Raw genomic sequence first — 57,671 nt, forward strand, 5'->3', positions numbered from 1 at the left:
TGTAACTCGGTCCGCGATGAGGCCACCATAACGATGGCGGCGATAAGCACAATCCCTGCAGGAATCAGGATATAAGCTGGGCCTTTGGTATCGAAAATTCTACCTGACACCAGTCGGACGAGGAAGCTTGCCATAGCCACAGTAAAGAAGAACCATGCTGCATTGGTAAAGCCCTGCTCCTTGGCAAATAAAGCCACGAAAGACATCACTCCACCTGCCACCACGCCAACCAGCAACGCAAGACAGGATTGCAGCAGCACTCTTTTTTCAAATAATTTAAAAGGAACCTTCTTTTTGCCCTGCACTGTATCCGCCGACATAGGTTTCGGAGCACGGCGACGAACCAATACGCTCATCACGAGCGACAACAGTAGAATTATAGCTCCCGTGGAAAACAGTCCGTTAAAACCTGATGCGTGAAGCATCCATATACCAATCAGTGGCCCCACTGAAATCGCTACGGTTTCACCTACGCCAAAGTAGCCCATTCCTTCCCCCATACGATGAGGCGGCAAATCATCTGAGGCTGAGGTAGCATACAACGTGCTCGCAATGCCGAATCCAAAGCCATGTACCAGCCGAAATACTAACAGCAGTACCAAACTACTGGAAAGCATGTAGCTTCCCGTTGCCAGCATACAAATCACAACTCCGATAATCAGAACATACTTCTTGTCCAAGAGCTGGATCAGCGTACCTGAAAATGGACGAATCAATATAGCAGAACACATAAACACGCCAGTCACCAATCCAATCTGGGATGGGCTGCCGCCAAGACTTTCCACAAACAGCGGCAGCGTAGGCATAAGCATTTCGAATGCCATGAACAATAAAGCGTTGGATATCATCAAAAAAATAAAGTTTCTGGACCAAAAGCTTTCTTTCACAGACACTGTTCTCTTCCCCCAATACAATCATGTTTACTTCGACTGCTCAGTTGTTCAGGCCCGAATCAAGCCATGCCAGTAAATATCCCAAGAGCTTTCCAGACGCAGATCAAAACCGTCGGTGCCGTTGTACACCAGTTCTACCAGCATGCCTTCAATCAAATTCATATAGGCTGTCGCGGCAGATTGAGCTGGAACACGAAGTTTAACCGATGTTTCAGTTGCCAGTCGCCCGTGTACCAAGCTGGTTTTATGCTGTACGTAGCGTGTGACCAAAGCCTGAACCTGGCTTTCCAGTGCAGATGGAATCAGAAAGCCGATATACAGAATCAGACGCAAATTCATAGCACTCTCATAGCGTTCCTTAAATTCAACGATTAGTCCGCGCAGGACAACTTCAAGTGATTGTTCGGATTGATCTTGAAAATAACGATCCAGTTCCAAAATCTCTTGATCCACCGCATCCTTAAATATGTCTAAAAACAAATCATCTTTGCTTTTAAAATGAGCATAAATGGACTGCTTTTTAATCCCTACCTCATCAGCTATCAGTTGCAGAGAGGACGCATCGTATCCCTTTTTCGCAAATTGCTGCAAGCTAACTGTTTTAATTTTCTGTAGTGTCATGCTTTTCCTCCAATACCTTACGAACGGTCGTCAGTTTATGGGTTCAGTATATTACCCTCACTTGAAATTGACAACCCCATTTTTAAATTCTGCCGTTCAATTGTCTGAGAACGAGGACAACAGAAAAGCCGGAAGCACCCTAAACTTAGGGCCTCCGGCTTCATATGCATGCTACTAATACGACTTTATGAGTAGGGCTTATCGCTTACTCTGTCACTGTTCCGTAGATTAGCACTGGCGCTTCCGCGTGATCTGCAATACGGATGTTCGCGTAGATTTTCTCCAGCACTTGGGCTACATCTTCACGGTTCGCATGGATAGTAACTAGCGAATCGCCTTTTTGAACAGCATCCCCGACCTTTTTGTTCAGCATCAAGCCGACGGCCAGATCAATCTCGGATTCTTTGGTCGCACGTCCTGCTCCAAGCAACATCGCTGCGGTACCGATTTCGTCAGCCACGATTTCAGCTACCACACCGTCCTGCTTCGCAGGCACCTCAATAAGATACTGTGCTTGCGGCAAGCGTTCAGGATGATCCACTACAGAAGCGTCACCGCCCTGATTCGCAATAAACTCTTTGAATTTTTCCAGTGCTTTGCCATTACGAATGACTTCTTTGAGCTTCTCTTCGGCGTTATCGAGGGAATCTGCCTTCCCTGCCAAAAATACCATCTGACTGCCCAAAGCCATGCACAGTTCTTCCAGATCTTTGGGTCCTTCGCCGCGCAGCGTATCAATTGCTTCTTTCACTTCCAGTGAGTTCCCGATAGCCAGACCCAGCGGCTGACTCATATCGGAAATGACTGCCATCGTTTTGCGACCCACATTGTTACCGATGCTCACCATGGCATGTGCCAGTGCTTTGGCATCATCTACAGTTTTCATAAATGCGCCTGCACCTGTTTTTACATCGAGCACGATAGCATCGGAGCCAGCAGCGATTTTCTTACTCATAATCGAGCTGGCAATCAGCGGGATCGAGTTGACCGTCGCCGTAACGTCACGCAAGGCATACAATTTTTTATCCGCAGGTGTCAGGTTACCGCTTTGTCCGATGACCGCAATTTTGCTGCGATTCACCAAATCCACAAATTCGTCCTTGCTGATTTCGACGTGGAAGCCTGCAATAGCTTCCAGTTTGTCGATCGTTCCTCCGGTATGTCCGAGGCCGCGTCCTGACATTTTGGCTACCGGAATGTCCAAGGCCGCTACGAGCGGAGCCAGTACCAGCGTTGTTGTATCACCCACGCCGCCAGTAGAATGCTTATCGACCTTTACACCTTCAATCGCGGACAGATCAATGGTATCACCCGAATGAACCATCGCCATCGTCAGATCAGCGCGTTCGCGTTCAGTCATATCTTTGAAGAAAATGGACATCGCCAATGCACTGACTTGATAATCGGGAATTTCACCCTGAGTGTAGCCTTGGATAATAAAATTAATTTCCTCCGTACTCAGTTCTTTTCCGTCACGTTTTTTCTCAATCAAGTCTACCATTCTCATATGTCATTTCTCCTCACTGTGCGTATGATCGTTTACAGAGATACTGCTGTATCCAGTGCAACTTCCATCATTTCTTTAAAGGTCGTTTGCCGTTCTTCTGCGGTCGTTTCTTCCCCCGTCAACAAATGATCGCTTACCGTCAGAATCGTCAGTGCGTTTACGCCAAACTTGGCTGCGAGCGTGTATAAAGCTGAAGTTTCCATCTCTACACCCAGCACGCCGTATTCCATCAGCTTTTGTACCACTGATTTATCATCACGGTAGAAGCTGTCTGAGCTGAATACATTGCCGACATGCATGTTCAAGCCTTTGGCAACACCACGATCATAAGCGCCCTTCAATAGATCGAAGCTGGCAATCGGCGAGTAGTCGTAGCCACCAAAAATATGGCGATTCATACCGGAATCCGTACAGGATGCTTGTGCCAAAATGACGTCACGAACGTGTACATGCTCCTTCATTCCGCCGCATGTACCCACGCGGAACAGGTTTTTCACACCGTATTCGCTAATCAGTTCGTTGACATAAATACTGATAGACGGCAGCCCCATCCCGGTTCCCTGTACAGATAGGCGTTTGCCTTGGTACGTACCCGTGAATCCGAGCATTCCGCGCACCTCGTTGTAGCAGGTCACGTCCTCCAGATATGTTTCAGCAATAAATTTTGCCCGTAGCGGGTCTCCTGGCAGCAAAATCGTTTCTGCAATCTCTCCAGGTTTGGCTCCAATGTGTACACTCATGTTTTTATTCCTCCGTCCCATTTGTCCGTGCTTGTATCGTTATTTATACCGTTACATTAATCTTTGTAATCTTGCTTGTACTCTTGCGGGCCCTGGATTACTGAAGCTCTGCCAAAAAGCTCGTTCCGTGTTCAGGCAGTTTTACACCAAAGTTATCCGCTACGGTCGCTCCAATATCAGCAAAGGTTTTACGAACCGCAAGTTCCTTGTCCCCCGCTGTAAAACGCGGGGAATATACCAGCAAAGGTACATATTCGCGGGTGTGATCCGTTCCCCGATATGTCGGATCATTCCCATGGTCTGCAGTAATGATCAGCAGATCGTCATCGGTCATTTTAGCAAAAACCTCTGGCAAACGCGCATCGTAATCGTCCAAAGCTTGACCATATCCCTGTGGATCACGACGGTGACCGTACACAGCGTCAAAGTCCACCAAATTCAGAAAGCTTAATCCGGTGAAATCTTCGTCGAGCGTGGCCACCAGCTTATCCATGCCGTCCATATTGGACACCGTACGCACCGCCTTCGTTACACCCTCGCCGTCATAAATGTCAGAGATTTTACCCAAGGCGATCACATCCAGGCCTGCATCCTTCAGCTCGTTCATTGTAGTGCGACCAAATGGTTTGAGCGCGTAATCATGTCGATTAGAGGTACGAGAGAAATTCCCTGCCTCACCTACGAACGGACGGGCAATAATGCGACCCAGCATGTACGGATCTTCCAGCGTGATTTTACGGCAGAACTCGCAAATTTCATAGAGCTCCTTCAAAGGTACAACTTCCTCGTGCGCCGCAATTTGCAGTACAGAGTCCGCCGAGGTATAGATGATGAGCGCTCCAGTTTTCACGTGTTCTTCGCCCAGCTCATCAATGATTTCCGTTCCGCTGGCAGGCTTATTGCCAATCACTTTGCGGCCTGTGTGCTCCTCAATGCGCTGAATCAACTCATCCGGGAACCCATCCGGGAATACACGGAAAGGAACTGCAATATTCAAGCCCATAATTTCCCAATGACCCGTCATCGTATCCTTGCCATTGGAGGCTTCCTGCATCTTAGTGTAATACGCGAGCGGCTTGTCGGCCGCTGGCACCCCTTCTATGGAACGAATGTTGGACAGACCGAGCTTACCCATATTCGGCATGTTCAGACCGCCGCGTTCGCGCGCAATATGACCGAGTGTATCTACATCGTAATCATCAAACTGGGCAGCATCCGGCGCTTCGCCGATACCAACCGAGTCCATAACCACCAAGTGAATCCGTTTGAATTTAGACATTATAAAAATCCTTTCCTGACTCGCTGTTTTTTTTACAAAAACAACCCTGCAATCGTTGCCGACAGCACGCTAACCAGCGTTGCCCCGTACAACAGCTTCAGACCAAAGCGGGCCACCACATTTCCCTGTTTTTCATGCAGACCCTTCACAGCCCCGGAAATGATACCGATGGATGAGAAGTTAGCAAAGGATACGAGGAATACCGATACGATCCCGATTGTACGCTCCGACAAGCCTGTTTGCTTGGTCAGATCCAGCATGGCCACAAATTCGTTGGATACGAGTTTAGTAGCCATAATGCTGCCCGCCTGAACGGCTTCGTTCCACGGAATACCCATGACAAAAGCGAAAGGCGCAAACACATAGCCAAGCAACGCCTGAAAGCTGATTCCAAACAACCAGGAGAAAATCCCGTTAACCATGGCAATCAGCGCCACAAAACCGATCAGCATCGCAGCTACCGTAATCGCAACCTTGAAACCGTCCATAATATACTCCCCGAGCATTTCGAAGAAGGACTGCTTCTCTTCCTCCTGAACCTCCAGTAAATCGTCTTGCTTCTCAATCTTGTACGGATTAATAATAGAAGCGATAATGAAGCCGCCGAACAGGTTCAATACCAAAGCTGTGACCACATATTTGGGGTTTAACATTTGCATGTAAGCTCCCACAATCGACATGGACACCGTAGACATCGCAGACGCACACAGCGTATACAACCGATGTTTTGGCAGCAGACCAATTTGCTTCTTAACGGAAATAAACACCTCGGATTGACCCAAGATAGCCGAAGCTACAGCGTTGTAGGATTCCAGTTTACCCATTCCGTTTACTTTGCTCAAGACAAGCCCGATATATTTAATAATAAAAGGCAACACTTTTACATATTGCAAAATACCAATCAGCGCGGATATGAACACGATTGGCAGCAGTACACCGATAAAGAACGGTGCTGCTCCTTCATTCGCAATTCCTCCAAAAACGAAGTTAATCCCTTCAGTGGCATATGCCAAAAGACTATTAAAACCTTCTGCAAAGCCTTTGACCAAAAATTCGCCAATACCTGTGTGGAGCAATACAAAAGCTAGCGCCGCCTGCAACACAACCATAACCACCAGCGGACGATACCTGATTTTACGTTTGTCACTACTGGCAACGTAAGTAAGTGCAAAAACAACGAGCAGTCCCACCAGAGCGATTACATATTTCATTTAATTTCCCCCTTATTACATTAAGCGCTTACATTCCCCATAAAAAGAACGCGCCCCAAAGAGGCATTCTTTTTTTTATTTCCCCAGATCCGCAGGTCGAAAGGCACCCGGCAGTAATTGATCCACCGTCCACTCTTCCGTGTTGCCATGAAGGTTTGTCAGATAAATTTTGGTATCTTGATGAGCAAATTCGGAAATGACCTGACGACAGGCCCCACATGGAGACACAGGCCCTTCCGTATCAGCTACAACCGCAATCGAATCAATTTTCCGGCAGCCTTCGGATACCATTTTAAAAATCGCTGTCCGCTCTGCACAATTGCATAAGCCGTAGGAGGCATTTTCCACATTACATCCGTGATAAATCGTGCCATCGCTTCCGAGAACCGCAGCACCCACCTGAAAATTCGAATACGGAACATACGCCTGTTTACGCGCCTCAAGCGCTTTCTGAATCAATTGATCCTTCATTGCGAATCCCTCCATGACTTTAAAATAAACTTAGTAGGAAGATGTAGACTGCTCGCCCTCGATGATTTTCACACCGGAACTTGCACCGATCCGGCTTGCGCCAGCTTCTACTAATTTTTGCACGTCTTCCAGACTGCGTACACCGCCTGAAGCCTTGACACCAATCTCAGGTCCTACCGTTTTGCGCATCAAAGCCACATCTTCCGCAGTAGCTCCACCTGTTGAGAAGCCTGTCGAGGTTTTCACAAAATTCGCCCCCGCTTTGACGGACAGCTCACATGCCAGTACCTTCTCTTCGTCAGTCAGCAGGCAGGTCTCGATAATCACTTTTACCAGTGTACCAGCAGCTGCTTCCACGACCGCACGGATGTCCTGCTCGACGAGCTGTACATCACGTTCCTTCAAAGCGCCTATGTTAATAACCATATCAATTTCAGTCGCTCCGTTAGCAATAGCATCTTTCGTTTCAAATGCTTTCGTTGCGGACGTGCTCGCTCCCAGCGGGAAACCGATAACTGTACAAATGGCTACGCCTGTGCCTGCGAGCTGTTCTGCTGCATAAGCTACCCACGCCGGGTTCACACATACAGAAGCAAACTGATATTTTTTTGCCTCGGCAGTCAATTTCGTAATTTCATCCTTCGTCGCATCTGCACGCAACAATGTATGGTCGATTAATGCTGCAATGTTCATATCTAAAAGCTCCTTCATTAGATAAATAGTTGAAGACAAAAGTCCTTTATTTCTCTGTGATGAGATCATCATAGCACGGCTTTGAACATATGTAAAACACATTTTGAAATTATGTTCACGCTTGTACATAAGGCGTTCACCTACCATTCATATTACCCTGTAGGCACACGCCATAACCGTGTAATTTGCTGGATGGAGGCGACTTGCTCTATTGTAAAAGTGCTTGTGCCGTAAACTGATCCGTCACCAAGATATTCGCATACTTGCCACGCAGCGATGCCCGAATGGCCTCCACTTTGCGCTGGCCTCCAGCGACGAGAATGGACTTCTCCTTCTTTCGCAAATCAGGCAAATCAATCCCAACGGTACGGCTGTTAATTTCCTGACTGCATATGTTGCCCTCAGCGTCAAAAAAGCGTGAGCAAATATCGCCCTTGCCAACTCTTTGCAGTAGCTTCTGCTCTTCCCCGTTAAAATAACCCAATCGGAACAGCAACGCATCCTCCTTGACCGTCCCCACCGTAAACACCGCGATGTTCGCCTGCTTGCCAAGTTCGATGATACGCTGGATATGCCGATCCTCCTCGACCATTTTCTTAACGGCGTGACTGTCGAAAATTACAGGCAGCGGCAAATACCTTGCTATGGTATGAAAGGCTTCTGCGAACAAATTCACGGTTTCCACAGCATATGTGTTGACATGTGAATGGCTCACGCCTCCCTTGAGCTGAACCACCTCAACTCCCTTGACCTGCTTTTGTTGGAGATGAAGCGCCACGGCATGCATGGTTGTTCCCCATGTCACTCCAATAATATCAGCATCCTGTACCGTTTCATGCAAATAATCGGCTGCTTTTTTGCTAATATGCTTCTTGATCTCCTGATATTCATTTAACGGCGAATAACAGACTAACACAGTATCCAGTCCGTATTTCTTCTTCACCTGCTCTCCGAGCGCGTCCATATCCTCCATCGGGTCCACAATACTAATCCGCACGTATCCTTGTTCCTTGGCAGCCTGAAGTAACCGCGATACCGTAGGACGCGAAACCCCGAGTCTGACCGCGATATCTTGCTGGCTGTAGTCGTTTAGATAGTATAATCTGGCTGCTTCGATACTTAATCGCTGCTTTTCATGATCCACTCTACCTCAACCCGCTTATCTTAAAATGTAGTGCCATCGGACACAGCTTTAGTCCCAAACATTATATATGAAGGGAAACTTGAAGCCACGCCTTGGCCGTATGGTTGTTATTTTGGAAGATTTAACTGCTCGTTTGTGATATTCTGTGAGTAACTACAACCATTTTACCGCATCCTCAACTTTATCGTTCCATCTGTCAAAACGCAATAGTTAACCCATTTTACCGCTCAATCACAACCTGTGATGGCTCATCTGAATAGATAAGGAGAATTGTTATGTCTGAATTTATTGTGTGCAGTCTAGCGGACAAAAAGTTCGCTTTAAACTTTGTGGAAGTAGAAGAAGTCATGAATGCTAAGAAGGGAACTCCGCTTCCCTTTTCCGAAGCATGGCATGAAGGAATGGTGACTATTCGCGGCAATGTATTTACGATCCTTAATTTACGCAAAAAACTGCTTCTTCCTGCATCCAGCGATTCCTCCGAGGACAAAATGATTTTGCTCAGCCGTGCGAAGATTGCTCTGCTTGTCGATCAGGTGGAGGACACGGCTTCTGCCGAGGACAGTCAGCTACAAAGCAATGAGGAAGAGTGGCAGCGCGAGTTGTTCCCTACCGTGATGGAGCATCAGGGTACCCTCATTCCGGTGATCGATATGGACGCTTTTCTCGCATCCACCAAGACGAACTAAAACGCAAAATACTCCCGAACCTTGAGGCGGCTTGCACTCATCGTTCGGGAGTATTTTCAGTTATTGGAGTCCCTGCCCCTCTTTCATGTGAACCAGCGTGTTCAGCTGCTCCAGCAACGTATTCCCGCCAGTTAGCGAAATCGTGCCAATCTTCTCGCAGATTTTTTCCATGAATTCTAGCTCTTTGAGACGATAGAGAGTGGCGTTCTCGTCCATCAGCTTGGCCGTATTGAGCAGACTACGAGTGGATGCCGTCTCTTCACGTCGTGTGATGAGGTTGGCCTGTGCCTTCTTCTCTGCCAACAGCACCGTATTCAGAATATCCTTGATATCCCCCGGCAAAATAATATCCTTCACCCCTGCTGACGTAAAAGTCACTCCATATTCGTCGCTCTGCTCATTCAGTCGAGTCAAAACATATACCGCAATCTCCTGCTTCATTTTCAGCAAATCATCCAGCTTCATCGTGCCAACGTATTCGCGTAACAACAGTTGAAGCATAATGTACATTTGCTCCTCGTATGCCCGGAATTCTAATGCCCGCAATGGGTCGATGATACGGTACTGACAGACGAAGTTGAGGCGCAGCGTAATTTTGTCCTCTGTCATGATTTCCTGTCCCATCAAGTCCATTTGCTGTTGTCGCATATCTATCGTTTTGATCTCTGTATTCACCGTGGACATCCAGAAATAATATTTACCCGGTTTCAGCTCACCCTGCAACACATTATCGTAATACAAAAATCCTAATTCATAGCTGCCCACCTGAAGCGCCTTCCAGAAGCCCGGTGTCTTGGACAAGAATGCTTGCCCCAATGCCTTATCAATTGCAGGCTGCCGAGTATCTGCACGAACAAAACGATGTTCCTTGAGCACGTTCCAATAAGCATATTTCCCAGCCGTCAGCAGCTCCACAAACCGATTATCCTCATAATGCAGCACATATTCATGGTCCTCTACATCAATGACATTCAATTGCTCAAGCAATAGGGGATCTGTCAAAAACAAACGAATATCATGGTCCGGTACAAAAAATGGTTCGGCTACATTCAAAATTTCAACCGCTTCCTGCTGAAATGTCTTCAATAGGTAAGTTCCTGGTTGCAACAATTTGTGGTAGCTTCCTTTTTTGAACAGCAATCCGCGCTCATCGGATTTAATTGTTATCTTCTTAAACATCGTATCACTCCTAGTATTTAGAATCCTCAACTTAAAAGAGTGTTTTTTTCTACGTGTGGCGCTCCGCGATCCATTTGATCTTCCAATCGCTGTTGCCCCTGAATTTTTGGATTTGATGAACCCCTTATAGGGTTAAACTTCAGGGGCAAAAGGCGAACGCTTCGCTTCTTCAGATTCAAATGGACCGCTCCGTAGCTGCCCGCCTTAAAATTAACACACTTTTAAAATGAGGATTTTTTATTTTTATTTGTTGTAGTAGGGTTAGGACCCTTGCAGAGCATCCCTCCGGTGTGAACGGCGGGGTCAAGCTTGAGGAAAAAGAAAGATACCGCCTGTTTTCGTGTTCTAGGGATGGGATTCATCAGCCCAACATCGACTGTGAATCCGTATCTCCGAAGCCTCGGGCCCTGTCGGCGCTTGCTCTCTCCGGTATCCGCTGGCCGCATAGCCATCGCCCCGGTATCTGTCATCAAGACCAGACATGGGATGCTCTTATCCGGGTCTTTTCATTGTTTTTATTCGATCATTCGAATACTCTACCAGAAGTCGCGTGGAAGGCGATTGGGAATCGAACCCTAATTGTTGGTGGATACGCAAGTTTACAGGATACCTGACCCCATCAGGGCAGGCACTGCGGGACCTTTGGAAATCCGCGCCTCGGTAATATCTTCCTGTATCAGCCTTTATCATTATCGCGTAATCTAGAACTCGCGAACATGGCGAAAGTATTACGACCCTATAAAAAACGAAAAAGACACAGGAGAAGCATATGTGCTTCCCTCGTGTCTTTCTCTCTATAGTTAACTAGTCGCGTTCGTATCTTAGGCCTGATCCACTAGGATGTTTTTTCGAAAACGGGATCAGCGCCTGGTGTTGGAAGTTCTGGAACGTCTGTCGTTGTTGAGGCAATCTGCTGGTGTGTATAGCTGAATGGAGGGGTCTCGTATTGCAATCCCGCCTTTTCATAGGTAAACCAATAGCTGACACCCTTCCCGATATCGAGGTCTGTTACCCGCTGCTCCCAGACACCGCCGTTGTTGGTCATCCGGTAATTGAGCTGTTGTCCACCCGTTAAAGTATAATGCACGTCAACATAGGCTGAGGCTGTTTTGGGTGTAAATTGAAGCAATGCTTCACGATCGCTGACAAAGCGAGCTCCTACTTTATAATCCTCCGTTTCTCCGCCGCCCTCATTACCGCCAGATGCTGCCTCCGTAGTTACCGATACAGCATGGCTTGCTGCAGATAGGTTACCAGCTGCATCGCGAGCCTTAACGGTAAAGCTGTAAGTGGAAGCTGCATTCAGCCCTGTAATTGATGCGGAAATACCGCTTATCTCTGCCGCCTGAGCCCCGTCCTTATAAACGATATACCCCGTAACGCCAACATTGTCTGTAGCTGCATCCCACTCCAGAGTGACTGTCGAAGCCGTTTTGGTCGTAACTCGTACATTCGTCGGGATGGACGGAGCCTCCGTATCAGGCTGCGGATTGCCACCGCCGCTTCCATTTCCGGCATTAAAGCTATTCGGCTGCACGGTAATACTGTGCCCATCTGAGAAGGTTACTGTTTTGACCTGGTCTGTAAAGTTGTAGGCCACATAGGTTTTTACACCGTTCTTATGAAATACGGCATAAATAGGTGAATTAGCGGTGATGCTGCGGTCGATGTTGCCTACAGCATCCAAATTATAGATCCAGTGGTAGGCATTCGCCTTGGAATTCCCAGCTTCCGGTGTCATCGTCGCTACGCGTGCACTGAATTTGGCCTTGGCATCGGACGGGTCTGAAATCGCCCTGTACATATACACAATATCTTCCCACGGACTGAAGTTCCCTCCGCTTTTTTGCAGCAGATTGCTAAAATTTTTAGCCGCATATTCCGGATATTGTGTCAGGTACAAGGAAGCCGAGGTAATTGGCAGCCAGTTGATACCGTGCACCTCTGCGGGATTATTGGTCCACCAGGTTGCATCCCCCACCGTTTTACCTCCCCAGATCATACTGGCCGTCGCGCTTTGCATCCCTGCAGGGGTGTTTGTGCCATGCACATCAAACCAGTATTCGTTAATCGCATTCATTTCCGTTGTATATAGATAAATGCCGAGATCACGAGTTTGAGTATTTCCCGTCGCCTCGCCCCATAAAATAAGACCGGTCCAAGCATTCATCGCCTCCGAGGAGGATTCATTGTTGTTGCCGTCGCCAAATTTGGCATGGCCGGAAGCCCAAGTGTGTCCGGCATAGGGATCAAAATTACGCAAATACGGAAATTTCGAATCAGACCTGTCGATATTTGCGATGTCGCGAATGAGCAGTTGTACCATTTGTCCCCATTGGGATTCAGATGCCCAGTTCTTGTCTACACGCGCAATTTCGGCCGCAGCCTTAATAAAGTATCCATAATGGAAATGATGGTCATTTAACTCTATTGCACTGCCAAAGCTGTCGGGATAACCGATCAATGTTCCCCAATTGTTGTTATACACAAATAGACTGGAGCTTTTCAGATTCCCCGAGCTGTCACTAGCCTTAAACCAGTCCTGCAACCGACTTTTGATCTCATTGCGGAACTGGGTCGCTGCTGTGGTATTGCCAGCCTGGTCGGCAATCGGCGCCAGCGCTGCCAGCTTGCCCAGACGTTTTCCAGTCCAGTACGTATCTCTATCGCCGGAGTAGACTTCTGCTTTCGCTTCGTTTATATAATTGTTGAGTGTATTTTTATCGTAGGACCCCAAGTCGGGCAAGGAAGGTAATACTCCTGTAAATTTCATTTTCGTTTGAAAAGACGCACCCTCTGCTGTTTTCATCAGACCGCGTACGGAATTGTACGTATAGCCCAGCAGAGGTTGTGGTGAATTTTTCCACTGATGCGGGTATAAGGCAAAAATAGTGCCGCTTTGTGCGCCTTCCTTCGCTGTTGTTGCAACAGTAAAGGTGGTCGTTACCTCGGAAGAAGCTTCGTTGTAGCTGTACTGCGCTTTGGAGTTTGTAACGAAAGAATAGGCGTATTGCTGAAATTTGTCCAAGGTCGCGGTTGTTTTGTCAGGCAAAGCCGCCACTGTAAAATAGCTTTTCCCGTTCAATTGATTGATCAGCGTACTCGTCCCGAGACCAGACCAGGTGCTGCCAGACGGGCCAAACAGACCATAGTGTGAGCCATTGACCGTAATGCCAAGCACAGAGGAACTAGCTGACCCAGACCAAACCTCTGGCACCCCATTAAATGAAAGCTTGGGATTGCCGCCGCCAAACTCAAAAAATACATAGGGGGAGCCGTGTCCGTAGGTAGCACTCATTTTATTGCTACCGCTTTGAAATAATGATTTGACAAACCAATCACTGAAACCATCCACCTTGGCATCCGGAAATGAAGCGCTTACAGAATGGCCGATGGTAAAATCGTTCACATCATCCATCCAGCCTGCGATGTATCCCGGATTTACTGTAATTTTCCCACTCGGGTTAAAGATGCGTAAACCTTTTTGCTGATTTTTCAAGGCAAGTGGATGCGGATATTGAGCCTCAGAGTATGGTACCCAGGCCAGGCTGCTCCACCAGTCATTGGTAGGCATTGGGCTGGTTACATTCGCTGTTTTGTAAATCTCATTTTGCGGTGTTGCTGCTCCGGCAGGTAGTGTGGTTGAATATGAGCCTGTGCCTTGTGTGACCTCACCCGAAAAGGCTTTAGTAGAGACCGGTGCAGCTAAAAACATCATACTGGCACTTAACAAGCATAATATCATTTTTTTCACAACCTACATCCTCCTTTGAATTCTCAAATCCCTTTCACTGCAAGGTTTTTCCCTTTTCTTCCAAGCTGAATTCAACTTCATTGTGCTTGATCCCAATTTCCAGGTCAATCCTTTCATTTCTATATTTCAACTAAACGAGGCGAAAGTCCCTAAAAAACACAAAAGAAACCAGTACGAAAAACCCGAATATGCGTAATTATGTTATACAAACTAATAGACTAATAGGATTCTCTTCACCCCATAAGACATTCACCCTATAAGTTATTCATCCCATTAACCATTCACCCTAATAAACGTTTAGTATATAAAAAAAGAATCCTCCAGGCCTTTTAGCCCTTCAGATCCTCTGTTTTGAATTTATAAGTTTTTGAGCCTTTGAGTTTTTGAGTATTTAGTTTCTTATGCCCTTCCCATGCTCCACAACATTTCGGAAAAAGAGTGACTTTGCGGTGGGCAGCAGCGGAGCGAAGGGGTTGCATCTGGAGAAGCGGAAGCGTTCGCCTTTGCAGTGGGATTCTTACCTTTAAATCTCTCATACAATCCGAAGAATCCCACTGCAACAGCGATCGGAAGATCAACCTCTCCGCGAAGCGCCTCCTCCACCCGAAAACAACTCACTCATTTTCCCCGCTCAAAATACCCTTCTATTTTCCAATCTACACCAACCTGTGTCACGCTCAAATCATGCAATGCCACCGCATCGCTCATCGCAGACACGCCTTCTCCCCCGAGAAATCCCGGGGCTGCACGTCCTCCAACCAGCTTCGGCGCCATATACAGCACCAGCTTGTCTGCCAGCCCTTGCTGCACGAACGAAGCGTTCACTTCGGCTCCGCCTTCCACGAACACCGATGACACCTCCGCTGCCCCCAGAATATCCAACATTTGCGGCAGGTTAACCCGATCGCTGTTTTCATCCTGTGTCGGATATACTTTTACACCCAGCTGTTCCAGCTGGCTTCGCTTGCCTTCATCGTAGGCCCGTCCTGTGAATATCCAGGTCGGAGCCTCCCCATCTGTAATGACACGAGCATCCAATGGAATTCGAAGCTTACTATCCAGAATGATACGAATCGGATTCCGTCCTTCTGGTAGACGAGTCGTAAGCTGAGGATTATCATGAATCACGGTCTGTACACCGACCAGGATTCCTACATGCTCGTGACGAAGACGATGCACATTCTCCCGTGCAGCCTCAGATGTGATCCACTTGCTTTCAGAGGTTCGAGTTGCAATTTTACCGTCCAGCGTTACTGCTGATTTGATCGTAATAAAAGGACGCTTGCTCACGATATATTGATTGAACACTTCATTCATGCGGATGGATTCCTGCTCACATACGCCGACAATGACCTCAATGCCTGCATCTTTCAAAATCTGCACCCCTCTGCCGGAAACCAGCGGGTTCGGGTCCAGCGCTGCAATCACCACTCGACGAATGCCAGCCTTCACAATCGCTTCCGCGCACGGGCCTGTCCGGCCGTGATGGGAACACGGCTCCAGCGTTACGTAAATCGTCGCTCCCTGAGCGTGTTCACCCGCCATACGCAACGCATGAATCTCGGCATGTGGCTCGCCGGGCTTCAGATGAGCGCCGATCCCAACGATACGGCCGTTGTTGACAATGACTGATCCGACGAGCGGATTCGGTTCTGTTTGCCCTTTAGCACTTCTGGCATTTTCCAGTGCCAGGCGCATATATTTTTCGTGAGTGGTCATAGAACCTCCCTGAGATCGGAATCCCGCAAATGGCCGGATCGTTCCACTTTTGTATTCAAATACCGTTCATTATATTGCGACACATCGCCCCAGAGCGGCATACGACCCGCCACATTCATACCCGATTTTTTCAAGGCATCCAGTTTTTTAGGATTATTTGTAATCAGGGTTACCGGCTTTTGTCTCAGGTGACGGAGCACACTAATGGCATCCGCATAGTTGCGTGTATCATCTTCAAAACCCAATTGATGATTGGCTTCCACGGTATCCATGCCTTCTTCCTGCAGAATATAAGCCATGGCTTTACTAAACAAACCAATTCCGCGGCCTTCATGGTTAGCCAGATAGAACAATGCACCCGTTCCATGTTCCACGATCATTTTCATGGACTGGTGGAGTTGAAATCCACAATCACAACGCTTGCTACCAAAAATATCTCCAGTATGGCAAATACTATGCATGCGAACTAATGCATTTTCCGACTGCTCGAGATCGCCGTACACCAAAACGCTTGACTGTTGTCCCTCTGCCAAATCCAGTGTGGACAATCGCTTCACAATCGTCTCAGCGGTGGCATTCAGTAAGTCCTGACGATCTTCCTCATCCCGTACAGGCAACCAGCAGTACCACTGAAAAACAACCGTTTCCCCTTCCAAATTAACTGGCAGCTTGATCGGTCCAACCAAAATCGTCGAAGATTGTTCTCCACGAACGGTTTGAATTTTATCGTTAAGTAGCGTAGCTACATCTTTTTGGTTCATCTCTTTGCACCATCCTTTATATAAGCTCTATATAGAAAATGCCTAATTCTTCAAAGGCTAATCGTTATTGTTAGGGTCATAAATCATTGAACTCTGTGTAAGAAATGTTCATGAAACGTGGATTCCATCGTCAGTTGCCGTTCCTGAAGCTCGGTGACAGCCTGCCGTCGTCCGTCTTCGAACGCCTTTAGGTCTCCGGCGGTATAGCTCTTCTGTCGTAAACGAAGAAGCTCACTGGCTAGCACATCGGCATCCTTCAAAGCTGCGTTCAAGCCAAAAGCTCCGGTAGGTGTCATGGTATGCGCCGCATCTCCAATAAGGACCAGTCCGTTCTGCGTCCAGGTGTCACTACGACTGCTGAAAATATCCAACGGTACGAAGTCCTTCCATGAACGAATATGATCATGCACACTATGCTTCAAATCTGGAAAAGCCTCTGTAAACCGTTGTATAAATGGTTCAAAGGATTGCTTAAACAGGGTTAGAAAGCTACCCTCCTCCACATTCCAGCCAATTTGAATATAGCCCTCAGCCTGCGAGAATAAAGCCAATTGTCCTCCGTTGACCCATGCCAGACGAGTGACGGGCTCCCACCCAGCAGGTGCCGTAATTTTCGCCCATAGCAGATCATAGCCGTGTCGAATGTTCGTCACAGGCATCTGCGCCAGCTTGCGCACAGTCGAATAGCGACCATCTGCCCCTACAATCAACGAACTGTGAATCGTGATCTCATGACCGTTCTTATCGCGGGCGGTCAAGCCCGTGTACCCCTGCTCGCTGTTACCTTCCAACGCAGTCACAGTTGTACCCGCCAGGTAACGGAAGGACTCGTAGGTTGACGCCTGTTTGAGCAAAGCCTCCAAAAATCGAGGCTGTGGAATATGAACCCCCACATTACCATCAACTGATACTGGCTTGACCGTCTTCACTTGCCGCTGATGCCCCCAATATTCGATCCTTGTGGAGGCGAGAACATAGTTCTCATGAATTTTTTCGAGCAGCTTATGCCTTTGGATCACTTCCTGACCCTCATCATTCAAGATTTCACCGCGAAAGGCCTTTCCCGCTATGCTCTGCCGCTCAATCAATATCGTGGATACACCCTGCGCCGCCAGTAGACAGGACAACAAAGTCCCTGCGGGTCCCCCTCCAACTACGCACACTTCACATTCCAGCTTCATCCGACTTCCCCCTACACCCAAACCATAACCTCAACGATTAGTTCGTACCTGTTCATTTAATTACATCATTAATAATATCAAAAATAACATCAAATTAAGTTTAAATTTTAAGTATTCATATCTTAAGCTCCGTCTCAAAGCTAACAAGTTACTTTATGTAACAAAGTATATTTATATCATATCATTTCGTCAAGTAATAAATTTATGTAAAGTAAAATCATTTACTTTTAACAGTGAATCGTTAATAATAAGCATGAGGTGATCACATGAACATTCCGCAGATGTGTCCACGGTTTGAAAAGGCTATGGAACTACTGAGTAAGCGTTGGACGGTATTGATCGTATTTCAACTAACGAATGGTCCGCAACGTTTCGTCGCTATTGAGAATTCAATTCCTAATTTAAGTGGAAAGGTCCTTTCGGACCGTTTGAAAGAGCTGGAGGAAGAAGGAATCATACAACGTATGGTTTATCCTGAGAAGCCCGTACGGATTGAATACTCTCTTACGGATAAAGGACGCGATTTAGCTCCTTTGTTTGACCATATCGGTACTTGGGCTACACGCTGGATTGAGGTTCTACCAGCACTTGAACAGCAATGATTCTTATTGAAGCAGCTTCACGTCTACCGCTATTGTTCCTAGACTAATATGATAAAAACACAGACTGCTAACATGCCAAAGAACGCCTTTGCTCTAAGTACAATTGTACTCATAGTGCAAGGCGTTCTATTTTTCATATGAAGGAACTTTAAACGTTTCCCTCACCGCTGCGTTGCATTTCCTCACGTATGGATTGCACCCGTTTTTTCCCCCAGTCATACATCATCTCCACAATGGGTAAAATCGTCATCCCCAGCTCGGTCATCGAATACTCCACCTTTGGAGGTACCTCGGGATACACTTCCCGGTGCACAATACCGTCCTCCATCAACTCCCGCAACTGATTGGTCAGCACTTTATGCGACAGCTTCGGAAACAGCCTTTGCAGGTCACTGAAACGATGCGCTCCTTCCACACCCAGATGCCATAAAATGACGACCTTCCATTTTCCGCTTAACACTGACAAGGTTAGTTCCTTTTCGCAGTTATAGTCTCCGTTAACGATCTTCTCCCGTATTTCTTCTCTTAGCGTATCAGACATATATAATTAACTCCTTCTAAATCATCATGGTCTTGCACTCTAATAGTAACCTGCAGGTAACCTCCGTACTTGAAAGTGCATTCTTCACAGCCTGACGAAGCCATCCTACAATAGTAGATAACGTTACACATTCAAGGAGGAATAAAGTATGAGTAAAAAAGCTCTTTTTATTATACCCCCAGAGCGCTTTAATGAGGATGAATTGTTTAAACCGAAGGAAGCGCTGGAGCAAGCAGGCGTTACCGTGACCCTAGCTAGTACAAAAACAGGCGAAATCACGGGTGACTACAACGGTAAAGCGACAGCTGATCTTGTTTTTACAAACGCTGTGCTGGCTGATTATGATGTAGTATCTGTGATCGGCGGATCAGGTACGAATGACCATCTGTGGAATAACGCGGATCTCCAAACTCTGCTAAAACAAACTCATGAGCAAAAGACTTTATTGGCTGGCATCTGCGCAGGCTCTGTAGCCGTGGCTCAAACCGGACTACTCTCTGGTAGAACGGCTACATGCTATCCAGTGGATATACAAAAGGATCAGCTTCAAGTGCATCAAGCCGAATATCTCGCTCAGCATGTCGTTGCGCATAGCGACATTATTACAGCCGATGGCCCAGATGGTGCACAGGAATTCGGCGCAGCCCTCGTTCAAGCTCTGCAATAAGCACATTCTCGAAGTTCCAGATGACACTTTAAACAGCACTCCAACAAGCCGCATCACGTCCTTTCTATTGTATGGGACCTGATGTGGCTTTTTTGTGTCATTTTCATGCTTAAGTGATTAATTTAATTGTATGGTCCTGGATTTTCGTGTTAGCTTTAAACAATCGACGTTTAGCATAGGAGGCTTATATGCCGTGTTTATGAAAGGCAAAATACATTTACATCAGGTAACGTCCGAATCGTTGCGACTGGGCGCCTTACTATCATTAGTAGGGGGCTTTTTGGACACATATACCTTTGTTGGAAGAGGCGGTGTTTTCGCCAACGCACAGACAGGCAATATCGTGCTGCTGGCTGTCAAAGTCATTCAGGGGCACTGGATTCAGGCGTTATCCTATATCCCGCCCCTGATCGCCTTTTCACTGGGGGTTTTTGTTGCTGAAGGGATTAAACGAAAATCAACCCACCGTTTAACTCCGGACTGGACCCGCGCAATTCTTTTACTGGAAATTGCGATTTTTTTCATCGTGGGATTGATTCCGCAAGGAGTTCCCAATACGGTAGTGGTGGTGATCGTCTCGTTCGTCGCTTCCGTGCAAATGACTTCCTTCCGCAAGCTCATTGATGTGCCGTACACCTCCACGGTCAGCACCGGTAACCTCCGATCAGCTATCGAGGCTGTGTATGTCGCCGTAACGACCAAGGACACGAACGCTGCCATTCGAGCGATGCGTTATGGTGTCATCCTGGCAGCCTTCTTGGTAGGAGCCTTGCTGGGGGGATTTCTAACTTTGACAATTGGGGATAAAGCCGTTTGGGGCGCTGTTGTTGCACTTATTTTTTCTTTTATTTTATTTACAGAAAAGGAAAAGTGGAAGCTTCCCCTACGCCACTAATCCTCCATTACATCAGCCCTGAACGAACTGGCGCTGGGCCGTTTCAAAGAAATTCAAAAGGTCTTCACGGGACGGGAATGCAGCCTGAGCTGATTGGTTGCTACCGCCCCCCTTACCGTGAAATGCCCCCAGATTCTCTTTCAAAAATGCTCCGCAGCTAACAGACTGGGTGCCGTTATGTGCCAGAAGGATTTTGTTTTCTGCTGTTGTGGCAAATAGAACAAGCAAATCATGCTCAGCTGTCAGCTTGGTAGCCAATTGCTGCATGTCCTGCAGGGATTTTTGTTCGAATACATGAGCAAGAACATGCCCCCGCACAGCAGATAGCAACTCTTTCGCCTGGTACGAAGCATTTTCCTCTTGTAGGAGCTCCACTTGCGCCTTAAGCTGTTTATGCTCCTGCTCCCACTTTTCGAATCGGGTCAAAATATCTTTTCGCCCGGTATTGAACTTCATAGATAACACGTCCAATATCTGAACACTATCGTTAAAATCCTGGAGTGCGCGAGCGCCACATTTGAAATGGATTCTTGCCATCCCCTTCTGCTTCTCCCATTTTAAGCATTTAATGATTCCAATTTCCCCGGTCTGAGCTACATGTGTGCCACCGCAAGCATTATATTCAATGCCCTCGATCTCGACAATCCGAATATTTTCTGTCACTTTGGGCGTTTTCACAAGCGGAATGTCCTTCAATTGCTCACGGGTTACAAAATAACTTTTTATGCTGCGATTACTATAGATTTGCTGATTTACTTCCTGCTCGATTGCCGATAGCTGCGCAGGCGTTATATCCGAACAGTTCACATCAATCGTGTCATATTCTTGTCCCAGATGAAAGCTTTCCGTACGGGCACCCAACAACTCTAGACAAACCGCTGACAGCAAGTGCTGCCCGCTATGCTGCTGCATATGATCAAATCTGCGTTCCCAATCCAATCGGCAGGCTACTTTCCGATCCTCCGGCAAACGCTCTACCTGATGCCAAATATCCCCTTCTTCGAGAACAACATCTAATACACGGACGCCCTGAATTGTTCCTGTATCACAAGGCTGGCCTCCACCATGCGGATAAAAGGCCGTTTCCTCCAGCGTAACCAAATATTTTCCGTCTCTTTCCATGCTCTGTGTAATATGAGTGTCCCACTCCGTAAGATTTGGAGCAGTGTAGTATAATTTTGTCGTCATTCCAGGTTCCTCACTTTTGGGTTTTTGGTCTCGTGCGATATCCACTTATTATCAAGCACTTCATTGTAAATATCAATGTAGGGAAAAGCTTGAACCATGGCACGAACAACCTCCATATGGTGAACAATCGCATGACGATTAACAAAGTTTAGCTTGAAATTCATTTTTGAATAGATTAAGATTAGTCGGCTAACTAATTTATTGATTGGAACATACTGTAAGAAGAAAGGAGAACCTTATGGATTTTGATTTACGGGACTTGCCCACTCGTGAGGCGCTACAAGAATTTTCTATGCGTATCCCCGAGATTGATGTAAGAGCAACAGAAGCTATGCTATTTTTTATGCGGGTATCTTCCAGCGTCTTTAAAGTCAGCTTTGAGGGCTTTGAGAAGTTCGGTATATCTCATGGGAAATTTTCAATATTAATTCTTCTGTACCGCAACATCCATACAGGATTGCTGGCTACAGAGCTTGCGGAGAAAGTAGGGGTTAGCAAGCCTACTGTTACCGGTCTGCTTGACCGCCTGGAACGCGATGGGCTTATTATTCGATCTGTTCATCCTTCCGACCGCCGTATGAGCATTGTTAAACTGACCGAACAAGGAACAGAAATGATGGAAAGACTGCTGCCTATACATTTTACAAGCACTTCCACACTGATGAGCCACCTGTCCACCGATGAAAAGGAATTGCTCCTGACGTTACTGCAAAAAATAGAAAGTGGCATCCCTCAAGCAAAAGAGATATATAAAGCAACAAAACCAGAATAAGTTTTAATTTTGCGTTTTAGTTAGCCGACTAACTTTTAAATTATTAAATAAAAGAATAAATAAAATGTACATATCAGGATATTTATTCGAGTCTATGTTTAACTCATTTTATGAATCTAAGGAGCGTATTACCCATGAATCGCACACAAGTCACCAGCCTCATCATCCCTCTCATTTCTATCGCCTGTCTGATCGGCGGGGGTTTCCTACTCCAGACCAACGGACAAGATCAAGTCAATGCTTCGCGATCCGTTAAAGGCACAACACTAAATGCGGATAGCATTCATGTATCTTTTGAACAAGTAGGAGGCAAAATCCTGAACATCCCGGTAACAGAAGAAACGAAGGTGAAAAAAGGAACTGTCCTTATGACTTTGGATTCCACAGATGTGGATCTGCAAATTGAGCAGCTGCGGACACAAATTGCCCAGTTCAATACGCAAATCAGCCAACAACAACAATCCATCAATTTAGGCTATACACGGGCAGCAACTCAGGAAAAACAGGCACAGCTAGATATCGCGCAAGCTCAAGTGACTGAGAGTAAAAGTCAGGCAGCATTGCAGCGGGCACAAGCGGCTGAGCGTCAAGCCACTGCTGCGGAACAACAGGTCAATAACGGGGTTCGGGATGAAGATGTTCAGCAGCAACGAATTGCTGTAGCCTCAGCAACCAAAAACGTTCAGACTGCGCAGACCAACTATAAGCGTAATAAAGCACTCTATGATGCAGGAAGTGCATCCAAAGCAGCGTTGGATGATGCCGAATCCTCTTTGACTTTAGCGACAAATCAGTTGAGTCAGCAAAAAGAGGCTCTACAAAAGCTACTTCATGGTGCCACTTCTGAAGAACGTATGCAGGCCAGTGAACAGACGACACAAGCAGCCGTTTCGGTAAAACAAGCCGAGGAAGAAATTCGCGGTGCCCAATTGTCCGTCGATCGTTCCAAGACCCAGCTGGAAACTATTCAGCAGAGTCGTCAACAGTTGGCAGATCAGAAGCTGGCTATTGACCTTTTAAAGCAACAAAAAGACACACAGGAAGTTCAGCTTAAAACGTTGCTGCTCAAAAAAGAACGCCTGGTGTTAAAAGCACCACAGGATGGCAAGGTGACTTCGATTAGTACCAAAGTCGGCGAAAATGTGGCGCAAGGTGCTCCTGTGATTACCCTGGAAACCAACGATTTATATTACGATCTCTATGTGAATGAAGAACAAGCGGGGAAATTCAAGGCCAATCAAGAAATTAAAACTCATATCTCTGGTCTCAATAAGGACTTGAAAGGTACGGTACGCTATGTAACTGCTGCACCACAATTCGCTAATGTGAAGATGTCCCGTGAAAAAGGAGAAGCAGATACCGCTACATTCCAGGTACGTGTATATGTAACAAGAGAAGCAGCTTTGCTACCAGGCATGACAGTTGAGGTGAATACAAATGAAATCTCTTCGTGATGAATGGTCGTATCTGGTTCACTCCAAGTATCCGATTATAGCTATTATCTTCCCATTGATTGCCGTACTGGGGTATTCACTGTTGCTCCCAAGCAGCCAAATTAACGACGCTAACGTGGTAGTGGTGGATCAAGATAACACAGCTTACAGCCGTGAGTTCATTCAGAAAATAGATGCTTCCCCGTATATGAACGTAGCTGAGATTGTTTCGTATACGGACAACCCTGAACAGTATTTTTATCATGAGCAATATTTGGCTGTTATTTCATTGCCGCATGGTTTAGAGGACAATCACAATCGTTCCCTCTCCAGCCGCGTGGGTCTCATTCTCGATAATACCAATGTACAATCTATTACTTCGATTCGTACAGCTATGCAGGAAATTAGCGTTTCCGAGAATATGGAACTGTCTGTTCCAGCTATGTTGAAAACCGGGATGAACGCAGAACAGGCTCAAGGGGCCCTCAATGGTATCGCCTTGGAAGTGCGTTCCATGTTTAATCCAACGAATGACTATCAGAATACGACGATACTTGCATTCACTTGTATGTTCTCTTTTATGATACTGAATATAAATAGCTTACCTCTGGTCGCCAGACTCCGGGTTTCCAAGAGGCTGGCTGCTGAGCTGCAAAATCCGTTCAACATCCTGCTGCGTATGCTTCCTTATACGCTGTTTTCGACGGCTGGCTTAATCTTCTCTCTAGGGATGCTTAAAGTGTTTGGGGGAGGCCGTTTCGAGGCCAATCCAATTCTCTTTATAATTCCAGTTGTCCTGTATGTATTCGGTACCGTTTGTATCAATGTCCTGGTTGCATGGGGCGCTGCACATCCGGGAATAGCCATTGGCAGAATGGTGATGATACTCATGCCTGCTTTTGTTCTATCAGGGGCTGTTCTTTCCAGATCACTGTTTCCACCTTTAGCGATTCAAATCGGTGATTTCTTCCCCTTTGTATGGATGTATAAATTCCTGCGCACTATGGGTCTGCGTGGTGCACCTTTGCAGGAGATGCTTCCCGAACTCGGTTCTCTGTTACTATATGTGGGTGTACTCTCCTTGCTGGTGATCGCCAGAGCCCTATGGGAGAAACAGAAGCTGGCCAAGCAGACTGCGGGCACTGCTTCTGAAAAGGGATTACCACATCCCGTTGTTCCAGCAAGCACAACTGGCGGCGGGTTATCTATGCAAGGGGCACCATCAGCACCTATGCACGAGCCTATAAAAGGATAGAGTCTCGTCTACAAAATAAAAAAGGGTTAAGTGCCGTCTAACGATCCTTAACCCTTTTTCAATAATCAGGATTTTGTAAAATCCTCAATAATATTAAATTATCATTGTTATCAGAATAAAATTCACTTATATGCCCGACCTAATTGATAAGCGTGCTCCAGTAAACCTTCAATGTATTCTTTCGATTCGGATAAAGTATCATAGAAGAACTCCACCTTGGACTCTCTTACTCTTGCGTAACCAGCAATGGCTTTATTCAAATAATTAGTAACCAAATCGTGATATTCATACTTGATCAGATGTTCTTTCGTCCCCCCCGCCAAGCACATCCACAGAACCTGCTTTGACGTGAACTCCTGAAGTAAACCTATGTTCCACACTTTATCCAGGTACCCTTTTAGCATGGACGGGACACTATACCACCATAATGGAAACACAAAGACCAGAGCATCCGCAGCCACTATTCTATCCATCTCTTTCCGTGTTTCAGGAGCATATTGTTTATGGGTCGTATTCCAATCCAACTCATCTGCAGCGCTGTACACCGGATTGTATCCATCCCGATCCAAGTCCAAAATATCTACCTCGTGCTTATTCTCTTTCAATCCCTCTACAAAACGATTCATGACCGCAAGGGTTAGTGAATCTTCTCTAGGATGCGTGACGACCAATAAAACTTTCATGTATCCGTAACCTTCTTTCTCCTCATAATTGGTGAACCCTGTCTACAGATGCTATTATGGATGTTATACATTAAAGTGTGAAGTACGCACTTCAATGTACTGTAGGTACTTTAAGGTTCCTTAGTGCTTTTTGTACTACAGATCGGAGAGGGGGAAAAGTCTATGGAAGACAAAGCCAAAACCTATATGCTCGGGATCGAGGCAACTTTGGAGGTCATCAGTGGAAAGTGGAAAGGCATTATCCTACACCATTTAACCAGCGGCAGAAAACGTACATACGAACTTCGTCAACTCATTCCGAAAATCACCCAGAAAGTGCTCACCCAACAGCTTAGAGAGCTTGAAAAGGATGGAATCATCCACCGCATCATTTATAACCAAGTTCCCCCCAAAGTGGAATATGAGCTTAGTGAATATGGATGGGATTTTAAAGATTTGCTTGATCGTTTTTGCTTATGGGGAGAAGATCATTTGGATAGGATCTATGGAGATAAAACAAAGGTGTTGGAAGAGTATTCTGTGAAGGAGAAAAACGCCAAACAAGCACCACCCCTTTAAGGAGGTGTGCTTGCTGTAATACTATACCTAAGCTGTGTACCTTGTTTATTCACCAGTCTCCGAAAATTTCCGAATACGAGCCCCTACTTCATCCCGTACACGCTGGAATACGCTCCATTTCTCTTCTTCTGTTCCTTGTGCTTTAGCCGGATCATCAAATCCCCAATGTTCACGACGAACGTGCGGAGGTGTGATAGGACATTTATCAGCAGCATCTCCGCACAAGGTCACAACCAAATCCGCGCTGTTCAGCAAAGCAGGATCTATAATATCTGAAGTTTGACCGGAAATATCCAACCCTACTTCATTCATCGCTTGCACCGCTTTAGGGTTAAGGCCGTGTGCTTCAATACCCGCACTGTATACATTCCAACGGTCTCCCAAGTATTTTTTGGCCCAGCCTTCTGCCATTTGACTGCGGCAAGAGTTACCAGTGCATAAAAAGTAAATTGTCTTTTTTTCCATCATTACCGTCTCCTTCAATGTTCCATTATGAAATGATTAACCATAGATATAAGCCCAGTAGGGTCATAAAAAGTGTAGGAATGGTTAAGACAATGCCTGTCTTAAAATAAGTCCCCCAAGAAATTTTTACGTTTTTCGAACGGAGCACATGCAGCCACAACAACGTGGCTAATGAACCGATCGGAGTTATTTTCGGTCCCAGATCAGAACCAATGACGTTAGCATAAATCAACGCCTCTTTGACCATACCGGTTGCATGGGTAGCATCAATGGCAAGCGCATTAATCATGACCGTAGGCATGTTATTCATGACCGACGAGATAATCGCCGCAATAAAACCCATGCCCATGGTGGCCACAAACATACCTTGATCGGCAGCCGCTTGAATCACATGAGCCAGCAGATCCGTCAAACCGGCATTACGTAGACCATACACCACAACATACATTCCGATGGAGAAAAATACGATAGCCCATGGAGCACCCTTGATGACTTCTTTCATCGGCACTACAGGGCTTCTACGCGCCATCAATAAGAAAAAGATAGCAATAATACCAGCCACCACCGAAACGGGAATGTTAAAAAATTCGCATGCAAAGTAGCCAACGAACAAAATCGCGAGAACGATCCAAGACATACGGAACATTTTTGGATCTTTAATCGCTTCCGCAGGCGTGATTAATTGTGCCGTATCAAACGTTTTCGGAATTCTTTTACGGAAAAAAAGATACAGTACTCCTATACTGGCTGCTAAAGAAAATAAATTAGGTACAATCATGCGACTCGCATATTCCATAAAGGTGATCCCAAAGAAATCGGCTGACACAATGTTGACCAAGTTGCTGACCACAAGCGGAAGCGACGTCGTGTCTGAAATAAAACCGCTCGCTATAATAAAAGGAAAAATCATTTTCTCATCCAATTTAAGTGCCCGAACCATCGCCAGTACAATCGGTGTCAGTATTAAGGCCGCACCGTCATTCGCAAAAAAAGCAGCAACAACGGCGCCAAGAATGGTCACATAAACAAACATCCGGGTTCCGCTTCCTCGCGCAGCTCGTGCCATGTGAAGCGCCGCCCATTCGAAGAAGCCGATTTTATCAAGCACCAACGAAATCAGAATAATGGCTACAAAAGCCAGTGTCGCATTCCAGACAATATGAGTAACTTCCCAAACATCATGCAAATCGACGACACCCACCAGCAAGGCGAGTATGGCACCGCCACAGGCAGACCATCCGATGGACAGATTTTTAGGCTGCCAGATCACCAATACTAAAGTGGCTAAAAATATAATGCATGCCAACAAAATCAATGTTCTAAACCTCCAATATATTACCTTATAAACATATACTTATATAATAGCACCGTTATCCCTCAAGGAGATACACGGAACTCTCTTTAGGATGAACAAGCTGAGGAATCCGGTTCACAAAATGTGATCGGCTCCTCTTTATTCAGCCATTTTAAAATTTGCTTGGAGTCTGGCATACGCTCAAGAATAGCTTGAATATGCGGCTTGTCGTCTACGTTTAAGGAATAGTATACCCACTGACTTCGTCTCTCTTCTTTTACAATTCCTTGCGACTTTAATTTTCTCAAATGTTGGCTAATTGCTGGCTGCGTCATATCAAAGATATCTACAAATTCACAAACACACCACTCTCTTTCTCTTAGCAGGGAAAGCATAGCCAGTCGAGTTTTATCGCCCAATAGCTTTAAATGATCGGCTACGTAGCCAAGTTGATCCAATGTGTGACCCCCTTCCACTCATATAACCATATGCTTATATACTAATGGAGCTCGGGTTTAATATCAATAACGAATAATACTTATTCGTTTACCAATTGCAGAATCCAGTCTTTTAGATCAACGATTCGCAGTGTTTTAGGCCGTGTATTCGTTCCGGAAATAATTAATGGGACAAGGGAATCCTTTTCATGCAGCGATCCATGAGCACCTCCACCGATGTGGGTGGGAGAACTTTCACCGACGAGTTCATATCCGGGTTGGACCGTGACGACAACATATCTTCCTTCATGTGAATTCATTGCCCCGTGTAACCTCGCCAAAACGTCTGGATATTTTCCATACTTGATCCGGTTGTTATTCACCTTAATATCCACAAGGTCCTCTTCGCCCGACAAGGTCCACGATTGTCCATATTCATCAATGAATTTTCCACCGGGATGATAAGAAAATAGCTTACCCGTTTTCCCCTTTGTAACATGAATATTGTTTTTACCATCTTTCATAGCGATAATGTCGAGCTTGTCCTCATTTTGTAAAAACTTCACCACGTCAGACAACTCCACGTTATCGTTAATCGCATAGATATACGCCATTCGTTCATTAGCGGCAATCACGATTTGGTCTTCAGTTCTTACGGGTTGATTTAATTTTGCAATGCGGTAATGATTCAAAAGAGGCCTTATATCAACCGTTGCTGCCTGTCGATCATCATAAACCGCACTTTGTCCACTGTCACCCATGACAATCCATATCGCATTGTTTACAGCCTGTTCCCAAGAACCATATGCGTTCAACACAGTTTGCAGTGCTTGATCTGCTTTTTCGATTCCCTTCAGTTGAGTCGGGCCCTTTCTATGCGCCAAATTATCATTCTCAGGAAAGTATGTGATGGTTACGTCTGGAAGTTTCTTCTGGCTGATTAGAAAAGCGGCATCTTTTGCGGAAAATTCATCGTTCATCCCAAATTTTTTCCACAAAGGAGTATTCCAGTTATTTTTCGGATTCAATTGTGCCAGAGCTGCATAAGATAACCATTTAGGCCCTGTTACTATCATTTTTTCTGGCACCCTGTTGCTATTCGCTATGAAGTCAGGCACTTTTAAGGCATGTTTCGTTTTCCCTCTAAAGACAATAGCATTGATGGACGCGGATTCTTTTCCTTTGTCAGCCAATTCCTCATGTATGGTTTTCGTTTTTTTGTTCAAATGGACTTGGTTTAATTGGTAAATTGCGTCTAAGAATACTTGTAGTTGGTCTATCTTTAAGGCTTCTTTGGCACCATTGCCGTAGAGAATCATGCGTTTCTTTTGGTTGCTGTACCAAACGAGTCCGGGCACATGATGTTGGTCTGCATACGTTCCCGTTAATAATGTGCTGTCGATTGTCACAGACATCGTGGGAAATGAACTCACGACATGCGGAAAATATTGCCCTTGATTTAGGAGATATTGCATTGCGGGTGCACGGCCTTCTTGAATTGCATCTTGCAAAGGCTTATCCATTAAAGAATCAATCAAGATCACAATGACAGGTTTTTTGCCCATTTGATTTACTGTGATAGGTGGCTTCACACTTTGTTGTTTTAGCTGTTGACTGGAGTCCGCTCTACACCCCAAGACCAACAACAATAAACCTAGCACTAGTGCTATGGTAACTTTATTTTTCATGCCCATGTATGTGTCCCTTTCTTAGAAAAACTTGATCCTCTTATTTTTTTCTTGTACTAAAAAAATTATTCCTGCATTGGATCATCGGGAAAAAGAGTATCTCATGCAAATAAAGTTATACCTCCCTGAATGGTTTTGATCTAATAGGTCAAATTTAAGAACATAACCATTCAGGGAGGTACCTAACGATGACTACTACAAACATAAGCGAATACTCCATGCATTATATGGATTCCGGAGAGGGAATCGCCATCCTATTCATTCACCCTCCGGTACTCACTAGCTTAAATTTCACATACCAAATCCAAGGGCTATCGCCCCATTTTCGAACCATAGCTTTTGACATCAGAGGACACGGTAAAAGTCAGCCTTCCGAACAAACGGTTACTTATCCTCTCATCGCCCAGGATATTAAACATTTGATGGACCGGTTGAGCCTGGATAAAGTGTTTTTATGTGGATATTCTACCGGAGGTTCGATAGTACTTGAATTTCTCTTGACTTATCCGGATCGGGCATGGGGAGGCATTGTTATTAGTGGAATGTCGGAAGTCAACGAATGGCGGCTAAAAAACAAAATTTCTTTGGGCATTGCTCTTTCCAAGATCGGCGCAGTCGGTACGATTGCGCTCTCTAATGCTTGGTCACAAACGAAACAGCTATCTTTGTTCCGTAAGTTATTCAACGATGCGAAACAGGGAAATCCTAGGAATGTCGAACAATATTACCGTTACAGCTTGAAGTACAATTGTACCTCACGGCTCGGAGAAATCCACCTTCCTGTCCTGCTCGTTTATGGTGAAGAGGATAAGCACTTTCATCCCTATGCCAAAATATTGCATCAACAATTACCGAAGAGTGAGCTTGTTTTCATTGAAAAAGTCGATCACCGCCTTCCTACGAAGGCCGCCGGATCATTGAATGAACTGATTAAGCAGTTCGTAGATCGCTTCAGTCTTTAAGGCAAATTCTACAGGAGAATTCCGCATACACATCTACACCCCACTCCTGATACTGTATCTTTGCCTGTATATGACCTTGCATATGACCTGCTCAAATAAGTGAAAAATAATATATAATATTTTACACTATGTAAATATACAAATTATGCTAAAGTCATATGTAGTTTAGATGGGATAGGTATGTATTATTCTGCTTCTAAATCTGAAGGGGTGTAAAAATGAAATGCTAAAGCGTATTCAAAATCTTTTCGTTATCCCTAACTACCCGCTATTCATGATCTGTATGTTATTACAAGGTATGGCTATATCCATCAGCGCGCCTTTTTTGGCTGTATATTTTACAAGTACACTTGGCGTATCTGTGGGAACCTTTGGTGTATTTACAGCTGTGACTTTGATTTGTGGCATATGGATAAGCTCTCTGATTGCTAAACGTTCTGATACCGGCTTAGACCGCAAACAAATTTTGGTAATTTGCACGTTATTTAATGCCGTAGCCTTTGCAGGATATCTTGTAATCCAAAATTTTTATGTGCTTTTTGTTTATATGACGATCTTTACGGCCATTGGTGCTCCTGGGATGCCGCAGTTATTTGCCAGTGCACGTGAAGCAGTAAATCGCAGTAAATCTGCGGATCACGCCTTTGCGAATTCAACGCTTCGGTCTATGTTTTCTCTTGGCTTTATTACCGGGCCGCTTTTTGGTTCCTTTTTGATTGCACATACGGGCTTTAAGGGTATCTTTATGGGAACGACCTCTATTTTTGTTCTCATTGCTGTGCTTCTATTCTTTTTTATCAAGCAGCCTCCCGCTCAACTTAAACATAACAATCAACTTTCACTTCATCACATTACATTACATAAAAATATTGAGATTCTGATTCCCTTTTCCGTTCTTACTCTGCTCTATACGTCTCACTGGATGAATAATTTGAATATTTCCTTGTTCATCATTCACAATTTACAAGGCGACACGAGTGACGTTGCTCTAGTATCCAGTATTTGCGCAATTGTAGAAATACCCTTGATGCTCATGCTAGGCGTACTAGCAGCTAAATACTCCAACCGTTTGCTTATATTTTTAGGAGCATTAACAGGAGTTGTCTATTATCTCCTTGTCCTTATGTCTACGGAGATGTGGCAGCTATTCGTGGGGCAGCTTCTTCTAGCCTTCTTTGTTGCAGTGATTTCTGCCATTGGCATTAGTTACATGCAGGATTTGTTGCCCTCTCTTCCAGGGTACGCATCGACGCTATATTCCAATGCGACAACCATCGGAAGACTGGTGGGGAGCTTGATGGGCGGATTAACCGCTCAATGGATTGGTTACCGAAATACCTATTGGGTCTGTTTGGCCCTAATCATCTGCTCCCTTGGTCTTCTGGCGATTTCAAAGAAACTAGAGTTTGAAAAATCTGCTACTTTAAAAGAAAGGAATCACAGTATATAGACTGCCGCTTATTTTTCTATGGTGGAGAAATGGCTCATGATTGTATCTGCCGCATGACTGTACCCACTAGCCTGGCGTAATGATTCGCCAATCACATGAGCCTGTTCTTTATAGGTTGGATGACTCAATACCTCTAATAAGGCAGCTCTCAAACTAGCGGGTGTAAGCTCATTTTTATCCACAACAACACCCGCTCCCAGTTCCTGCACCCGACTCGCTACGATGGGCTGATCCGATGTTAAAGGAATCATGACCTGCGGCACATTGTAATACAGTGCTTCACTTGTACTGTTCATCCCCGCATGTGTAACAAAAGCGTCCACATGCTGGAGCATTTCCAATTGCGGAATATAAGGCTTGATTATAAAATTGTCAGGGATACACGAGGCCAATGGCTCCATGTCTGTATAATTGCCTGAAGACAGCACAAACTGCACAGGCAAATCGCGAAATGCTGCAAAACAAAGCTTATAAAATTCCAAGTCTTTATTCAAAATAGTACCCATTGAAATGTACACCGCCTGTGGATGCAGAACACGAAGTTGTTCGAACGGGAAGGAAGGAGCATCTTTACGCGGTACAATAGAAGGACCTGTAAAAATAAAACTGTGATCCAGTTTTTCGGCTTGCGGTTGAAAATAGCGGCTTGTATAAACGATTCTTAAGTGTCCGCCATGAGGAGCAATCTCTTCTATAGCCGGAGCGTCAACCTGAAGCTCATTAGCTAGTTGATGCGTTATTTGCATCGTAGCCGTGTATAACTTTTTTACCTCCGGATCATTGTCATTCATGCCTTGCCCCGATCCCAATGGCTCTACGAAAGCAAAAGAAGCGATAGAGCATACAGCAGGAATTCCTAGCTTCTCAGCAATAATCGTGCCTCCCCAACCCATCAAAGAATCATAGATTAAATAATCATAGGTTCTGTTTTCAATAACTCTCAAAACCTCTGGAATAATCGGAAGAATCATACCTTTTACCATCATGTATACAAATTGATAATGATGTTTGTATTCTGCTGGCTTTAAATCAGAGTCTTTGGAAAAAGCATCATCCACAAAAGGGTAGGTGATCATCTGCGCTCCTGTCTGTTGAATTCTCGTACGATATTCTTCCGTACACACATAGTCAACATCCTCCCCACTGTCTACCAACCTTTTCACTAATCCTAGTGTCGGATTAACATGGCCTTCAGCAGGCGTGATCACTACTAACACACGTGCCATACGTTACACCTCCAAAATCAAAAATAAATTACAATTTGAAATAAATACACTTTAAACATAGCAAACATTTACCATATAAACAAGTATTTTCAATACCTAAAAATTAAATATGTATCCTCCACTCAAACGATAGAAATAAGCGAGGCTGAACGCTAGAAGCGCTTGCCCCGCTTAACCACTGAACATCAAATTTAAAGACGCCAATCCCAATGATCTGGTCCACTCAGAACAGCTTCAACGGTGTACTGGCTTGCTTCATCGGCAGTAAGCTGTTTGGCCCAAGGTACACGTTCGCTACTTCCTGCACCTGGTCCAAAGTTATCAAACTCTCCAAATCTTGCGGTCTGCTCATTGGATTCCTTGCCCCAATTATTCCAGCCGCCCGGCTTGATATGGTCATCCATATAGGTCTTCAAAAAAGTAACATGAGCGTAAGGGCGCCATGGCCGTCCGAGATCCACCTTGCCTGTCAAGCCATTTTCTGTTGTCAGACGACATTGAATAAATACAAATCCCGGCTTGTTCTCTTCTGTTGAAGCTGCTGTCACATATCCGGCACGCAGGCTGTGTATGATCGAATTATCAAACACAGCGGGTGCATTGCCAAATATAAAATCTACACTGCCACTGATGTAGCTGTCCTTGAAATACTGTCTGCCACGGTTCACAAGCAACGTATCCTGTAGGCCGGTAATTTTGACATTGTGATACTTACCACGATCGCCTTCGGCATATAACGCTACAGCCTGCACCTGCCCGGTTCCTTCTGTATTGGCAACCGTGACATTCTCCAACACAAAATCAGGACTTTGCACACGCATGGTATAGCTGTTGCTTGTTCCTAATTCTTTTCCATCCACCACGGTTTTGGCCGTATCATCAAAAGCAATGATCGTTTTATCCCGATCTTCTCCGATAATACTCAGGTTTTTCTTAGAGGAATTCACCTTTATTTTCTCACGATACGTACCGTTTTTGAGATGGATAACTGTCCTTGTATTGCTGTCGTCAGGGACTGCGTCAATAGCTGCCTGGAGAGATGTAAAGTCAGCAGGACCATAGGTCGCTACCACCACACTAGTGGGATGAGTTCCTCCTGAATCTGTCAGGTTGCGGATGGTGACATGGCTGAATTCCGACGTATTGTAATTCCATACATCGTTTTGTGGTTTGGATGCATCAGTAGCCAACCCGAACAATAGCGGTTGATGATCCGGCACATCTATAACCGTTTCACCAACCTTCTCCCAGTTCGTCACACCATCTGCGGACACCCAGCCGGTAACCTTTGGTCCTTGTCGTACCAGACGAACCGAATATGGCGTTGTAATAAACGTCTCCATTGACGCACGTTTCGTCTTACCCTCCGTTTGATCACGACTGATAAGAATACCCTGTTTGCCATATTTAACAAATGCTAAAGACATAAAAGCCATTTTTGATCCAGGCTTCAGCGATTCACGAATCATTACACCCGCTTCGGCATTATCATCCACTGGGGTAATATGTTCCACACGGGCTGTAATTTCAGTGTCACCTTCCCATTTTTGATAAGCATAATGGAAAATATCTGCCTTACCGTCAACGTCTCCCGCTGACTTCAGTCTTATACTGCTGCCGCTTGCATCTTCTTTTAAGACCTGAGTATGCCCTTTTATATAACCATCATTGCCCTCAGAGCCAATCTCTTCGCTGAGCCAACTTCCCGACGGCGCAGTCGTATTGACGTGAATGGTAACAGGATTGGAAAATGCAGCATTCCCCTTGCGGTCGGTCACCCGTACAATAATATAATGGGTACCGTCTGTTACATGATTCCAATCGAGATGATAAGGTGCGGTCTCTACTTTACCAACAAGTTTGCCGTCAATGATAAATTCAACGTGAGCAATACCATCTTTGTCCTTGGCTGTTGCTGTTATGGTCGCATCCCGGCCTGCTTCCAAAATATCGTTATGCTTTAGTGAACGTCCGTTTGCATCCGACACCTGAACGACAGCCTCTGGATTATTCACCTCATTTCCATTCGACAGCTTCTCAATAAGATCATTTAAATAGACCTCCAGATTCGTATAACCCTTGGCAAAATGAGCATACGCCCCTGTGCCGGCAAGCCCCTGACCGTTACGATCATCTGCATTATTGGGGTCCAGCCCATGGGCACGTTCCCATTCATCCGGCATTCCATCATGGTCACTGTCAGAAAGCTCCGTCGTCGTTACGTTAGAATCGTCATAAATCCACCCTGCTTCACGCGGAGAGTTAATAAATGCACCCGTTCCATTCTTCACATCATTCATAATTCGGGCGTCCACCGCATCTCTTCTTGGCAGCGTGGCTCCTGAGCCGGCAAGCACCTCCGTATATGCGGTTTGTGCATCTGTCGCTTGATATGGACCGTACGCATCGGGTGAGATTCCGTTGTCGTATTCCCCTCTGACTTCAATCGGCTCCGCCAAACGGGTGGACGGATCAATAATGGACCCAATGGATGTGCCAAGCTGCCAGTTGTCTTTCGTAACCGAGTCATTGCCGTACATATAGTTACCACCAATAAAGATGCGTGTTTTATATTTTTTACTACCCACGTCTACAAAAATTTGACCGCGAACGCCCTCATATGTGTTAGGGCCATACTTATAATAGTTATTTAGCACATTATACGATCCTTCACCACCGCCGTATGAGGAGAAAAATCCCCAGTTATAAATGACATTATTGGTCATTTCCACAGCGTCGATTTGTTTTTTATCGGTTGGAAAACGCGGATTACGGCTTGCATTGTGAGCCAACAAGTTATGATGATAGGTGGAATTTCGTCCACCCCATATGCCGCCATAGCCGTGGCGACCTTTCTGGTGCGTAGTCATTAGCATACTTTCGGACGCAATGGACCATTGTACCGTTGTATTGACGTTGTCATACAGGCTCAGTACCTCATCCACCGACCAGCTAAAGGAACAGTGATCAATCATTATATTTTTATGGTATCTGGCTCCTAACGCGTCATCCTCACTGGGGTAACGGTCGGTCAATCGGAAACGCAGGTAACGGAGAATGACGTTATCTGCATCAATCCCTGTTGTGTAATCGCTTACAGTTATACCGTCGCCAGGAGCTGTCTGACCCGCAACCGTCAGGTTGTTTCCCAAGATTTTAAGTGGCTCCTTGAGATGAATCGTTCCACCCACCCGGAATACGACCGTCCGATTATCGGAGCTGACCGCTGCGCGAAGAGATCCGGGTATGATCTGCTCCCCTTTGCCGTAGTCTGCCAGCGTGGTAACCTCATACACTTCACCTCCGCGTCCACCGGTAACATATTTACCGCCACCCTCAGCCCCCGGAAACGCCGGAATATCCGTCGCCACTTTTGCCCCCTTTGCGTTCTCTGTTCCTACCGCAGTCTCCGCTTGGATTAGTGGCGGGCACAAGGTCAACAACAATGAACCCACAACCACGTTACATAGCACCTTTTTCCATGTACGCTGCTTGCTCATATTCTGTTTCCTCCCTAAGATTTTCTTCCACATCAGCGCATATTTTTATAAAAACACGATCCGAGACGTTCAGAAGCGCCTTCACCTCCTTTCATCAATCTTTTCTGCTTTTATCATTGGCAGGTTGTCATATATACTGTTGATGTATGAATGCGCTTACTTATCTTAATTTGTAAAGGAAGAAGCACATGAATGAAGTGAAAGAAGATAAATATGTCATTGGCGAACAACAATTCTCCATTCATCACATCTATCGTACCGGTTTCACAGTTATGCCCCGGCCTCATGTCCACGAGAACTATGAGCTGTATCTTTTACTGCGAGGCGAACGCATCTATTTTATGAATGGCAAGGTATACACCGCTCGCAAGGGGGATCTGATATTCATCCTTCCTCACGACTTGCACTCTACCGCCAGTACGCAATTGCAGGAAACAGAGCGCATTTTGATTCATTTTTCTCCGACGTTTCTCCCACAGCAGGATCATGACATTCTTGACCTGCCGCCATACCAGCAATCCGCGTTACTTCGCTTACCTGCGAGAGAGCAAGTGGAAGTTGAACGTTTATTCCTACAGATGAATACCGAATGCAGGAATAAGCAGCCTCTGCATGACCGTTGCGTACAGCATTTACTGCTGGAAATGCTGATCCTGGTGCACCGATCGGAAGCGATCGAGCGTAGTGAACCTGTCTCCTCCCATCCCATGCATCAGAAAATCACGGAAATTTCTTCTTTTATTCAGGATCATTACAATGAACCGTTAACTCTCGAACAAGTGGCTGCCTGCTTTTTCATTAGTCCAGCTTACCTAAGCCGTATCTTTCTAAAGTTGACTGGTTTTCATTTCAGCGAATACATCCGCGTAGTGCGGGTCAGGGCGGCCCAAACCAGACTTCGAACCACCAAAGACAAAATCCAGCATATTGCAGAGGATGTCGGGTTCGGTCATGCTTCCCACTTTAATAAAATCTTTAAAAAAATAACTGGGCTCTCTCCTCTTCAGTACCGCAAGCAGGTTCGGTAGATATTCAGTGTAAAGAATTAGACGCCAATTTTATACCTCCGCTCTTGTCTTGTTTTTCCATTTTTATATCCACTTGCTCTTTCATGGAACTAAATACAAGCCGCATTGGAATAAGTAAAATGCACAAAAAAACCATACTTCGCTGCAATGCGTGCACCGAAGTATGGCTATTACATAGTCATTTTACATCTTTAAAATTATAAATTACTCTTTCTATGACCATTATTGCAACGCTTTAATATCCTGAATCAGCAATTCAACATTTTCTTTCTTCGTAGCCCAACTGGTACAGAATCGAACTGCACTATGTGTATCATCAACCTTTTCCCAAAAGGAGTAAGTATATTTTTCACTCAATGCTTTTAGTATACGATCTGGTAAAATCGGAAACTGCTGATTGGTTGTAGAACGGTATTGAAAAGAAAAACCTTGCTCAGATAATCCGTTTTGAAGCAGCATGGCCATGTCTATCGCATGTTTGGAGATTTCAACGTATAAACCGTCTTCAAACAAAGTTTCAAATTGAATGCCCAACATTCTTCCCTTAGCCAGCAGCCCCCCTTTTTGCTTGATCATATATCGGAAATCTTTTTTCAATGTATCATTTAGAATGACTACGGCTTCTCCCATCAATGCTCCAATTTTTGTCCCGCCAATATAAAACACATCGCAAAGCTGTGCTATATCCGCTAAAGATGCATCGCTATCTTCGGCCACCAAGCCATAGCCCAATCGGGCTCCATCTATGAACAGTGGTAAACCACATTCTTGACAGACTCTACTTAATGCTTCCAGCTCTGCTTTGCTATAGATCGTTCCATTCTCAGTAGGTTGGGAAATATAAACCATCCCGGGCTGTACACTATGCTCAGGAGCGGCATCATTCCAGTGAGCGTCATACAAATCTTGTACCTGCTCGGCCCGGATCTTCCCATCTCCGCTTGGCAAAGTAAGTATTTTATGTCCAACAGCTTCAATCGCTCCGGTTTCATGAACCGCAACATGTCCCGACACTGCCGCAACGACGCCTTGATGCGGACGCAGAATAGAAGAAATAACAGTGGTATTGGTCTGTGTACCTCCAACCAAAAAGTGTACATCCGCATTTGGGGAGTCACATGCTTCTTTAATATATGCTCTAGCTTTTTCACAATGATCATCCACACCATAACCTGGAGTTTGTTCATCATTCGTCTCCAGTAGTCGCTTTAATATGCGCTCATGGGCACCTTCGGTATAGTCGCATTCAAATCGTATCATTCTGTATCCTCTCCAAATTATCCAATTTCTTCTGAATTAACAACATAGAAGCATGTAATTCTTTTATCTCTTCTTCTGAGAGTCCTTGAACTAATTTTAGAATTTGTTCATCAGACCTTTCATTCAGTTGGTTAAAGAACGCCTTTCCTTTAGGAGTCAAACGAATCAGATTTGTTCTATTATCCAACGTTGAATTTTCCTTAACAAGAAAGCCCTCTTTGCAAAATTTAGCAATGATCCTACTCATATAGCTGCGATCAATTTTAAGAGATTCGACTAAAGTATTCGCTATACATGGCTCGATCAACCCGATCTCTATAATGACACGGGCCTCGGTAAAGGAATATCCGCTATCCAGCACATGTCTATCCAAAACACCCAGTATATTCGTATAGAACCGATTAAAACGCCTCATATCCGCTATGATATTAGCATCTATATTGACCATAACTCCCCCTATTTAGTGGACTTTTGCAACAATTATAGTAAAGATTTTTGTGGACTATGTCAATGAAATAAAAAAACCGTACATTAAGACTCTCGCCTAATGTACGATCCTGTATTATATATTTACCTACAAGGTCAATGAACTATCGCTATTTATAGCCTTTTGCTTCTTATGCTTCCGTTTCAGCTTCAGATGAGCTACGACCATATACAGCGTCGGAACTACAAACAATGTTAAAATAGTTGAAAAAATCAGTCCGAAAATAATGGTTGTTGCCAACGGTTTGAACAAGATCTCCCCGATTGTGGCAATAGGAATCATACCCACAATGGCAGTTAGCGAAGTAAGCAAGATCGGACGGAAACGGGCAGAGCATGCCATTAGAATGGCGTCTGTTAAATCAGCGCCTTCACGCCGCGCATCTTCAATAAACTCTATCAGCACGATACCGTTACGCACGACGATACCAGCAAGTGAAATGATCCCCATAATACTCATGAATCCAATGGGCATCCCTGAAATAAAACTTCCAAGGATTCCCCCTGCCGCTGCCAGATAAACAGTAGTCATAATAATGAGCGGTGTGGACACCGAGTAAAACTGCATGGTGATCAAGAGGAGAATAAGGAAAATAACAATAACAGCTAATTTGCCCAAGTCCTTAAACATATCAGACTGCGCAGATGTTTCCCCTCCCATCTCCCAGGTGTAGCCTGGTTCAAACTGGGTATTTGTAAGTTTGCTACGGATATCATTAGTGAGTTCTGTAGCCGTACGCCCATTTCCATTGGCTGAGATCGTTACCGTCCGTTCCAGATCATAACGGTGGATTTGTTGGATGGAAAAGTCCGGTTTCATCGTGGCTAATTGGGATAAAGGTATTTGCTCCCGTGCCGCATTGTTCACACTTAATTGTTGGAATAATACCTCAGGATCTTGGTTTGGTTTGTTCATGTATATATTGACATCAAGCAATTCCTTACCCGTATCAAAATCCGTTACATTCACCCCGTCACCCATTAATAGCAAAGTACGCGTTAAATCGGAATAGCTAACCTGATATTTATCCAAGGCTTGCTGATTGATTTGGAAATTCAGATTATAGCTTTGCATACCCATATTATCGGTCACATCTACAGCTCCGGGTGTCCCCGCAACCATTTCTTTGACTTTAGTTGTCATGTTTTGCAGCTTATCAATGTCTTCTCCTTTAATACGGATAGACACCGCACTGCCGACCGGAATACCTAATTGGGGAACACGAATGCTGATTAATGCAGATGGATATTTAGCTTGTAGCGTATGGGTCCAGTTATCTACTGTTTTTTTGAGATCAAATAGCCCCTCTTTTCCAACGACAGCAATTTGGCCGTTGACCGCTCCCCCAGAACCATGACCGCCTGCAACATCACTATACAGCTGAGGCGCTCCTCCACCTGCCGTTGCCGCCAGCCGCTCTGTTTCTGGCTGTTTTTTGACCCAGCTCCCAATCTCGTTTACAACTTGATTGGTTGCCTGCAACGACGTTCCTTCTGGCATCGTTACGCTAATCGTGGCATCCGCTTGATCGGAATCCGGAAATAATTCAATGGGAACAACAGCAAGTAGTCCATAAGCTGCTGTACCCATCATAAGACCAATAAGCGCTGTTAACAGTGGACGTCGCAGTATTCTAGGCATCCAGTTTTTAGAATACACATTGGATAGAGATTGTATTTGATTCCCCAGAAGTCCAGGTGGCTTAACTGTTTTACTACTCTCTTTTCCTTTACGACGTTGATCGTACCATTGACGGAAAATAGGAATAATTGTTAACGACATAATCATGGAAGCCAGCATCGTTAACGAAATAACGGTAGGTATCGGTTTAATAAAGTCACCAATAGTGCCCGGCAGGAATAAAAGCGGGGCAAATGCCGCAACCGTAGCTAGCGTAGCTGTAATGATCGATAAGGATACCTCTTTCGTCCCTTTAATGGCCGCCTCCGTAGCATCTTCCCCAAATTCAGAGCGTCGGCGTTCAATGTTGTCATTGACCACGACGGCATCATCAACCAATATCCCTAATACGATAATTAATCCGATGACTGAAATTTGATTCAGCGTGATTCCTGTTGTGGGTAAGAAAATAAAGCCGATGGCGATGGAAACAGGAATGGCCAAGGCCACAAATGCAGAAGTCAGCAAATTTAAACCTAATGTACATATAACAATGACCGATATAATAGCGATGATCATCTCTTTGGTCAGGTTTCCAAACATTTCATCGACTCGATCATTTTGCGCAAAAAGTAGCTCAAAATGTACATTCTTCGGCAAACCGCTCACAAGTTCATTGATTTTGGCTGTAGTCGCCTTAGATACCGTTGGCACGTCTGTGCCTGTATCTCCGCTCACACTGATCGAAATAGCAGGCTTGTTATTCACATACGTATAACTAGTCGCTTTTTTAAAAACAAGTGAGGCTGTCCCTACATCCTTCAGAGATATCGGGAATCCATCGTCATTGCTTGAAATCTGGACGTTATTTAGAATGGATGGATCGGTAGAGGCATTTACCGTCAGCTGATAAGTACGCTCATTGAAATCCATACTTCCTGTAGGAACTCTTTCATTCTCATTTTTGATTGCTTGAACAACCTGCTCCCAGGAGATGTTATATTGTTGCATCTTTTGTGTGTCTAAACTAATTCGTACTTCTTGATCTGGTATTCCTTGAATATTAACTTGCGAAACACCCGAGACCGTTTTTAATTGATCTTTCCATTTGTTCATCAATTCATTTAACGCGTATAAATTCTCACTTTTATCAGAAGTAATCGCGTATGAACCAATGAAAGAGCTTGTCATGCTATCATTAATAATGGGCTGCATCGCATCTGCTGGAAGCTCAGACTGTGCATCCTGTACCTTTGTACGAAGATCAGCCCACACCTTTGTCGGGTCCGCATCTTCAAAAGCATCTATCATTATACTAGATTGTCCTTTAGATGAAGTGGAAGAAATCGTTTTGACACCTTGTACGGCTTTAATTTTCTGTTCCATGACCTTAGTAATGGTTTGCTCGATTCTTTCGGGTGAAGCGCCTGGATAGATGGTTGTAACACTGGCTGACAAGGGAATAACATCAGGCTGCTCCTGTTTAGGTAACGATGTAAAATTGTAGAGCCCTAGCACAATGCACATGGCGAAGAAAATGAGTGTAATTTTTTGCTTTTTAACGATATATTTAATCATTCGGACGACTCCTCCGATTTCCCAGGTACACCATTCCCAAGTAAATCACCATTAAATAAGGTTCCTGCTCCTTGCGTAACGATTTGATCGCCTGCCTGTAGCCCAGAGACCACTTCGAGCTGATTATTAGTCACTTTCCCCAGTTTAATCGGTGTTTTGACAGCTTTTCCATTTACAGCTTTAAAGACATAAGGATCATTTCCCGTACTAATTACGGCCTCTACGGGCACTAAAAGCGCTTCGTTTTGATTTATGCTTTTAGATGCGCTGATGACTTGACCAGGTTTCCAATTCAGTTCGGGATTGGGAATGCTAACTTCCACATTGATGCTTCCCGTTTTGGAGTTCGTCGATGGATAGATCTGGGTGACGGTTCCTGTTCTCATTTCATCGTAGAGAGAGATATTAACTTTTTGGTTTTTCTTCCACGATAAGATTTCACTGTCTGGTACGGGGAGGAGTACTTTTAAAGTCTTGATATTTCCGACAACAAATGCCTCACTTCCACTGGAGCCCAGTTGACCATCAGATATCTTTTTTTCAATCACAACACCAGTGATCGGGGAGGTTAAAGTCGCTTTTTTCAGTGACAAGGATGACTGTTCATAAGCAGCCAATGCATCCTCATAGGTAGCCTGTGCCTGAGCTTTACTGGCTAGCCCTTGTTGTATAGTAGCCCTAGCCGATTCCAGCCCTGCTCTGGCCTGATCTACGCCGGCCGAAGCTTGTGCACGCTGTTCCTGGGATGCCCCTGCAAGCAAAAGAGACAATTTCTCTTGCGCATCACTTAAGCTTTTTTGTGCGTTTGCTAATTCCAGCTGCGCATTCTCATTTTCCGTTAAAGATACCGCACCTGCCTGGAATAGACTTTGGGAGCGTGCGGCATCCGCTTTCTTCTTGTTATAATTATTAGTTGCTACAGTAACCGCATTTTGAGACTGTGCTATCTCCTGCTTTTTGGCGCCATTGTTCAATTCCTGCAATTTCGATTGGGCCGCATTGACCTGGGATTGCGAACTATGGATGCCCGCTTGTGCCGATTGGACAGAAGCCTCCGCTTGGCTAACACCAGCCTTTGCCTTTTCCATGGTTGCCTTTGCCCGATCCAGCTGCAACTGGTAATTGGATGTATCTAGCTTCGCAAGGACACTCCCTTTTTCTACTGAATCCCCAACCTCAACCATAGTGCTCAATATACGTCCATCCGCTTCAAAGGAAACATTGGCCTCATTACTTGCCTGCAATGTACCCGCCAAATTAAAATCATTGGCCAAAGGTTTCATTGCAAGTTTCTCCACTTTTACCGGGTGACTGGCTTCTGTTACAGAGTTCTCCGTTGCACTGGAGCAACCGGAAGCTACGATAGCTAATGCAATCCCTGCAATCATTATCCTAATTCCTTTTTTCTTCAACTTCATGTCATCCTCCCTGATTCTCTCTTCTAAAGGTGCTATCAGCAACCCGTGGGTCAAGTAAACTTTTTCATCCTTTTTTCATGTTATAACAATGAACAAACAAAAAAATCGTACAAAGGGGCAAGCACCTTATGTACGACTGGGCAAATAAATAACATATTTTCAGTTATTATTTCTAAAGCTGTAAAATACCACGTTCCAACGAAACAGCAACGGCTTCAGATCTGGAATCAACACCAAGCTTGTTATAAATATTCGTTAAATGTGCCTTTACGGTACGCTCGGAAATTCCCATATCAAACGCAATTTCCTTACTTTTAAAACCATGTGCAACAGACTTTAATATATGTCTTTCCTTATCAGTCAGAACTAAGTTTCTTTCATGTGACTTTGCCTCAGCTTCTCTCTTATTCGTGGCAGCAAATACCCTTGCTGTTATTTCTGGCTGAAGCAGCGTTTCACCCCTTAGCGCAGACTCAATCGTGCGAAATAGGTTTTCCCGACTGGTATCTTTCAACAAATATCCTTTTGCTCCCAAAGAGAGTCCTTTAATCATTAAATCATCTTCGTTATAGGTCGTCAGGATAATGACTGGCGTTTCATTTTGTTTTTCTCTGAGGGCCTTCATGGTTTCCAAACCACTCATTTGTGGCATATATAAATCCAACAGGATGACATCCGGCTGAAGTTCTTCGATCAATTTAAGAGCCGTTACACCTTCTCCAGCCTCACCAATCACTTCATAGCTGTCATGGGTCTCCAGCACCAGCTTTAATCCTTCTCTAACTACCCAATGATCATCGACGATTAAAATCTTGTATTTCATAATAGGTCTCCTTTAGTAAGAGGCGCCTCTATTTTTATAGCCGTACCTTCTTGAAATATACTGCTGATATTGATTTTTCCACCCAGCATCCGTACACGTTCATGTATACCTATTATTCCGTAATGCCCTGTTTGCTTGGCAATAATATCCGTATCAAATCCTTTTCCATCATCACGAATCTCGATTTCAATCTTGCCTTCGTTATCCAAAATACTTATCCATACAGTATTCGCATGTGAATGCTTCGCTACGTTGGTTAAACACTCGCTTATAATAAACAATCCATGTTCGAACACCAGTCTGGGAACCGAAGCTTTAATTTTGATGTTGCGGATTACACGAATGCTCGTAGCCATTGTAAATCGCTGTATTTCTTCCTCAACGGCTTCTGCAAAATCAACTTCCGAGATGGTTTTCGAACGCAGATTGTCTATAGCTCGCCTTGAATCAGACAATGTTCTTCGCACTTGTGACATCGATTGTTGGACGATCTCCTGAGCTCTTTGCGTACTTCCCTTTGTCAGATGGGCATCAATGGCTTCAAGTTGCATGATTAGCCCAGCAAGCCCCTGCGCCAGCGTGTCATGAAGATCACGGGCCATACGTTGTCTTTCGTTAGCAATTGTAAGTTCTTCGACCTTTTGATGTGCGATTTCAAGTTCTTTAAGAACGTTTTGCGTTCGGATTCGTGCTTGAACTTGTTTGAGAAAAAGAATGGCATAAGCTACTATAACAACTGCAATTAGAAAAAATAGCGGGATGAACAATACAAATTGCCTGCCATCATTATGCCAGACCACAGCCACACAAAAAAGTACATAAGAGATCAAAAATACAAGAATGACCTTAAGCGGCTTGTAATAAATACCTATACTCTGACCCACCAAAATTGGCATTAACCCAACCAGCACAATGGAGAAACTGTCAGGTAGAAGAAATGCACTTGAAAAGATCAATCCCCCTTGCACAACAAAATAAGCCCATGAAAAATATTTTGCAACTCTTTGAGCATGCAAGTACAAGAGGATGTGTAATATGACGATTACAGTAAATAAGACACTTTGCAGCAGATTTAGACCACTAGACAAATGTTGAAGAATGACAGACTCACTATAAATTATAAAAATCCATATTATAGTTAATACTTTTGAAATATCTTTCTTCTCAAATTCACCTTCACTTTCACTTATTTCCGGATCTACATTCTGGACCTGTACATTGAATTCATCGTTCATAATTCCCTCCTACAATTCTAAATTCGGCTTTTCGACTTAATAGAGATAATGGCACTATGACGGCCTAGTCCATTTAGTTTGAACAGAAATCATTTATATATTATTTTACAAAAAAACGAAAAGAAAAAAACGTACACATGGGCAGCTTCACTTGTACGTTTGGGCATTGAATACTTTTTGTTTGATACCATCCAAGTTATGCGTCATATAAAAAGCACGCAGCAGGTTATCCTGTGCGCGCTTGACCACTTACTATTCTTCTTCCAACTCATCTGGTACATCGTATTTATTGATATGTGAAGTCATTGCTGCAACAGCTTCGCTGGCATCCGTTGTGGCCGGTACTTCTCTGACCACATCATCCGTCTGATCACGAAAGTTCAAACGATCTGCCTCAATCTCTTTCTGTTGGTTCGGTTTCATTTTTCACGTCGCTCCTTTCTATTCAAGGGTCTGATCTCGTTCTGTTAACGCGTACAAAGGTACTTCCCGTTCTTCTTCCGGGTTGTTCAGCGCATAGATCCGTGCCGTCTCACGCTGTTCATTCACATGCTGAATATAAATGGGTAGCCCATCACACAACACATTCGCCATTATGGAAGAAGACGCTATTTCTTGCGCTCTTTGAACATTCACTTAGAAAAAACCTCCCTTGCTAAGTAGAGTTCCCCCTTACTATGCACGAGGTAAATATTTGTTATACATATTTCATGCCAACATGTGTTTCACGATCTTGAAAGGATATCATTTGAAAAAATAAATATTATTGTTATTATGGATTGAGAGATTCAGTGAAAACTGCAATCTTAATTGTAGAGAAAAGGAGTAATGATGAATGTTAAACATATTAATGGTTAACTTTCCGGCAGAAGGACATGTGAACCCTACGATTGGGATGACGCAAGCCTTTGCAGCACGAGGGGACCAAGTACATTACATTACAACTGAGAAATACAAGGACAGACTCGAAGCAGTTGGAGCGAAGGTTCACCTGCATTCTGATCTGGTCAGGACCGCTTCTATTGATTCCAATACTCCGGATGGGTTGAGTGCATTTATGAAAATTCATATTCAGACTTCGCTGGACATATTAGCAATTACTCAGCAACTGTCTAAAAGCATTGATTTTGACTTTGTATTCTATGATAGATTCGGAGCTGGCGAGTTAGTTAGAGACTATTTGAAAATCCCTGGTATTGCTTCCTCCCCATCTTTTCTGATTTCACAGAATCGGATGGCTACCAATCTCTTTCGCTTTAATGAAAAAGAGCCGTTTCAACTTGATGAACATGCCACGACCTCACTGCAGCTCATGAAAGAAAGGTTCGGTGTTGCTCCCGAAAATATGGTTCAATTTATGAGCAATACAGGGGCTTTGAATGTTGTATATACCAGTCGATATTTCCAACCAGACGGTGAACAGTATGGTGACGAGAATCTCTTTATTGGTCCCAGCTTTCCAGAACGTAAAGGGGAAAATTCATTTCCACTGGACAGACTAGAGGATAAAAAGGTTTTGTATATTTCGATGGGAACTGTTCTGGACCATACTGAAGACTTTTTTAACACCTGTATTGAAGCTTTTTCCGATTTTGAAGGTATCGTCGTGATTGCAGCTGGCGAGAAAGCTGACTTTACGAAAATCAATCCGGCGCCAGAGCACTTTATCATCTCGCCCTATGTTCCCCAATTGGAGGTATTACGTCATTCAGATGTGTTTATTACTCATGGTGGAATGAATAGTGTAAATGAAGGAATTCACTTTAACGTACCCTTGGTTGTACTGCCGCAGGACAAGGATCAGCCCATGGTCGCGCAGCGGTTAACAGAACTTCAAGCTGGCTATCGCATAACCAAAGACCACATCAATGTACAATCGTTAAGAGATGCCGTACATGAGGTACTGTCGAACGCAACGTATAAAGAGGGCGTACAAAAAATAAATGATAGCTTCCAGCAATCTGGCGGTACAGAAGAAGCCCTCGCAAAAATTGATGCCTATCTTCAAAATAAGCTTGTGTAAATCACACGATTACAATTCTACAAAAAAACAGGAGCCCTGACCATCAAGGGTCGGGTTCCTGTTTATCATGCATTTCTATGTGGAGATATCCCACTTCTGAAACGAAGCCATCGTACACTTTCCGCTCGTGAACGCTCGAATGCCTGTAGATTCTGCTCCCGGATACACTCTTCCTGTGAGGACGTATTCACCGTCGCCGATGAATATTTCCACCGAGCTTTTATCGACAAAAATCCGAAGCTCCAGACGGCCCTCGTTTAAGTTTAAAGGCACTCTTCTCTCTCCGCCCGGGCCTATACCTGCACGCTCACGGTTAAAACGGAACAGACCGTCATCGGGACGATACGAGAGTACAGTCTCCTCTTCGTCGCCCACTCGCAGCTTCAAGCCGAATTCATTGGTGTTACTGGCTTCGAACTCAAATACCGCCTTCAGTTCGTAGCTATCTCCGAACGTTTCCATGATCTGCTCGCCTGTCAGCAAGATATCCCGCTGTTCGAACAGATTGGATCGGTAATTTTCCACCTCTTCAAGCGGACGGAACAGCAATCTGTCGTGGTCGATAACCGCTTCCCGCGGAAGACTCATTGCACCCGCCCAATGGTGCCCTTGCTGGGTCGGCATCTCCGACTCCCACATATCCATCCATCCGATGACGATTCGCCGCCCTTTATCATCCAAGGTTGACTGCGGGGCATAGAAATCGAATCCGTGATCTACCTGAGCATACCGCTCTGCCGTAAATGTTCCAGCCTCCGCATTGAAATCACCTATACCGTACATGGTGGAATGCAGATTGCGGTATGCTTCTCCCTGAGGGGGCATGCGCTGTGGAGACAGCATAAATACGTGCCGACCGCCAAGCGGGAACAAATCCGGACACTCCCAATTATCGCCGAAACGTCCGTCACTCACGGCTAGTACATTGACATACGTCCAGCTTTTCAGGTCTTCAGAACGATAAAGCAGTACAAGTCCGTTCCCTTGGGCATCATTAGAACCAAGAACGGCGTAATATTGATCTTCGTGCCTGAACACCTTAGGGTCACGGAAGTCTTTACGGCTGATCGTGTCCGGTACGGCGTCATAACCGATGACCGGATTGCCCTCCCACTTTTCGAATGTCACCCCGTCCTCCGATACTGCAATCCCTTGTGACTGCTTGTAATCCTGATCCTTGTCAGGCCCGGTTACAACATGTCCGGTATACATCAGGACAAGCTTCCCGTCCTGCTCTATCGCACTGCCAGAGAAGCAGCCATCCTGGTCGAACTCGCCGTCCGGTGCCAAAGCGACCGGTAGATAATCCCACTTCATAAGATCGCGGCTGACTGCATGTCCCCAGTGCATCGGTCCCCATACTGATTTATACGGGTAATGTTGATAGAACAAGTGATACTGCCCGTTATATTGAATGAAGCCGTTCGGATCATTCATCCAGCCGAATTCAGCCATTAAATGGTAGTTCAGCCGATAATCCGGCCGAAGCATATGCTTCGATTGGGAAATAAATTGATCTGCACGCTCTCTCGTATACGTTCTAGTCTGTTTGATAAGGCATCCTACTCCTACAATTATTTAATCGAACCTTGCATAACACCCTGAATAATATACTTCTGGGCGAACAGATAGATGATAATGATCGGAAATATCGTCAGTACCAAACTTGCCATCAATGGACCATAATCCACTGTATAGGTTCCATAAAAGTTATACGTGGACAACGGAAGTGTCCTTTGCTCCGGATCGACCAGAATGAGGGAAGGCAGCAGAAAATCATTCCAGATCCACAGCACATTGAGAATGGAAATGGTGGCAGTCGTGGGCATCAGTACCGGAAACACGATCCGGAAGAATGTTTGAACCCGCGTGCAGCCGTCAATTAGCGCCGCTTCCTCCAGTTCTTTTGGAATACTCTTTACGAAACCATGATAAATGAAGACGGCCAGCGAGCTACCAAAACCGATATACATATAAATCAGCGACCACTTACTGTTCAGCAGATCAAGTGACCCGTAGATTTTCACCAATGGAATCATGATAGCCTGGAATGGAATGATCATGGATGCAACCATCAGCATAAATGTATATTGGTTGAACTTGGTGTTGTTTCTGACAAAATAATGAGCCGTCATCGCCGCAAACAGCGATATAAACAGAACGCTTAACACCGTTATGACCAATGAGTTGGTGAAGGCAGCGATGTAATTCATTTTATCAAATGCATTCATATAATTGACCATACTGAAGCTCTCTGGAAGCGATAACGGATTTGAGGTGATGGCCATGTTTTCTTTGAACGAATTGATCAGCAGAAAGACGAACGGTACGATGAACAATATGAGTATGACTGTCAGCACAATGAATTTGATTACGGAGGAAGCAACTCTTTTTCTTGTCATTACGCCTCCACCTCCAACTTCTTACTAAAATAAACCTGAAGCAGAGTGATGAGAGCAACCATCAGGAACAACACGAATGCTTCTGCTTGCCCCACACCATAATCACGGGAAAGGAATGCCTTTTCATACACATGCATCGACACCATTTGAGTACTGCTGAACGGCCCACCTTTCGTGAGCGCAAGGTTCACGTCATAGACCATAAATCCGCGTTGCAGGGACAAAAATATACATACGATGAAAGAAGGAACCATCAAGGGCAATACCATTTTCCGCAGTCTGGTCCAGCTGTTTGCCCCATCAATGCTTGCGGCCTCCATAATATCATTCGGCACACCCGTCAATCCCGCGATGTAAATGACCATCATGTAACCCGCGTTCTGCCACACCGTTACAATCACGAGTGCCCAGAACGCTTTGTCGGGATCAGCCAGCCAAGTCGTGCTGAGCGACTGTATACTGGCATGTTGTCCCAAATAGACAAGCACGTTGTTGAATATAAACTGCCAGATAAAACCGAGTACAATGCCCCCGACAAGGTTGGGCAGGAAAAATCCTGCCCGGAAAATACTCTGCCCTTTTAACCCTTTAGTCAGCACATAAGCCAGCATAAAAGCGATCACATTGATAAGAACAACGGTATAAAACACATACTTGAGCGTCAAGCCGAATGACTTCCAAAACTCGATATCTCTAAAAACAGCCAGATAGTTTTGGATGCCTACCAGCGATAGTGTGGTGGAAATACCATCCCAGTTTGTGAACGTCAGATAGATGCCATACAAAAATGGAATAATCATTACCGTTATGAAGGCAAACAAGGTTGGGCCCGTAAACAGTAGCCGCGTCCGCAGCCGGTTCCATACTCCTTTTTCCGTAATCATGATGATCCCTTCCTTTGTTTCGGGTTTCTCTCTCTATTCCAGGTAATTTGAAAACAACCTTATTTAACGGTTTTCCAGTAGTTTTCGATTTCTTTAACCAGTGTTGCACGATCTCCCTGTTTCGCCAGATACTTTTGCATGGAAGATCCTGTCTTAGACCAGTGGTCCGCAGGCAGCATGCTCATCGACTGCTCTGACTTGCCTTTTGCAATATAATCCTGGATGGACTTGCCAAGCGGGTCGGCCGCAGGCAGTGTAATATTTTTGAACGCCGGGATAATGTTCGCTTGGTTCACGAGGAAATCCTGGCCTTTCTCATCATATACGATCCAGTTCAGGAACTTCTTCGCCGCATCTTGCTGTTCCGGAGTAGTCTTCTCCTTGTCAATAACAATGCGCTTGGATACAGCGGACGAAATCTCCTGATTGCCGTAGTCATCGGCATTGTTACTGATGGGTACAGGCAAGAAACCATATTCTTTGTTAGCCGTATCAAAACTGTTGATTTGCGGCCATGCCCAGTTGCCCATGAACCAAATGCCAACTTCACCTTTGCCGAGCAGCTCCGGTCCGCGTTCATAAGCTCCTGCTAGCGGAGAAGCCTGATCGATGTTGTATTTCATCATGAGGTCGAATGTATCCATAAGTCCGTTAAATACAGGATTATTAGCCAAGCTAGCCTGGCCCGTTTTTAGTGACGCCATGAATTTGTCCACTTCAGCCATGTCTTTGTTCTGGCCTGCATAAGCAAGAGGCAAATAATGAGCGCCCAGAGACCAGTCCATTGGTGAAATCACCAATGCTTTCTTACCAGATGCCTCAATTTGCTGAAACAGTTTTTCAAGGTCATTTCGGGTTTTAATTGTGGTAGGATCAAAGCTTCCGCCTACCGCTTTATCTACAACGGCTTTGTTGTAAATGAATCCGTAGCCTTCAACAGCCAGCGGAAACGCATAATTTTTGCCGTCAACCGTCGTAGCTGTGGTAGCGTTTTCAACTGTGTCCTTATTCCACTTTTCTCCGCTCAGATCGAGGATACGGTCCTTGAACTTCTCCACATCACCTGTATCTAGCATGATCATGGTCGGCGGGTTTCCGGATGCGTACAAAGCGGAGGCACGCTCAAAAGGCGACCCACCAGTCGGAACCGGCTGGATTTCAACAGTAATACCCGGATTGTCTTTCTGGAAGGCCTTAGCGGCTTCCTCCAGCTGTGGAAGGATTTCGCCTTTGGAGTTCAAAAGCGTAATCTTCACATTTTTCGAATCCCCTGATCCCCCTCCAGAAGCCGAATTACCTTCTCCACCGGAGCCACCACATGCAGACACCACCATAACTAAAAGAAGCAGCATTACCATCCATTGAACTCTTTTGAATTTACTCACTGTTGTCATCCCCTTATTTATATAATGGCTCTGAACACTTAAATAAAACGCTTACAAACGGATTATATGTCAAAGGTTTAACTTGTGTCAATCGTTTGACATGTTGAATTTTTAACTTGTACTAAAAAAAATCTGTTCCCCTTGTTAGAGGAACAGATTTTCATTCAGGTCGTTGCACGCTCAATTAGTTCAACAGGCAACAGATTGACAGGTTGTACCTGCTCCCCCTCCGCCTGCCTGCGGATCAGCTCGACCGCCAGCCTGCCGATCTCTGCAATCGGCTGTCTTACCGATGTAAGTTCTGGCGTCAGCCAGGAAGCAACGCTTACATCATCGAAGCCTACAATACGCACATTCTCTGGCACATGCCTTCCAGCGCGAATATATTCTTTCAGCGCAAAAGCAGCAATAATATCACTTGTTGCGAACACCCCATCCACATCTGGATGTTCATAAACGAGTTTTGAAATGATCCGCTCGTACTCCTTCTGGTCGAACACATTCAAGTCCGTTTGAACAATCACATGCTGGACATTATGCTTACCCACCACATCCCGGAATGCTTTGGTCCGCTCATTGGACAGCATGTTCAGCTCCAGATTTCCGCAGATATGGGCAATTTTCCGGCAGCCTTTGCGAATGAGCAGCTCCGTAGCCAGCTCGCCTCCGCGATAATTATCCGAGGATATGTAAGGAATATACGGGTCAATCTGCCTATCAAACGTCACGATCGGTGAATTCAAATGTCGGTACTCTTCTACTTCTAATGTATGGCTACCCATAATGATGCCATCCACCCGGTTCCGCTTCAACATATCAATATACACTTTCTCTTTCACGGGATCCATATGTGAATTGCACAGCAGGACCTTGCAGCCATGCTGATAGGCGTAATACTCAACCTGATTGGCAAGCTCACTGAAGAAAGGATGCGAGACATTGGGAATAATAAGGCCAATAATATTGGACTGCTTACGTAGCAGAGATCGTGCTATTTCATTTGGTTGATAATTAAGTTCCTCCATTGCGTCGAACACTTTTTTGCGTGTAGTTTCGCTGATATATCCCCGGTTATTCATTACACGGGATACGGTAGTGACCGACACGCCCGCTTTTAATGCTACATCATGAATTGTCGCCATATGAACCTCTTCCCGTACAAAATAAATACATACAAACTATACTCTCTCCCCATCATTTCAACAACTTTACATAACGGAAGGCCTCATAATGGCCGTCAATCTTACACTAGTCATTTCTATAAGATAATACGACAGCCTATCCAATTGGAAAGGCTGTCGGTAGCTGAAAGTATTAACATCATTCTGATTGTGCGTCCGTCGGTGCATTAATGTATGTATCTGTAAGCACATCAGTCGGTGCATCCGCAGGCAGATTATCCGTTGCTGATTCACTGTTCTGGAGTAGTGCTCTCGGATAGGTCCGTGCACGCTCATAGTACCAGTCAAACAAGAAGCGGGCCATCGCCTGACGTCGGTTATCGCCATCCCACTTTAACCCGGCTGTTGGGTCCGCAAATGAACTCCTTGCTCCAGCTTCCAGCAGAAAGCCATTCATGTGTGCGGTCATGCTGACATTACCGGCTGCTGTAAAAATGGACTTCGTGTTTTGCCCAAATCCATTATTAGAGCCGTTAAACAAATTCCAGTACTCCGAATCGCCGGGCTGTGTTTTGAACCAGGTAAATTCTGTGATATTTATTGGATAGGCTTGAGCTGCCGCCTTAATGTTGGAATCCCATTGTGATTTTAGCTTGTCCTTGTTATCATGCGCTCCGTAGCCCGGATACCAGTGGACAGCATAGCCGTAGTTGTTCAATGGATCTATCAGCGGGTGTTTTGCCGCCGGGCTGTAAAATTGGTTGTATCCAAGTCCTGCAGCCCAGATGACATTATCCGCTCCTTTACTTCGAATCGTGGAAATGATAGAGTTTTGGAATCTTCTCAGATCATTCCAATGGTCAACAAAATCATTTTCGCCAGGATAGCCTCCCCAATGCCCATTCGCATATGACTTAATAGGCTCGTTGATCAGTTCAAACATGACGTTATCCGCGCTATTAATAGCCGGCTGCGAGGCAAGATACCCCCATATTTGATTGAATTTGTCCAGATTGGATTGTGTTGTAGCCTGGTCGTTAGCCAAAGTGAAATCAAGACCAAGGGTAACATAAATGCCCTTTGTTTTCGCATAATTGATGTATGGAATAATCACATTTTGTGTAGCTGCTTGTAAACCTGAGAAATTGTATGACCCTGCGGCCACATCTCCCATATCCTGGCGGTCAATAAACAATCGGACCTGATTCATATACCAGCCGTGGTTGCTTCCATACTTCGGTCTGGTGTCTGCAAAGGTGTCAGTGATATCCTTCAAATAAGCCAAAATTGCTGCATGACGATTGTTACCATTTAAATTGAGATAATAATTACTATTTTGATAGGTCCAGTATGCCCCCGACGGCTGATGCCAGCCACTTAAAACAACAGGTTTTCCGCTGCTGTTCACCAATTGATTGCCCCTGACATGGAGCTTTCCCATAGGCATACCTGACCATGCATCTATATGTTGGCCAAAGACCGGTGTTAAAGGCAATAAGAATACAAGTATCAGAGCTATTTTACATACCATACCTAATTTTTTCAAAGAAAGGCCTCCTCTTCAAAAATTAATTGACTATTATACCAAGAGAATAAAATGGTATAAACATGTAGTGGCTCCGCTTCCTGAGTCTATCCCATTTCAAAATCGTCATTTCCCCCCTTAATAGAATATTTTAATCCTGATTTTCATTTCTTGTATATAATTGTAGTACTTACATTTTTAAACCACAACTTGATAAAATTTAGTTTTTTTTAAATTATGCCTCAAGTGTTAAGTTTGCTATTGTGGACGACTCCATTTCAAACTACAATGAAGATACCAAATTTGAAAGCGCTTTATTTTTTCGGTAAGATGGTCAATACTTGAAATAATGTATCATCGTCATCCATTTCTTTCATGTTTGGTCAATCTTTTATGGAGGTGTAAAATGAAGAAGAAATCTTGGTTCACTTTAATGGTCACGGGCATTGTCTCTCTGTTTTTTTCGGTAAGCGTTTATGCGGGGAATGTTTTTTGGGAACCACTTAATGGTTTCAATTCGGGGGCATGGCAAAAGGCAGACGGATATTCCAATGGGAACATGTTTAATTGCACTTGGCGTGCCAATAATGTTAATTTTACGAACGATGGCAAAATGAAGCTTGGCTTAACGAGTTCTGCGTACAATAAGTTTGACTGCGGAGAGTATCGATCGACGAACACTTACAGATACGGCTTATACGAGGTCAGTATGAAGCCTGCTAAAAATACAGGGATCGTATCTTCCTTTTTTACGTATACGGGGCCTACTGATGGCACGCAATGGGATGAAATAGATATTGAATTTTTAGGCAAAGACACGACAAAAGTACAATTCAACTATTATACAAACGGTGTCGGTGGTCACGAGAAGGTTGTTGATCTGGGCTTTGATGCATCAAGAGGCTTTCACACCTATGCATTCGATTGGCAACCAGGATACATTAAGTGGTATGTTGACGGGGTTCTAAAGCATACGGCAACTACGAACATACCAAGCACGCCAGGCAAGATTATGATGAATTTATGGAATGGCACTGGTGTTGACGACTGGCTAGGTTCGTATAATGGAGCGAATCCGCTATACGCTGAATATGATTGGGTAAAATACACGAGCAATTAGGCCGTAGTATAAAAGCAGCCCTGTATGAAGTGCCCCCTTAAAGTTAGACAAATATTTTTATGCAACCAGTTGGGCATGAGTTCGGTATTGTACCGGGCTCATGCCTTTTAGTTTGAAGACGGTCAGATGCTGTATCGAAAATGGGTTACCGTGAAGTCGGCATTTTTGAAAAACAAGGGGTTATAACAGCGACAGCCAAGGACGAAAAATAATGGCAGCCTATCAGGGCTGCCACTCCAACTTGAACATAGCAAATAAGAGGACAGTTGATGGCCTCAAGTCCTATTTAAGGATTTATCACCTA

General features: G+C 44.9%; 50 protein-coding genes (1 of these 50 only partly in view). 13 read left to right on the forward strand and 37 right to left on the reverse strand.

Annotation, left to right across the window (positions count from 1 at the left end; translation table 11 throughout):
• The 9 genes from MKY98_RS22315 to MKY98_RS22355 form a co-directional block, all read right to left on the reverse strand.
• Positions 1 to 893, reverse strand: partial view of an MFS transporter gene (locus tag MKY98_RS22315; RefSeq protein ID WP_069011941.1) — the 5' portion only. It extends 304 nt beyond the left edge of the window; only the first 893 of its 1,197 coding nucleotides appear in the window; the start codon lies at positions 891 to 893; its stop codon lies beyond the left edge, outside the window.
• A gap of 48 nt (positions 894 to 941) precedes the next feature.
• Entirely contained in the window at positions 942 to 1,514 is a 573-nt protein-coding gene (locus tag MKY98_RS22320) for a TetR/AcrR family transcriptional regulator (protein WP_029519317.1), read from the reverse strand.
• A 205-nt stretch (positions 1,515 to 1,719) separates the two neighbouring features.
• Entirely contained in the window at positions 1,720 to 3,021 is a 1,302-nt protein-coding gene (locus tag MKY98_RS22325) for a pyrimidine-nucleoside phosphorylase (RefSeq protein ID WP_029519318.1), read from the reverse strand.
• Positions 3,022 to 3,053: 32 nt separating this feature from the next.
• Positions 3,054 to 3,761, reverse strand: coding sequence for a purine-nucleoside phosphorylase (gene deoD, locus MKY98_RS22330; RefSeq protein WP_013312036.1), 708 nt, complete (start codon positions 3,759 to 3,761; stop codon positions 3,054 to 3,056).
• Between the two features lie 97 nt (positions 3,762 to 3,858).
• Positions 3,859 to 5,040: a phosphopentomutase gene (gene deoB, locus MKY98_RS22335; RefSeq protein WP_069011939.1), complete on the reverse strand. Its 1,182-nt coding sequence runs from the start codon at positions 5,038 to 5,040 to the stop codon at positions 3,859 to 3,861.
• A gap of 32 nt (positions 5,041 to 5,072) precedes the next feature.
• Positions 5,073 to 6,251, reverse strand: a complete 1,179-nt coding sequence (locus tag MKY98_RS22340) for a NupC/NupG family nucleoside CNT transporter (protein WP_069011937.1) — start codon at positions 6,249 to 6,251, stop codon at positions 5,073 to 5,075.
• Positions 6,252 to 6,326: 75 nt separating this feature from the next.
• Complete coding sequence (locus MKY98_RS22345; RefSeq protein ID WP_029519322.1) at positions 6,327 to 6,722, reverse strand: cytidine deaminase; 396 nt, start codon at positions 6,720 to 6,722, stop codon at positions 6,327 to 6,329.
• 30 nt (positions 6,723 to 6,752) lie between these two features.
• Positions 6,753 to 7,415 (reverse strand): deoxyribose-phosphate aldolase, encoded by a 663-nt coding sequence (gene deoC / locus MKY98_RS22350; protein ID WP_029519323.1) that lies wholly within the window; start codon positions 7,413 to 7,415, stop codon positions 6,753 to 6,755.
• A gap of 208 nt (positions 7,416 to 7,623) precedes the next feature.
• Positions 7,624 to 8,559: a sugar-binding transcriptional regulator gene (locus MKY98_RS22355; protein ID WP_029519324.1), complete on the reverse strand. Its 936-nt coding sequence runs from the start codon at positions 8,557 to 8,559 to the stop codon at positions 7,624 to 7,626.
• A 275-nt stretch (positions 8,560 to 8,834) separates the two neighbouring features.
• On the opposite strand from MKY98_RS22355, the gene MKY98_RS22360 reads away from it, so the two are divergent.
• Positions 8,835 to 9,248, forward strand: a complete 414-nt coding sequence (locus MKY98_RS22360; protein WP_029519325.1) for a chemotaxis protein CheW — start codon at positions 8,835 to 8,837, stop codon at positions 9,246 to 9,248.
• Positions 9,249 to 9,308: 60 nt separating this feature from the next.
• Here the strand turns inward: MKY98_RS22360 and MKY98_RS22365 are convergent, their stop codons facing one another.
• From MKY98_RS22365 to MKY98_RS22385, 5 genes are all read right to left on the reverse strand, one after another.
• The gene (locus MKY98_RS22365) at positions 9,309 to 10,427 is read right to left on the reverse strand and encodes a slipin family protein (RefSeq protein ID WP_029519326.1); all 1,119 of its coding nucleotides are present in this window, start codon (positions 10,425 to 10,427) and stop codon (positions 9,309 to 9,311) included.
• An 835-nt stretch (positions 10,428 to 11,262) separates the two neighbouring features.
• Complete coding sequence (locus MKY98_RS22370) at positions 11,263 to 14,181, reverse strand: glycosyl hydrolase (RefSeq protein WP_069011935.1); 2,919 nt, start codon at positions 14,179 to 14,181, stop codon at positions 11,263 to 11,265.
• Positions 14,182 to 14,799: 618 nt separating this feature from the next.
• The gene (ribD, locus tag MKY98_RS22375) at positions 14,800 to 15,900 is read right to left on the reverse strand and encodes a bifunctional diaminohydroxyphosphoribosylaminopyrimidine deaminase/5-amino-6-(5-phosphoribosylamino)uracil reductase RibD (protein ID WP_069011587.1); all 1,101 of its coding nucleotides are present in this window, start codon (positions 15,898 to 15,900) and stop codon (positions 14,800 to 14,802) included.
• Complete coding sequence (locus tag MKY98_RS22380; RefSeq protein ID WP_029519329.1) at positions 15,897 to 16,661, reverse strand: GTP cyclohydrolase II; 765 nt, start codon at positions 16,659 to 16,661, stop codon at positions 15,897 to 15,899. The genes ribD and MKY98_RS22380 overlap by 4 nt, the downstream gene beginning before the upstream one ends.
• Before the next feature lie 83 nt (positions 16,662 to 16,744).
• Positions 16,745 to 17,842 carry an FAD-dependent monooxygenase gene (locus tag MKY98_RS22385; protein WP_208332598.1) on the reverse strand — a complete coding sequence of 366 codons (1,098 nt, stop codon included), beginning with the start codon at positions 17,840 to 17,842 and terminating at the stop codon, positions 16,745 to 16,747.
• 266 nt (positions 17,843 to 18,108) lie between these two features.
• Here MKY98_RS22385 and MKY98_RS22390 point away from each other — a divergent pair, with 266 nt between their 5' ends.
• Positions 18,109 to 18,444: a winged helix-turn-helix transcriptional regulator gene (locus MKY98_RS22390; protein WP_013312049.1), complete on the forward strand. Its 336-nt coding sequence runs from the start codon at positions 18,109 to 18,111 to the stop codon at positions 18,442 to 18,444.
• Positions 18,445 to 18,592: 148 nt separating this feature from the next.
• On the opposite strand, the gene MKY98_RS22395 is transcribed toward MKY98_RS22390, so the two are convergent.
• Entirely contained in the window at positions 18,593 to 18,985 is a 393-nt protein-coding gene (locus MKY98_RS22395; protein WP_013312050.1) for a winged helix-turn-helix transcriptional regulator, read from the reverse strand.
• A 148-nt stretch (positions 18,986 to 19,133) separates the two neighbouring features.
• On the opposite strand from MKY98_RS22395, the gene MKY98_RS22400 reads away from it, so the two are divergent.
• Both MKY98_RS22400 and MKY98_RS22405 read left to right on the forward strand, forming a co-directional pair.
• Complete coding sequence (locus tag MKY98_RS22400; protein ID WP_069011589.1) at positions 19,134 to 19,652, forward strand: DJ-1/PfpI family protein; 519 nt, start codon at positions 19,134 to 19,136, stop codon at positions 19,650 to 19,652.
• A gap of 193 nt (positions 19,653 to 19,845) precedes the next feature.
• Positions 19,846 to 20,547 (forward strand): YoaK family protein, encoded by a 702-nt coding sequence (locus MKY98_RS22405; RefSeq protein ID WP_029519333.1) that lies wholly within the window; start codon positions 19,846 to 19,848, stop codon positions 20,545 to 20,547.
• Between the two features lie 12 nt (positions 20,548 to 20,559).
• Here MKY98_RS22405 and MKY98_RS22410 read toward each other — a convergent pair whose 3' ends face one another.
• Positions 20,560 to 21,735 (reverse strand): alanyl-tRNA editing protein, encoded by a 1,176-nt coding sequence (locus tag MKY98_RS22410; RefSeq protein WP_069011590.1) that lies wholly within the window; start codon positions 21,733 to 21,735, stop codon positions 20,560 to 20,562.
• Between the two features lie 238 nt (positions 21,736 to 21,973).
• Between MKY98_RS22410 and MKY98_RS22415 the strand changes: the two genes are divergently transcribed.
• The 3 genes from MKY98_RS22415 to MKY98_RS22425 all read left to right on the forward strand — a co-directional run bounded on the left by MKY98_RS22415 (position 21,974) and on the right by MKY98_RS22425 (position 25,195).
• Complete coding sequence (locus MKY98_RS22415) at positions 21,974 to 22,507, forward strand: MarR family winged helix-turn-helix transcriptional regulator (RefSeq protein ID WP_069011591.1); 534 nt, start codon at positions 21,974 to 21,976, stop codon at positions 22,505 to 22,507.
• Between the two features lie 134 nt (positions 22,508 to 22,641).
• Entirely contained in the window at positions 22,642 to 23,961 is a 1,320-nt protein-coding gene (locus MKY98_RS22420; protein ID WP_069011592.1) for an HlyD family secretion protein, read from the forward strand.
• Positions 23,945 to 25,195, forward strand: a complete 1,251-nt coding sequence (locus tag MKY98_RS22425) for an ABC transporter permease (RefSeq protein ID WP_069011593.1) — start codon at positions 23,945 to 23,947, stop codon at positions 25,193 to 25,195. Before MKY98_RS22420 ends, MKY98_RS22425 begins: the two co-directional genes overlap by 17 nt.
• Positions 25,196 to 25,317: 122 nt before the next feature.
• On the opposite strand, the gene MKY98_RS22430 is transcribed toward MKY98_RS22425, so the two are convergent.
• Positions 25,318 to 25,878: an NAD(P)H oxidoreductase gene (locus tag MKY98_RS22430; RefSeq protein ID WP_029519338.1), complete on the reverse strand. Its 561-nt coding sequence runs from the start codon at positions 25,876 to 25,878 to the stop codon at positions 25,318 to 25,320.
• A 162-nt stretch (positions 25,879 to 26,040) separates the two neighbouring features.
• Here MKY98_RS22430 and MKY98_RS22435 point away from each other — a divergent pair, with 162 nt between their 5' ends.
• A complete protein-coding gene (locus MKY98_RS22435) occupies positions 26,041 to 26,436 on the forward strand; it encodes a winged helix-turn-helix transcriptional regulator (RefSeq protein WP_013373192.1) in 396 nt (131 codons plus the stop codon).
• A 45-nt stretch (positions 26,437 to 26,481) separates the two neighbouring features.
• Here the strand turns inward: MKY98_RS22435 and arsC are convergent, their stop codons facing one another.
• From arsC to MKY98_RS22455, 4 genes are all read right to left on the reverse strand, one after another.
• Positions 26,482 to 26,901 (reverse strand): arsenate reductase (thioredoxin), encoded by a 420-nt coding sequence (gene arsC, locus MKY98_RS22440; RefSeq protein WP_029519339.1) that lies wholly within the window; start codon positions 26,899 to 26,901, stop codon positions 26,482 to 26,484.
• A gap of 25 nt (positions 26,902 to 26,926) precedes the next feature.
• Positions 26,927 to 28,216 (reverse strand): arsenic transporter, encoded by a 1,290-nt coding sequence (locus MKY98_RS22445; protein ID WP_069011594.1) that lies wholly within the window; start codon positions 28,214 to 28,216, stop codon positions 26,927 to 26,929.
• A gap of 86 nt (positions 28,217 to 28,302) precedes the next feature.
• A complete protein-coding gene (locus MKY98_RS22450; RefSeq protein WP_069011595.1) occupies positions 28,303 to 28,653 on the reverse strand; it encodes an ArsR/SmtB family transcription factor in 351 nt (116 codons plus the stop codon).
• Positions 28,654 to 28,733: 80 nt separating this feature from the next.
• Entirely contained in the window at positions 28,734 to 30,326 is a 1,593-nt protein-coding gene (locus tag MKY98_RS22455; protein WP_081317583.1) for an alkaline phosphatase family protein, read from the reverse strand.
• A gap of 182 nt (positions 30,327 to 30,508) precedes the next feature.
• On the opposite strand from MKY98_RS22455, the gene MKY98_RS22460 reads away from it, so the two are divergent.
• Together MKY98_RS22460 and MKY98_RS22465 are read left to right on the forward strand one after the other, a co-directional pair.
• On the forward strand, positions 30,509 to 31,282 hold the full coding sequence (locus MKY98_RS22460; RefSeq protein WP_069011596.1) for an alpha/beta fold hydrolase: 774 nt from the start codon (positions 30,509 to 30,511) through the stop codon (positions 31,280 to 31,282).
• 223 nt (positions 31,283 to 31,505) lie between these two features.
• The gene (locus MKY98_RS22465; protein ID WP_029519344.1) at positions 31,506 to 32,732 is read left to right on the forward strand and encodes a sugar efflux transporter; all 1,227 of its coding nucleotides are present in this window, start codon (positions 31,506 to 31,508) and stop codon (positions 32,730 to 32,732) included.
• Between the two features lie 8 nt (positions 32,733 to 32,740).
• Here MKY98_RS22465 and MKY98_RS22470 read toward each other — a convergent pair whose 3' ends face one another.
• Complete coding sequence (locus tag MKY98_RS22470; RefSeq protein WP_069011597.1) at positions 32,741 to 33,958, reverse strand: macrolide family glycosyltransferase; 1,218 nt, start codon at positions 33,956 to 33,958, stop codon at positions 32,741 to 32,743.
• Positions 33,959 to 34,149: 191 nt separating this feature from the next.
• Positions 34,150 to 37,458, reverse strand: a complete 3,309-nt coding sequence (locus MKY98_RS22475) for a pectinesterase family protein (protein ID WP_069011598.1) — start codon at positions 37,456 to 37,458, stop codon at positions 34,150 to 34,152.
• 188 nt (positions 37,459 to 37,646) lie between these two features.
• On the opposite strand from MKY98_RS22475, the gene MKY98_RS22480 reads away from it, so the two are divergent.
• Complete coding sequence (locus tag MKY98_RS22480) at positions 37,647 to 38,486, forward strand: helix-turn-helix transcriptional regulator (RefSeq protein WP_029519347.1); 840 nt, start codon at positions 37,647 to 37,649, stop codon at positions 38,484 to 38,486.
• Positions 38,487 to 38,708: 222 nt separating this feature from the next.
• Here MKY98_RS22480 and MKY98_RS22485 read toward each other — a convergent pair whose 3' ends face one another.
• The 8 genes from MKY98_RS22485 to MKY98_RS22520 form a co-directional block, all read right to left on the reverse strand.
• The gene (locus MKY98_RS22485) at positions 38,709 to 39,746 is read right to left on the reverse strand and encodes a threonine aldolase family protein (RefSeq protein ID WP_029519348.1); all 1,038 of its coding nucleotides are present in this window, start codon (positions 39,744 to 39,746) and stop codon (positions 38,709 to 38,711) included.
• A complete protein-coding gene (locus MKY98_RS22490) occupies positions 39,733 to 40,194 on the reverse strand; it encodes a MarR family winged helix-turn-helix transcriptional regulator (RefSeq protein ID WP_029519349.1) in 462 nt (153 codons plus the stop codon). The genes MKY98_RS22485 and MKY98_RS22490 overlap by 14 nt, the downstream gene beginning before the upstream one ends.
• 126 nt (positions 40,195 to 40,320) lie before the next feature.
• Complete coding sequence (locus MKY98_RS22495; RefSeq protein WP_069011599.1) at positions 40,321 to 43,431, reverse strand: efflux RND transporter permease subunit; 3,111 nt, start codon at positions 43,429 to 43,431, stop codon at positions 40,321 to 40,323.
• Complete coding sequence (locus MKY98_RS22500; RefSeq protein WP_069011600.1) at positions 43,428 to 44,849, reverse strand: efflux RND transporter periplasmic adaptor subunit; 1,422 nt, start codon at positions 44,847 to 44,849, stop codon at positions 43,428 to 43,430. The genes MKY98_RS22495 and MKY98_RS22500 overlap by 4 nt, the downstream gene beginning before the upstream one ends.
• Before the next feature lie 172 nt (positions 44,850 to 45,021).
• On the reverse strand, positions 45,022 to 45,672 hold the full coding sequence (locus tag MKY98_RS22505; protein ID WP_069011601.1) for a response regulator: 651 nt from the start codon (positions 45,670 to 45,672) through the stop codon (positions 45,022 to 45,024).
• Positions 45,669 to 46,907: a sensor histidine kinase gene (locus MKY98_RS22510; protein WP_029519353.1), complete on the reverse strand. Its 1,239-nt coding sequence runs from the start codon at positions 46,905 to 46,907 to the stop codon at positions 45,669 to 45,671. The genes MKY98_RS22505 and MKY98_RS22510 overlap by 4 nt, the downstream gene beginning before the upstream one ends.
• 252 nt (positions 46,908 to 47,159) lie before the next feature.
• On the reverse strand, positions 47,160 to 47,330 hold the full coding sequence (locus tag MKY98_RS22515; protein ID WP_013373210.1) for a hypothetical protein: 171 nt from the start codon (positions 47,328 to 47,330) through the stop codon (positions 47,160 to 47,162).
• A gap of 18 nt (positions 47,331 to 47,348) precedes the next feature.
• Positions 47,349 to 47,543, reverse strand: a complete 195-nt coding sequence (locus MKY98_RS22520; protein ID WP_016820419.1) for an H-type small acid-soluble spore protein — start codon at positions 47,541 to 47,543, stop codon at positions 47,349 to 47,351.
• A 199-nt stretch (positions 47,544 to 47,742) separates the two neighbouring features.
• Between MKY98_RS22520 and MKY98_RS22525 the strand changes: the two genes are divergently transcribed.
• On the forward strand, positions 47,743 to 48,930 hold the full coding sequence (locus MKY98_RS22525) for a macrolide family glycosyltransferase (protein WP_029519354.1): 1,188 nt from the start codon (positions 47,743 to 47,745) through the stop codon (positions 48,928 to 48,930).
• Between the two features lie 75 nt (positions 48,931 to 49,005).
• Here MKY98_RS22525 and MKY98_RS22530 read toward each other — a convergent pair whose 3' ends face one another.
• From MKY98_RS22530 to MKY98_RS22555, 6 genes are all read right to left on the reverse strand, one after another.
• Positions 49,006 to 50,421, reverse strand: a complete 1,416-nt coding sequence (locus MKY98_RS22530; protein WP_029519355.1) for a glycoside hydrolase family 32 protein — start codon at positions 50,419 to 50,421, stop codon at positions 49,006 to 49,008.
• A gap of 83 nt (positions 50,422 to 50,504) precedes the next feature.
• Positions 50,505 to 51,332: a carbohydrate ABC transporter permease gene (locus MKY98_RS22535; RefSeq protein ID WP_029519357.1), complete on the reverse strand. Its 828-nt coding sequence runs from the start codon at positions 51,330 to 51,332 to the stop codon at positions 50,505 to 50,507.
• Positions 51,332 to 52,216 carry a carbohydrate ABC transporter permease gene (locus MKY98_RS22540; protein WP_029519358.1) on the reverse strand — a complete coding sequence of 295 codons (885 nt, stop codon included), beginning with the start codon at positions 52,214 to 52,216 and terminating at the stop codon, positions 51,332 to 51,334. The genes MKY98_RS22535 and MKY98_RS22540 overlap by 1 nt, the downstream gene beginning before the upstream one ends.
• A 59-nt stretch (positions 52,217 to 52,275) precedes the next feature.
• On the reverse strand, positions 52,276 to 53,601 hold the full coding sequence (locus MKY98_RS22545; RefSeq protein ID WP_029519359.1) for an ABC transporter substrate-binding protein: 1,326 nt from the start codon (positions 53,599 to 53,601) through the stop codon (positions 52,276 to 52,278).
• Positions 53,602 to 53,765: 164 nt separating this feature from the next.
• Complete coding sequence (locus tag MKY98_RS22550) at positions 53,766 to 54,743, reverse strand: LacI family DNA-binding transcriptional regulator (protein WP_069011602.1); 978 nt, start codon at positions 54,741 to 54,743, stop codon at positions 53,766 to 53,768.
• 178 nt (positions 54,744 to 54,921) lie between these two features.
• Complete coding sequence (locus MKY98_RS22555) at positions 54,922 to 56,268, reverse strand: cellulase family glycosylhydrolase (protein ID WP_069011603.1); 1,347 nt, start codon at positions 56,266 to 56,268, stop codon at positions 54,922 to 54,924.
• A gap of 385 nt (positions 56,269 to 56,653) precedes the next feature.
• Here MKY98_RS22555 and bglS point away from each other — a divergent pair, with 385 nt between their 5' ends.
• Positions 56,654 to 57,367 carry a beta-glucanase gene (gene bglS, locus MKY98_RS22560; protein ID WP_029519363.1) on the forward strand — a complete coding sequence of 238 codons (714 nt, stop codon included), beginning with the start codon at positions 56,654 to 56,656 and terminating at the stop codon, positions 57,365 to 57,367.
• Positions 57,368 to 57,671 lie beyond the last annotated feature (304 nt).

Source organism: Paenibacillus sp. FSL M8-0228, from assembly GCF_038007385.1.
Classification (GTDB): domain Bacteria; phylum Bacillota; class Bacilli; order Paenibacillales; family Paenibacillaceae; genus Paenibacillus; species Paenibacillus polymyxa_D.

What these genes read in the sequence shown, in the direction of transcription:
- deoD (WP_013312036.1), bottom strand. Translation starts at nt 3,761, where the DNA reads ATGAGTGTACACATTGGAGCCAAACCTGGAGAGATTGCAGAAACGATT.
- MKY98_RS22395 (WP_013312050.1), bottom strand. Translation starts at nt 18,985, where the DNA reads ATGTCTGATACGCTAAGAGAAGAAATACGGGAGAAGATCGTTAACGGA.
- MKY98_RS22535 (WP_029519357.1), bottom strand. Translation starts at nt 51,332, where the DNA reads ATGACAAGAAAAAGAGTTGCTTCCTCCGTAATCAAATTCATTGTGCTG.
- MKY98_RS22345 (WP_029519322.1), bottom strand. Translation starts at nt 6,722, where the DNA reads ATGAAGGATCAATTGATTCAGAAAGCGCTTGAGGCGCGTAAACAGGCG.
- MKY98_RS22510 (WP_029519353.1), bottom strand. Translation starts at nt 46,907, where the DNA reads ATGAACGATGAATTCAATGTACAGGTCCAGAATGTAGATCCGGAAATA.
- MKY98_RS22470 (WP_069011597.1), bottom strand. Translation starts at nt 33,958, where the DNA reads ATGGCACGTGTGTTAGTAGTGATCACGCCTGCTGAAGGCCATGTTAAT.
- MKY98_RS22500 (WP_069011600.1), bottom strand. Translation starts at nt 44,849, where the DNA reads ATGAAGTTGAAGAAAAAAGGAATTAGGATAATGATTGCAGGGATTGCA.
- MKY98_RS22525 (WP_029519354.1), top strand. Translation starts at nt 47,743, where the DNA reads ATGTTAAACATATTAATGGTTAACTTTCCGGCAGAAGGACATGTGAAC.
- arsC (WP_029519339.1), bottom strand. Translation starts at nt 26,901, where the DNA reads ATGGAAAAAAAGACAATTTACTTTTTATGCACTGGTAACTCTTGCCGC.
- MKY98_RS22410 (WP_069011590.1), bottom strand. Translation starts at nt 21,735, where the DNA reads ATGACGACAAAATTATACTACACTGCTCCAAATCTTACGGAGTGGGAC.
- MKY98_RS22490 (WP_029519349.1), bottom strand. Translation starts at nt 40,194, where the DNA reads ATGGTCAATATAGATGCTAATATCATAGCGGATATGAGGCGTTTTAAT.
- MKY98_RS22480 (WP_029519347.1), top strand. Translation starts at nt 37,647, where the DNA reads ATGAATGAAGTGAAAGAAGATAAATATGTCATTGGCGAACAACAATTC.
- MKY98_RS22495 (WP_069011599.1), bottom strand. Translation starts at nt 43,431, where the DNA reads ATGATTAAATATATCGTTAAAAAGCAAAAAATTACACTCATTTTCTTC.
- MKY98_RS22550 (WP_069011602.1), bottom strand. Translation starts at nt 54,743, where the DNA reads ATGGCGACAATTCATGATGTAGCATTAAAAGCGGGCGTGTCGGTCACT.
- MKY98_RS22515 (WP_013373210.1), bottom strand. Translation starts at nt 47,330, where the DNA reads ATGAAACCGAACCAACAGAAAGAGATTGAGGCAGATCGTTTGAACTTT.
- MKY98_RS22455 (WP_081317583.1), bottom strand. Translation starts at nt 30,326, where the DNA reads ATGGGCATGAAAAATAAAGTTACCATAGCACTAGTGCTAGGTTTATTG.
- MKY98_RS22460 (WP_069011596.1), top strand. Translation starts at nt 30,509, where the DNA reads ATGACTACTACAAACATAAGCGAATACTCCATGCATTATATGGATTCC.
- MKY98_RS22430 (WP_029519338.1), bottom strand. Translation starts at nt 25,878, where the DNA reads ATGAAAGTTTTATTGGTCGTCACGCATCCTAGAGAAGATTCACTAACC.
- MKY98_RS22475 (WP_069011598.1), bottom strand. Translation starts at nt 37,458, where the DNA reads ATGAGCAAGCAGCGTACATGGAAAAAGGTGCTATGTAACGTGGTTGTG.
- MKY98_RS22385 (WP_208332598.1), bottom strand. Translation starts at nt 17,842, where the DNA reads ATGAAGCTGGAATGTGAAGTGTGCGTAGTTGGAGGGGGACCCGCAGGG.
- MKY98_RS22505 (WP_069011601.1), bottom strand. Translation starts at nt 45,672, where the DNA reads ATGAAATACAAGATTTTAATCGTCGATGATCATTGGGTAGTTAGAGAA.
- MKY98_RS22400 (WP_069011589.1), top strand. Translation starts at nt 19,134, where the DNA reads ATGAGTAAAAAAGCTCTTTTTATTATACCCCCAGAGCGCTTTAATGAG.
- deoC (WP_029519323.1), bottom strand. Translation starts at nt 7,415, where the DNA reads ATGAACATTGCAGCATTAATCGACCATACATTGTTGCGTGCAGATGCG.
- MKY98_RS22380 (WP_029519329.1), bottom strand. Translation starts at nt 16,661, where the DNA reads ATGAACCAAAAAGATGTAGCTACGCTACTTAACGATAAAATTCAAACC.
- MKY98_RS22435 (WP_013373192.1), top strand. Translation starts at nt 26,041, where the DNA reads ATGGAAGACAAAGCCAAAACCTATATGCTCGGGATCGAGGCAACTTTG.
- MKY98_RS22360 (WP_029519325.1), top strand. Translation starts at nt 8,835, where the DNA reads ATGTCTGAATTTATTGTGTGCAGTCTAGCGGACAAAAAGTTCGCTTTA.
- MKY98_RS22365 (WP_029519326.1), bottom strand. Translation starts at nt 10,427, where the DNA reads ATGTTTAAGAAGATAACAATTAAATCCGATGAGCGCGGATTGCTGTTC.
- deoB (WP_069011939.1), bottom strand. Translation starts at nt 5,040, where the DNA reads ATGTCTAAATTCAAACGGATTCACTTGGTGGTTATGGACTCGGTTGGT.
- MKY98_RS22425 (WP_069011593.1), top strand. Translation starts at nt 23,945, where the DNA reads ATGAAATCTCTTCGTGATGAATGGTCGTATCTGGTTCACTCCAAGTAT.
- MKY98_RS22540 (WP_029519358.1), bottom strand. Translation starts at nt 52,216, where the DNA reads ATGATTACGGAAAAAGGAGTATGGAACCGGCTGCGGACGCGGCTACTG.
- bglS (WP_029519363.1), top strand. Translation starts at nt 56,654, where the DNA reads ATGAAGAAGAAATCTTGGTTCACTTTAATGGTCACGGGCATTGTCTCT.
- MKY98_RS22530 (WP_029519355.1), bottom strand. Translation starts at nt 50,421, where the DNA reads ATGCTTCGGCCGGATTATCGGCTGAACTACCATTTAATGGCTGAATTC.
- MKY98_RS22415 (WP_069011591.1), top strand. Translation starts at nt 21,974, where the DNA reads ATGGATTTTGATTTACGGGACTTGCCCACTCGTGAGGCGCTACAAGAA.
- MKY98_RS22320 (WP_029519317.1), bottom strand. Translation starts at nt 1,514, where the DNA reads ATGACACTACAGAAAATTAAAACAGTTAGCTTGCAGCAATTTGCGAAA.
- MKY98_RS22340 (WP_069011937.1), bottom strand. Translation starts at nt 6,251, where the DNA reads ATGAAATATGTAATCGCTCTGGTGGGACTGCTCGTTGTTTTTGCACTT.
- MKY98_RS22390 (WP_013312049.1), top strand. Translation starts at nt 18,109, where the DNA reads ATGAACATTCCGCAGATGTGTCCACGGTTTGAAAAGGCTATGGAACTA.
- MKY98_RS22485 (WP_029519348.1), bottom strand. Translation starts at nt 39,746, where the DNA reads ATGATACGATTTGAATGCGACTATACCGAAGGTGCCCATGAGCGCATA.
- ribD (WP_069011587.1), bottom strand. Translation starts at nt 15,900, where the DNA reads ATGACCACTCACGAAAAATATATGCGCCTGGCACTGGAAAATGCCAGA.
- MKY98_RS22325 (WP_029519318.1), bottom strand. Translation starts at nt 3,021, where the DNA reads ATGAGAATGGTAGACTTGATTGAGAAAAAACGTGACGGAAAAGAACTG.
- MKY98_RS22465 (WP_029519344.1), top strand. Translation starts at nt 31,506, where the DNA reads ATGCTAAAGCGTATTCAAAATCTTTTCGTTATCCCTAACTACCCGCTA.
- MKY98_RS22420 (WP_069011592.1), top strand. Translation starts at nt 22,642, where the DNA reads ATGAATCGCACACAAGTCACCAGCCTCATCATCCCTCTCATTTCTATC.